The 53,809-nt window shown below is 68.1% G+C and carries 58 protein-coding genes and 1 tRNA gene (2 of these 59 running past the window's edge); 23 read left to right on the top strand and 36 right to left on the bottom strand.

Features of this window, described 5'->3' with window-relative positions; genetic code table 11:
• On the bottom strand, positions 1–687 hold the 5' portion of the coding sequence (locus ACRARE_RS18255; RefSeq protein WP_432657898.1) for an NAD(P)/FAD-dependent oxidoreductase. It extends 354 nt beyond the left edge of the window; 687 of the gene's 1,041 nt are visible here — the first part of the coding sequence; it begins with the start codon at positions 685–687; its stop codon lies off the left edge, out of view.
• Between the two features lie 55 nt (positions 688–742).
• Between ACRARE_RS18255 and mnmC2 the strand changes: the two genes are divergently transcribed.
• Both mnmC2 and ACRARE_RS18245 read left to right on the top strand, forming a co-directional pair.
• The gene (gene mnmC2 / locus ACRARE_RS18250; RefSeq protein ID WP_432657897.1) at positions 743–1,438 is read left to right on the top strand and encodes a tRNA (5-methylaminomethyl-2-thiouridine)(34)-methyltransferase MnmC2; all 696 of its coding nucleotides are present in this window, start codon (positions 743–745) and stop codon (positions 1,436–1,438) included.
• Positions 1,435–2,301, top strand: coding sequence for a DMT family transporter (locus ACRARE_RS18245; RefSeq protein ID WP_432657896.1), 867 nt, complete (start codon positions 1,435–1,437; stop codon positions 2,299–2,301). Before mnmC2 ends, ACRARE_RS18245 begins: the two co-directional genes overlap by 4 nt.
• Here the strand turns inward: ACRARE_RS18245 and ACRARE_RS18240 are convergent.
• A complete protein-coding gene (locus ACRARE_RS18240) occupies positions 2,266–4,269 on the bottom strand; it encodes a lytic transglycosylase domain-containing protein (RefSeq protein ID WP_432657895.1) in 2,004 nt (667 codons plus the stop codon). The genes ACRARE_RS18245 and ACRARE_RS18240 overlap by 36 nt on opposite strands.
• Before the next feature lie 149 nt (positions 4,270–4,418).
• Between ACRARE_RS18240 and dapA the strand changes: the two genes are divergently transcribed.
• Positions 4,419–5,306: a 4-hydroxy-tetrahydrodipicolinate synthase gene (dapA, locus tag ACRARE_RS18235; protein WP_432657894.1), complete on the top strand. Its 888-nt coding sequence runs from the start codon at positions 4,419–4,421 to the stop codon at positions 5,304–5,306.
• Between the two features lie 199 nt (positions 5,307–5,505).
• Positions 5,506–6,321: a M90 family metallopeptidase gene (locus ACRARE_RS18230; protein WP_432657893.1), complete on the top strand. Its 816-nt coding sequence runs from the start codon at positions 5,506–5,508 to the stop codon at positions 6,319–6,321.
• Here the strand turns inward: ACRARE_RS18230 and ACRARE_RS18225 are convergent.
• The 4 genes from ACRARE_RS18225 to smpB all read right to left on the bottom strand — a co-directional run bounded on the left by ACRARE_RS18225 (position 6,318) and on the right by smpB (position 9,625).
• Complete coding sequence (locus ACRARE_RS18225; RefSeq protein ID WP_432657892.1) at positions 6,318–6,905, bottom strand: VOC family protein; 588 nt, start codon at positions 6,903–6,905, stop codon at positions 6,318–6,320. The genes ACRARE_RS18230 and ACRARE_RS18225 overlap by 4 nt on opposite strands.
• Before the next feature lie 127 nt (positions 6,906–7,032).
• Positions 7,033–8,217, bottom strand: coding sequence for an amino acid aminotransferase (locus ACRARE_RS18220; protein WP_432657891.1), 1,185 nt, complete (start codon positions 8,215–8,217; stop codon positions 7,033–7,035).
• Between the two features lie 4 nt (positions 8,218–8,221).
• Positions 8,222–9,073 (bottom strand): 3-mercaptopyruvate sulfurtransferase, encoded by an 852-nt coding sequence (sseA, locus tag ACRARE_RS18215; RefSeq protein ID WP_432657890.1) that lies wholly within the window; start codon positions 9,071–9,073, stop codon positions 8,222–8,224.
• A 78-nt stretch (positions 9,074–9,151) separates the two neighbouring features.
• Entirely contained in the window at positions 9,152–9,625 is a 474-nt protein-coding gene (gene smpB / locus ACRARE_RS18210) for an SsrA-binding protein SmpB (protein ID WP_432657889.1), read from the bottom strand.
• A 145-nt stretch (positions 9,626–9,770) separates the two neighbouring features.
• On the opposite strand from smpB, the gene ACRARE_RS18205 reads away from it, so the two are divergent.
• On the top strand, positions 9,771–10,793 hold the full coding sequence (locus tag ACRARE_RS18205) for an NADP-dependent oxidoreductase (protein WP_432657888.1): 1,023 nt from the start codon (positions 9,771–9,773) through the stop codon (positions 10,791–10,793).
• Between the two features lie 244 nt (positions 10,794–11,037).
• Here the strand turns inward: ACRARE_RS18205 and ACRARE_RS18200 are convergent, their stop codons facing one another.
• Positions 11,038–11,715, bottom strand: a complete 678-nt coding sequence (locus ACRARE_RS18200) for a DsbA family protein (protein ID WP_432657887.1) — start codon at positions 11,713–11,715, stop codon at positions 11,038–11,040.
• Between the two features lie 16 nt (positions 11,716–11,731).
• A complete protein-coding gene (locus ACRARE_RS18195; RefSeq protein ID WP_432657886.1) occupies positions 11,732–12,244 on the bottom strand; it encodes a DUF721 domain-containing protein in 513 nt (170 codons plus the stop codon).
• A 148-nt stretch (positions 12,245–12,392) separates the two neighbouring features.
• On the opposite strand from ACRARE_RS18195, the gene mutY reads away from it, so the two are divergent.
• Both mutY and ACRARE_RS18185 read left to right on the top strand, forming a co-directional pair.
• On the top strand, positions 12,393–13,457 hold the full coding sequence (gene mutY / locus ACRARE_RS18190) for an A/G-specific adenine glycosylase (RefSeq protein ID WP_432657885.1): 1,065 nt from the start codon (positions 12,393–12,395) through the stop codon (positions 13,455–13,457).
• A gap of 25 nt (positions 13,458–13,482) precedes the next feature.
• Positions 13,483–14,622 (top strand): alkane 1-monooxygenase, encoded by a 1,140-nt coding sequence (locus tag ACRARE_RS18185; RefSeq protein ID WP_432657884.1) that lies wholly within the window; start codon positions 13,483–13,485, stop codon positions 14,620–14,622.
• Positions 14,623–14,841: 219 nt separating this feature from the next.
• Here the strand turns inward: ACRARE_RS18185 and ACRARE_RS18180 are convergent, their stop codons facing one another.
• From ACRARE_RS18180 to ade, 4 genes are all read right to left on the bottom strand, one after another.
• Positions 14,842–15,903: an acyl-CoA dehydrogenase family protein gene (locus ACRARE_RS18180; protein WP_432657883.1), complete on the bottom strand. Its 1,062-nt coding sequence runs from the start codon at positions 15,901–15,903 to the stop codon at positions 14,842–14,844.
• 2 nt (positions 15,904–15,905) lie between these two features.
• Positions 15,906–17,090 carry an acyl-CoA dehydrogenase family protein gene (locus tag ACRARE_RS18175; protein WP_432657882.1) on the bottom strand — a complete coding sequence of 395 codons (1,185 nt, stop codon included), beginning with the start codon at positions 17,088–17,090 and terminating at the stop codon, positions 15,906–15,908.
• 13 nt (positions 17,091–17,103) lie between these two features.
• On the bottom strand, positions 17,104–19,200 hold the full coding sequence (locus ACRARE_RS18170; RefSeq protein ID WP_432657881.1) for a 3-hydroxyacyl-CoA dehydrogenase NAD-binding domain-containing protein: 2,097 nt from the start codon (positions 19,198–19,200) through the stop codon (positions 17,104–17,106).
• A gap of 119 nt (positions 19,201–19,319) precedes the next feature.
• The gene (gene ade / locus ACRARE_RS18165) at positions 19,320–21,020 is read right to left on the bottom strand and encodes an adenine deaminase (protein WP_432657880.1); all 1,701 of its coding nucleotides are present in this window, start codon (positions 21,018–21,020) and stop codon (positions 19,320–19,322) included.
• A 130-nt stretch (positions 21,021–21,150) separates the two neighbouring features.
• Between ade and ACRARE_RS18160 the strand changes: the two genes are divergently transcribed.
• Both ACRARE_RS18160 and ACRARE_RS18155 read left to right on the top strand, forming a co-directional pair.
• Positions 21,151–21,861, top strand: a complete 711-nt coding sequence (locus ACRARE_RS18160) for a fumarylacetoacetate hydrolase family protein (RefSeq protein WP_432657879.1) — start codon at positions 21,151–21,153, stop codon at positions 21,859–21,861.
• Between the two features lie 166 nt (positions 21,862–22,027).
• Positions 22,028–22,573 carry a TetR/AcrR family transcriptional regulator gene (locus tag ACRARE_RS18155; protein ID WP_432657878.1) on the top strand — a complete coding sequence of 182 codons (546 nt, stop codon included), beginning with the start codon at positions 22,028–22,030 and terminating at the stop codon, positions 22,571–22,573.
• Positions 22,574–22,684: 111 nt separating this feature from the next.
• Here ACRARE_RS18155 and recO read toward each other — a convergent pair whose 3' ends face one another.
• The gene (gene recO, locus ACRARE_RS18150) at positions 22,685–23,434 is read right to left on the bottom strand and encodes a DNA repair protein RecO (protein WP_432658059.1); all 750 of its coding nucleotides are present in this window, start codon (positions 23,432–23,434) and stop codon (positions 22,685–22,687) included.
• 58 nt (positions 23,435–23,492) lie between these two features.
• On the opposite strand from recO, the gene ACRARE_RS18145 reads away from it, so the two are divergent.
• Positions 23,493–24,122, top strand: a complete 630-nt coding sequence (locus tag ACRARE_RS18145; protein ID WP_432657877.1) for a Pr6Pr family membrane protein — start codon at positions 23,493–23,495, stop codon at positions 24,120–24,122.
• Here ACRARE_RS18145 and ACRARE_RS18140 read toward each other — a convergent pair.
• Positions 24,119–24,445: a DUF1491 family protein gene (locus tag ACRARE_RS18140; RefSeq protein WP_432657876.1), complete on the bottom strand. Its 327-nt coding sequence runs from the start codon at positions 24,443–24,445 to the stop codon at positions 24,119–24,121. The genes ACRARE_RS18145 and ACRARE_RS18140 overlap by 4 nt on opposite strands.
• A 180-nt stretch (positions 24,446–24,625) precedes the next feature.
• Here ACRARE_RS18140 and ACRARE_RS18135 point away from each other — a divergent pair, with 180 nt between their 5' ends.
• On the top strand, positions 24,626–24,820 hold the full coding sequence (locus ACRARE_RS18135; RefSeq protein ID WP_432657875.1) for a hypothetical protein: 195 nt from the start codon (positions 24,626–24,628) through the stop codon (positions 24,818–24,820).
• A 242-nt stretch (positions 24,821–25,062) separates the two neighbouring features.
• Here ACRARE_RS18135 and era read toward each other — a convergent pair whose 3' ends face one another.
• From era to ACRARE_RS18105, 6 genes are all read right to left on the bottom strand, one after another.
• Entirely contained in the window at positions 25,063–25,971 is a 909-nt protein-coding gene (gene era / locus ACRARE_RS18130; protein ID WP_432657874.1) for a GTPase Era, read from the bottom strand.
• Between the two features lie 100 nt (positions 25,972–26,071).
• A complete protein-coding gene (locus ACRARE_RS18125) occupies positions 26,072–26,959 on the bottom strand; it encodes a DMT family transporter (RefSeq protein WP_432657873.1) in 888 nt (295 codons plus the stop codon).
• Complete coding sequence (gene rnc, locus ACRARE_RS18120; RefSeq protein ID WP_432657872.1) at positions 26,956–27,642, bottom strand: ribonuclease III; 687 nt, start codon at positions 27,640–27,642, stop codon at positions 26,956–26,958. The genes ACRARE_RS18125 and rnc overlap by 4 nt, the downstream gene beginning before the upstream one ends.
• Positions 27,643–27,740: 98 nt before the next feature.
• On the bottom strand, positions 27,741–28,589 hold the full coding sequence (lepB, locus tag ACRARE_RS18115) for a signal peptidase I (protein WP_432657871.1): 849 nt from the start codon (positions 28,587–28,589) through the stop codon (positions 27,741–27,743).
• A 433-nt stretch (positions 28,590–29,022) separates the two neighbouring features.
• Positions 29,023–29,421, bottom strand: coding sequence for a holo-ACP synthase (gene acpS / locus ACRARE_RS18110; protein ID WP_432657870.1), 399 nt, complete (start codon positions 29,419–29,421; stop codon positions 29,023–29,025).
• Between the two features lie 110 nt (positions 29,422–29,531).
• Entirely contained in the window at positions 29,532–29,720 is a 189-nt protein-coding gene (locus ACRARE_RS18105) for a hypothetical protein (RefSeq protein ID WP_432657869.1), read from the bottom strand.
• A gap of 97 nt (positions 29,721–29,817) precedes the next feature.
• Here ACRARE_RS18105 and ACRARE_RS18100 point away from each other — a divergent pair, with 97 nt between their 5' ends.
• Positions 29,818–30,747 (top strand): LysR substrate-binding domain-containing protein, encoded by a 930-nt coding sequence (locus ACRARE_RS18100; RefSeq protein ID WP_432657868.1) that lies wholly within the window; start codon positions 29,818–29,820, stop codon positions 30,745–30,747.
• On the opposite strand, the gene ACRARE_RS18095 is transcribed toward ACRARE_RS18100, so the two are convergent.
• From ACRARE_RS18095 to folK, 5 genes are all read right to left on the bottom strand, one after another.
• Complete coding sequence (locus ACRARE_RS18095; RefSeq protein WP_432657867.1) at positions 30,748–31,497, bottom strand: pyridoxine 5'-phosphate synthase; 750 nt, start codon at positions 31,495–31,497, stop codon at positions 30,748–30,750.
• Between the two features lie 235 nt (positions 31,498–31,732).
• Positions 31,733–32,425, bottom strand: coding sequence for a DUF2062 domain-containing protein (locus ACRARE_RS18090; protein ID WP_432657866.1), 693 nt, complete (start codon positions 32,423–32,425; stop codon positions 31,733–31,735).
• A 10-nt stretch (positions 32,426–32,435) separates the two neighbouring features.
• Positions 32,436–34,583: a RelA/SpoT family protein gene (locus ACRARE_RS18085; RefSeq protein ID WP_432658058.1), complete on the bottom strand. Its 2,148-nt coding sequence runs from the start codon at positions 34,581–34,583 to the stop codon at positions 32,436–32,438.
• A 106-nt stretch (positions 34,584–34,689) separates the two neighbouring features.
• Entirely contained in the window at positions 34,690–35,046 is a 357-nt protein-coding gene (gene rpoZ / locus ACRARE_RS18080; protein ID WP_085889107.1) for a DNA-directed RNA polymerase subunit omega, read from the bottom strand.
• Between the two features lie 196 nt (positions 35,047–35,242).
• Positions 35,243–35,806 (bottom strand): 2-amino-4-hydroxy-6-hydroxymethyldihydropteridine diphosphokinase, encoded by a 564-nt coding sequence (folK, locus tag ACRARE_RS18075; protein ID WP_432657865.1) that lies wholly within the window; start codon positions 35,804–35,806, stop codon positions 35,243–35,245.
• Positions 35,807–35,955: 149 nt separating this feature from the next.
• On the opposite strand from folK, the gene ACRARE_RS18070 reads away from it, so the two are divergent.
• From ACRARE_RS18070 to rnhA, 4 genes are all read left to right on the top strand, one after another.
• Positions 35,956–36,528, top strand: a complete 573-nt coding sequence (locus ACRARE_RS18070) for a LabA-like NYN domain-containing protein (RefSeq protein ID WP_432657864.1) — start codon at positions 35,956–35,958, stop codon at positions 36,526–36,528.
• Positions 36,529–36,819: 291 nt separating this feature from the next.
• The gene (gene ispH, locus ACRARE_RS18065; protein ID WP_432657863.1) at positions 36,820–37,779 is read left to right on the top strand and encodes a 4-hydroxy-3-methylbut-2-enyl diphosphate reductase; all 960 of its coding nucleotides are present in this window, start codon (positions 36,820–36,822) and stop codon (positions 37,777–37,779) included.
• A 184-nt stretch (positions 37,780–37,963) separates the two neighbouring features.
• Positions 37,964–38,596, top strand: a complete 633-nt coding sequence (locus ACRARE_RS18060) for a LysE family translocator (protein ID WP_432657862.1) — start codon at positions 37,964–37,966, stop codon at positions 38,594–38,596.
• Between the two features lie 105 nt (positions 38,597–38,701).
• A complete protein-coding gene (gene rnhA / locus ACRARE_RS18055; RefSeq protein ID WP_432657861.1) occupies positions 38,702–39,154 on the top strand; it encodes a ribonuclease HI in 453 nt (150 codons plus the stop codon).
• Between the two features lie 127 nt (positions 39,155–39,281).
• Here rnhA and ACRARE_RS18050 read toward each other — a convergent pair whose 3' ends face one another.
• The 6 genes from ACRARE_RS18050 to ACRARE_RS18025 form a co-directional block, all read right to left on the bottom strand.
• Positions 39,282–39,965 carry a D-lyxose/D-mannose family sugar isomerase gene (locus tag ACRARE_RS18050; RefSeq protein WP_432657860.1) on the bottom strand — a complete coding sequence of 228 codons (684 nt, stop codon included), beginning with the start codon at positions 39,963–39,965 and terminating at the stop codon, positions 39,282–39,284.
• A 1-nt stretch (position 39,966) separates the two neighbouring features.
• Entirely contained in the window at positions 39,967–40,884 is a 918-nt protein-coding gene (gene fmt / locus ACRARE_RS18045; protein ID WP_432657859.1) for a methionyl-tRNA formyltransferase, read from the bottom strand.
• Positions 40,885–40,921: 37 nt separating this feature from the next.
• Positions 40,922–41,416, bottom strand: coding sequence for a peptide deformylase (def, locus tag ACRARE_RS18040; RefSeq protein ID WP_432657858.1), 495 nt, complete (start codon positions 41,414–41,416; stop codon positions 40,922–40,924).
• Complete coding sequence (gene def, locus ACRARE_RS18035; protein WP_432657857.1) at positions 41,413–41,913, bottom strand: peptide deformylase; 501 nt, start codon at positions 41,911–41,913, stop codon at positions 41,413–41,415. Before def (ACRARE_RS18035) ends, def (ACRARE_RS18040) begins: the two co-directional genes overlap by 4 nt.
• Positions 41,913–42,431, bottom strand: coding sequence for a peptide deformylase (gene def / locus ACRARE_RS18030; protein WP_432657856.1), 519 nt, complete (start codon positions 42,429–42,431; stop codon positions 41,913–41,915). Before def (ACRARE_RS18030) ends, def (ACRARE_RS18035) begins: the two co-directional genes overlap by 1 nt.
• A gap of 72 nt (positions 42,432–42,503) precedes the next feature.
• Positions 42,504–43,898, bottom strand: coding sequence for an FAD-binding oxidoreductase (locus ACRARE_RS18025; protein ID WP_432657855.1), 1,395 nt, complete (start codon positions 43,896–43,898; stop codon positions 42,504–42,506).
• Positions 43,899–44,031: 133 nt separating this feature from the next.
• On the opposite strand from ACRARE_RS18025, the gene ACRARE_RS18020 reads away from it, so the two are divergent.
• Positions 44,032–44,108: transfer RNA gene (locus ACRARE_RS18020), tRNA-Met, on the top strand.
• A gap of 158 nt (positions 44,109–44,266) precedes the next feature.
• Here the strand turns inward: ACRARE_RS18020 and ACRARE_RS18015 are convergent.
• The 4 genes from ACRARE_RS18015 to ACRARE_RS18000 form a co-directional block, all read right to left on the bottom strand.
• Entirely contained in the window at positions 44,267–45,025 is a 759-nt protein-coding gene (locus ACRARE_RS18015) for an SDR family NAD(P)-dependent oxidoreductase (RefSeq protein WP_432657854.1), read from the bottom strand.
• 351 nt (positions 45,026–45,376) lie between these two features.
• Complete coding sequence (locus ACRARE_RS18010; protein WP_432657853.1) at positions 45,377–46,564, bottom strand: class I SAM-dependent methyltransferase; 1,188 nt, start codon at positions 46,562–46,564, stop codon at positions 45,377–45,379.
• 1 nt (position 46,565) lies between these two features.
• Positions 46,566–47,336, bottom strand: coding sequence for a DUF1365 domain-containing protein (locus tag ACRARE_RS18005; RefSeq protein ID WP_432657852.1), 771 nt, complete (start codon positions 47,334–47,336; stop codon positions 46,566–46,568).
• Positions 47,333–48,640 carry an NAD(P)/FAD-dependent oxidoreductase gene (locus ACRARE_RS18000; protein ID WP_432657851.1) on the bottom strand — a complete coding sequence of 436 codons (1,308 nt, stop codon included), beginning with the start codon at positions 48,638–48,640 and terminating at the stop codon, positions 47,333–47,335. Before ACRARE_RS18000 ends, ACRARE_RS18005 begins: the two co-directional genes overlap by 4 nt.
• A gap of 240 nt (positions 48,641–48,880) precedes the next feature.
• On the opposite strand from ACRARE_RS18000, the gene ACRARE_RS17995 reads away from it, so the two are divergent.
• The 6 genes from ACRARE_RS17995 to arsJ all read left to right on the top strand — a co-directional run bounded on the left by ACRARE_RS17995 (position 48,881) and on the right by arsJ (position 53,722).
• Entirely contained in the window at positions 48,881–49,441 is a 561-nt protein-coding gene (locus ACRARE_RS17995) for a sigma-70 family RNA polymerase sigma factor (protein ID WP_432657850.1), read from the top strand.
• A complete protein-coding gene (locus ACRARE_RS17990; protein ID WP_432657849.1) occupies positions 49,438–50,088 on the top strand; it encodes a ChrR family anti-sigma-E factor in 651 nt (216 codons plus the stop codon). The genes ACRARE_RS17995 and ACRARE_RS17990 overlap by 4 nt, the downstream gene beginning before the upstream one ends.
• Positions 50,089–50,229: 141 nt before the next feature.
• Entirely contained in the window at positions 50,230–50,520 is a 291-nt protein-coding gene (locus ACRARE_RS17985; protein WP_432657848.1) for a hypothetical protein, read from the top strand.
• 102 nt (positions 50,521–50,622) lie between these two features.
• On the top strand, positions 50,623–51,465 hold the full coding sequence (locus ACRARE_RS17980) for an arsenate reductase/protein-tyrosine-phosphatase family protein (protein WP_432657847.1): 843 nt from the start codon (positions 50,623–50,625) through the stop codon (positions 51,463–51,465).
• On the top strand, positions 51,462–52,460 hold the full coding sequence (locus ACRARE_RS17975; protein ID WP_432657846.1) for an ArsJ-associated glyceraldehyde-3-phosphate dehydrogenase: 999 nt from the start codon (positions 51,462–51,464) through the stop codon (positions 52,458–52,460). Before ACRARE_RS17980 ends, ACRARE_RS17975 begins: the two co-directional genes overlap by 4 nt.
• Positions 52,457–53,722, top strand: coding sequence for an organoarsenical effux MFS transporter ArsJ (gene arsJ, locus ACRARE_RS17970; RefSeq protein ID WP_432657845.1), 1,266 nt, complete (start codon positions 52,457–52,459; stop codon positions 53,720–53,722). Before ACRARE_RS17975 ends, arsJ begins: the two co-directional genes overlap by 4 nt.
• Before the next feature lie 13 nt (positions 53,723–53,735).
• On the opposite strand, the gene ACRARE_RS17965 is transcribed toward arsJ, so the two are convergent.
• Positions 53,736–53,809, bottom strand: the end of a protein-coding gene (locus ACRARE_RS17965) for an MFS transporter (protein WP_432657844.1). 1,129 nt of this gene lie beyond the right edge of the window; 74 of the gene's 1,203 nt are visible here — the last part of the coding sequence; its start codon lies off the right edge, out of view; the stop codon is at positions 53,736–53,738.

Here is a 53,809-nt window from a genome sequence, read left to right as displayed (position 1 = left end):
CACCCCGCCCGCAAAGATCTGCGGCACCGCTCCGGCGTCATGGCGCAAAAGCGCCGCCTGGCCCTTGATCGGCACGCCGACCTGGCGCCCGGCCTCGGCGCTCAACTCTGCCAGGCCCGCCGCGCCGGTGGCCCAGATCACCGCCCCTGCGTCGGGGGCCTCGGTCCCCACCTCGACACCACGGGCACGCAGAGCTGCCACCAGGGCGGCGCAGGCGCGGCGCGGGTGCATCCGGGCCGTCAGCGTGTCGTGGATCAGATAGCCCGAGGGGCTGACCGGCTCCCAGGGGGCGCCTGTGGCCGCGATCACCTGCCAGCTGGCACGGCCCTGCCAGAGCTGGGCCGCCGTGCCCTCGCGCGCCCGCGCCAGCTCGACCGCGCCCGCGTCCGCCAGGGGCTGCAACCGGCCAGAGCGGGCATAGCCCGCCGTCACGCCGCCCGTGGCCTCGACCTCGGCCCAGAAGTCCTCGGCCATCAGCAGGCTGTCCAGCTGGAAAGCCTTCTTCTCGTTCCAGGTCTCGGGCACATGGGGCGCCAGGGCGCCGACCAGCCCGCCCGAAGACCCGGCGCCGGGCCCGAAGGGATCGACCACCCGCACCCGCGCGCCGCGCGACACGCAGGCCCAGGCGCAGCTAAGGCCGAAGATCCCCGCGCCGCGCACCGTCACATCCACGCCACCGCTTGCCATTCCCCGGCCTCCGTTCCAAATTGCCCGTGATTTCCCTTTCCTAGAGGATCGCCCCATGCAGGGCCAGAGACCCAGCGAAGCCCCGGCGCTGGAGTGGAAAGAGGGCGATGTGCCCGTCGCCACCCGCTTCGACGACCCCTATTTCAGCCTCGGTGACGGGCTGGCCGAGACCGGCCATGTCTTCCTGGCGGGCAATGACCTGCCGCAGCGCTTCCGCGACGGCTTTCACGTGGCGGAACTGGGCTTTGGCACCGGGCTCAACCTGCTGGCGGTGTGGCAGCTGTGGCGCCAGGCGGGCGCGCCGGGGGTGCTGCATTTCACCACCTTCGAGGCCTACCCGATGGCGCCTGCCGACATGGCCCGCGCCCAGGCGGCCTTTCCCGAGATCGCGCCCCTGACCCGGGAACTGGCCCCGCATCTGGGCGCCCGTGCCTTCGACCTGCCCGACCTGGCCTTCCGCATGATCGAGGGCGACGCCCGCGACACCCTGCCCGCCTGGGACGGGGCGGCGGATGCCTGGTTCCTCGACGGCTTCGCGCCCGCCAAGAACCCCGAGCTTTGGGGCGCGGATCTGATGCAGGCGGTGCATGATCACACCCGCCCGGGCGGCACGGCGGCGACCTATACCGCCGCGGGCCATGTGCGCCGTGCCCTGGCCGCCGCCGGGTTCGAGGTGACGCGCGCCCCGGGCTATGGGCGCAAGCGGCATATGACCCGCGCTATCCGACCCGAGACGGAGGGCCGGGTATGACGCCCCAGAACACCCGCCTTGGCATCTGGCTGATGATCCTGACCACCCTGATCTTTGCCAGCCAGGATGCCCTGTCGCGGCATCTGGCGGGCACCTACAACACCTGGATGGTGGTGATGATCCGCTATTGGTTCTTCGCCGCCTTCGTCATCGGGGTGGCCACGCGCAAGGCCGGTGGCATCCGCGCCGCCGCCGCCACGACGCAACCCTGTCTTCAGGCCTTCCGGGGCGTGCTGCTGGCGCTGGAGGTCTGCGTCATGGTGGTGGCCTTCACCCATCTGGGCCTGATCGAGACCCAGGCCGTCTTTATCTGCTACCCGCTGCTGATCGCCGCCCTCTCGGGGCCGGTGCTGGGCGAAAAGGTGGGCTGGCGGCGCTGGTCGGCCATCGGCCTGGGCTTCGTCGGCGTGATGGTGATCCTGCAACCAGGGATGTCGGTCTTTGCCCCCGCCGCCATCCTGCCGCTGATCGCCGCCGGCATGTTCGCCACCTACAGCCTGCTGAACCGCTATGTGGCGCGGCGCGACAGCTCGGCCACCTCGTTCTTCTGGACCGGCTGGGTCGGCGCGGTCGTGATGACCCTGCTGGGCGTCTGGTTCTGGGAACCGATGACGGCCCCCGACTGGGGCTGGATGGCGGTCCTTTGTGTCACCGGGGCCTTCGGGCATTACCTGCTGATCCGGGTCTACGAACTGGCCGAGGCCAGCGCGGTGCAGCCCTTCGCCTATTTCCAGCTGGGCTTTGGCGCGCTGATCGCCATTCCGGTCTTCGGCGAGACGATCCGCCCCAATGTCGCCATCGGCGCGGTGATCGTCATTGCCGCGGGCCTATTCACCCTGTGGCGCGAGCGGCATCAGGGTTGAGCCCTGAAGCTCGGCGGTGAAGGGGATCGGCAGCGGATCCAGACCCAGCCGGGCGCGATAGACCGGCAGGCTTTCGGCCACCCGCTGCACGTAGTTGCGGGTTTCGCGGTAGGGGATCGTCTCGATCCAGTCGACGATGTCGATATCCGGGTCGCGCGGGTCGCCGTAGTCCTTGATCCAGGCGCGGGCGCGATGCGGCCCGGCGTTATAGCCGATCGACATCAGCACCACATTGCCCCAGAACTCGCCGCCCAGCTCGGCCAGATAGGCGCCGCCCAGGGTGGCGTTGTGGCGCCAGTCCTCGGTCAGCCAGGCGGGATCGTGGTCGATCTCTAGCCCGTTGGCCACATGGGTGGCGGTGCCCGGCATCAGCTGCATCAGCCCCGCCGCGCCCACGGGAGAGCGCACGCCAGGGTCGAACTCGCTTTCGCGGCGGGCGATGGCCAGGGACATCTCGGGCGCGATCGGCAGGGGCATTTCGGCCAGCGGATGCAGCGGATAATAGGCGCGCGGCAGGATGACGTTTTCCTGCGCCGCCAGCTTGCCCAGACGCACCGCCAGATGGGCCTCGCCGCGCGCCTCCAGCAGCGCCGCCAGGCGGGCCAGGTCGCCGGGATCCAGGCTTTCGGCCCAGTGCATCAGGAAGATCTCGCCGGTCACCGGCTGGCCCGAGGCGGTCAGCAGCATGGCGGCGCGGCGCAGCTCGGCCCCCTCGACGGCGCTGCCCTGCCAGTCGGGCAGGGCTTCGGACCCCGCAAGGGTGGCGTCGAAGGGAAGGCCGGCCTTTTCCGCCGACAGCAGGCCGTAGAAGGTGGTCTGATGCTGGGCGCCCGCCTCATAGGCGGTCTGGGCCAGATCGCTGTCGCCCATGGCCTCGCGAGCGCGGCCGATCCAGTACCAGGCGCGGCCCAGCGAGATCGAGCCTTCGACCCCCTTTTCCAGCGCGCTGAAATGGGTCAGCGCAGTGGCCGGATCGTCCAGCCAGTTCAGCGCGATATAGCCCGCCAGCCATTCCAGATCGGCGAAGGTGCCCCCCTGCGACAGCTGGTGGTGGGCGGCCAGCACATAGGCCTCTTCGGGTTTGTCATCGTCAAACAGCGTCAGCCGCGCCCAGAGGCGGCGTTCGGGGCCCCAGAGCTCGGCCTGGCCCAACCCGCCGGGGATCTCGCTTTGCGCCAGCAGGATCTCGCGCGCCTCGGCCTCGCGCCCGGCGGCCAGATGGGCGCGGAAGCGGGCATAGGCCAGGCCCGGATCGGCGCGGGCCGCGCGGGGCAGATCGGCGATGGCCTTGTCCGCCTCCTCGGCTCCGGCGCGGGCCAGGCGGCGCGCCTCTGACAGGGCGGCCAGGTCGGCGGGCAGGCGGGCGGCCATGCGCTTTTGATCATCGGCGGCCCCGGCCCAGAACATCGCCTCGGCCCGCTCGGCGTGATGGCGCGCCAGGGCGGGGCCGAAACTGTCGAGGAAACGCGCCTCCAGCCCCTCGGACATGGGCATCTCGCGCCAGGCGCGGATCGCCTCGGCCTGGGCGGCGGCGGTCTCGCCCGCCTGCGCCAGGGCGCGGGCGTGGATCAGCGCCCCCTCGGCGGTCTGGGCGGGCTGACCGTCGAAGAAGGCGCGCACCTGTTCCGGCGTGGCGCTGGCAAAGGCGCCCTCGTTCACCCGCCGCATCAGCGCCAGCCCCGGCCAATCGGGATGGGCGGCCAGGAAGACCAGCAGGTCCGAGGCGCTGCCCTGTCCGGCGCGCAGCCGGGCCCATTCGACGATCTCCTGCGCCAGGGGGCCGTCGCGGCCCGCCACCTGGGCGGCGCGGTCCCAATCTCCCCGGGCAATGGCCTGAAACGCCCAGGCCAGAGGTCTGGGCGCGATCCGCGCGGGCCCCTCGCGCGCCGGTTCGGCGGTCGTCGCCGCGGCGCCGAAGGGCGCCAGAAGCGCCGTGCACAGGGCGAAAACCGCCCGAAAACCTGTCACTCTCACTTGTTTTGGCCCCAATCCGAAGGTATGCGACGTCGACGATAATGCGCCGTCCCCGCCTCTCAACTCACATATCCGGCAGGACGGTTTCACCCCCGGGTCCGCGCGGTTTTCCGCCACCCGTCACGATGTAGAAGGAGCGTGTCATGTTCAAAGGGTCCATCCCTGCCCTGGTCACGCCGTTCAAGGACGGCGAGCTGGATCTGGTGACGCTCAAGAAGCTGGTCGACTGGCATGTGGCGCAGGGCTCGAACGGGCTGGTGCCCGTGGGCACCACCGGCGAATCGCCCACCCTGTCGCTGCGCGAGCACGAGATCGTGGTGGAAGAGGTGGTGAAATACGCCGCCGGCCGGATTCCGGTGATCGCGGGGGCGGGCGCCAACAACACCGCCGAGGGCGTGCGCCTGATCCGTCACGCCGCCGAAGTGGGCGCCGATGCCGCCCTTGTGGTGACCCCCTATTACAACAAGCCGACCCAGGCCGGGCTGATCGCGCACTACACCGCGATGCATGACGCCGCCGAGCTGCCGATCGTGATCTACAACATCCCCGGCCGGTCGGTGATCGACATGACCCCCGCCACCATGGCCGAGCTGGCCCGCCTGCCGCGCATCATCGGCGTCAAGGACGCCACCGGCAAGCTGGACCGGGTGGCCTTTACCCGGATGCTCTGCGGGGCCGATTTCTGCCAGCTGTCGGGCGAGGATGCCACCGCCGTGGGCTTCAACGCCATGGGCGGCGTGGGCTGCATCTCGGTCACCGCCAATGTGGCGCCGAAGCTGAGCGCCGAAATGCAGGCCGCGACCCTGGCGGGCGACTATGCCAAGGCGCTGGAATACCAGGATCTGCTGCTGCCGCTGCACGAGGCGATCTTCCTGGAGCCGGGCGTGTCGGGCGCCAAGTTCGCCATGTCGGAACTGGGCCTGTGCAGCCCCGAGGTGCGCCTGCCCCTGCTGGAGCCGACCGAGCCGGTGAAGGAAAAGATCCGCGCCGCCATGCGTCACGCGGGCCTTTACGAGACCGCCGCCGCCTGACGGCGCGCTAGGAGATGCAGGGGCCGTCCTTCGGGGCGGCCTTTTGCGTTCGCGCCCCTTTCTGCGCGGGCGCGCCCGCGGGCGGCTGTAGCGTTTGAGTATTTTTGGCCCAGTGAAAGAGCGGGGGTGGCGCCCCGGCCCTGGCGTTGCTTTCCCCGGGGCGATGACTAGGTAGGGTCCAGATCTTTGCGAGGGCCCCATGATCCAGTTCCTGCTTGTCGTCCTGCTGATTGTCGCGGCCCTTCTGGGGGTGCTTGCCCTGCGCCGCCGCGCGCGGCAGGCGCGGCGGGCGGCGGGGCTGAGTGCCGCGCAGCGGGCCATCGTCGCCGCCGAGGTGCCCCTGTCGCGCGCCCTGCCCGAGGCGCTGCGGCCCACCTTCGAGGCGCGGATCACCGATTTCCTGGATCAGGTCGAATTCACCGGCTGCAACGGGCTGGAGGTGACGGAGGAAATGCGCCTGTCGATCGCCGCCCAGGCCTGCCTGCTGATCGCCAATTCCGGCGCCTGGTACGAGACCCTGCGCAGCGTGCTGGTCTACCCTGACGCCTTCCGCTCGCGGCTGAAGGAGCATGACGGCTACGTGGTGACCGAACGCGAGACCGTGCGCAGCGGCGAAAGCTGGGCCCAGGGGCCGGTCGTCCTGTCCTGGGCCGATGCGCAGCACGGCGCCGAGCTGGCCCATGACGGCCATAACGTGGTCTTTCATGAGTTCGCCCATCAGCTGGACGATCTGTCGGGGGCCACCGACGGGATGCCCGACCTGGCCCCGGGACAAAGCCGCGCCGAGTGGCGCCATGTCTTCGACCAGGCCTATGCGCAGCATGTCTACCGGGTCGAGAACCACCGCCAGACGCTGTTCGACCCCTACGGCGCCGAGGGCCCGCAGGAGTTCTTTGCCGTGGCGGTCGAGGCCTTCTTCGAGACCCCGCACCATGTGCAGACCCATGCGCCCGAGGTCTACGACCAGCTGACGCAGTTCTTTGCCCTGGATCCGGCCAGCTGGGCGCGCCCCTAGCGGCGGTAGGGATCGGCGGCGGCGCGGCTGTCCGACAGGGTGCCGGTGCGGCGTTCGACGATCTGTTCGATCGCATCGGCCAGATGCTCTTCGGCGATGTTGTAATCGCCACGGGCGACGCGGATTTTGTGCGCCTCCAGCAGGACATCCGCATGGGTGGCGCCCTCGGGCGGGAAGAACTTGTAGCTGGCCAATTCGATCAGCAGGCCCAGCGGATCCTTGAAATAGATCGAATCCATGAAACCGCGATCCTTCACCCCGGAATGCTTGATCCCGCGTTCGTCCAGCCGCGTGAGGGTCTGGGCAAAGGTGGCCGCAGAGACGTTGAAGGCCAGGTGATGCACACAGCCCGGGTCCATCGGCGTGCGCTCATGGACCGGTTTGCGGTCTTCGTTGGTGAAGATGGTGATCAGCCGCCCGTCGCCGGGATCGAAATAGAGATGCCCCTGGTTCGGGTCGTCCAGATTGGGCTGATCGAAGACGAAGGGCATCCCCAGGACGCCTTCCCAGAAATCAATGCTGGTCTGCCGGTCGGCACCGGTAAGGGTGATATGGTGCACCCCCTGAACCTGAAGCTTGCGCATGACGTGTCTCCTCCGCGATTGCAGAAGAAAGGTCGGTCAGCGCGGCGCCCCGGTCAACGCCACTGGCCCACAGGCACCTGCGGATCCGCGCACAATGGCGCGGATCCAAAGCGCTTTTCGTGCGCGATCAAACGCCCGCGTCGACAATGGCCTTGGCCAGGACCGGCACCGTCTCGGTGTTCAGACCGGCAATGTTCATCCGGCTGTCCCCGACCATGTAGATGCCGCTGTCATTGCGCATCTTCTCGACCAGCTCGGCCGAGCAGCCCAGGCGCGAGAACATGCCCCGGTGCTGGGCCAGGAAGGCGAAGCGGTCGGAGTTGGTCAGGCGGGCCAGTTCGGCGGCCAGCTGTTCGCGCAGGCCCAGCATCCCCAGGCGCACCTCTTCCAGCTCTTCCTTCCACATCGCCGTCAACTCGTCGTCATGCAGGATGGTGGCGACGATACGCGCGCCGTGGTCCGGCGGGAAGGAATAGTTCTGACGGTTCAGATAGGCCAGGGTGCCCTGGTTGACCTTGGTCTTGCCCGCATCCTTGGCCACGGCCATCAGCAGGCCGGTCCGCTCGCGGTAGATGCCGAAGTTCTTCGAGCAGGAGGCGGCGATCAGCAGTTCGGGCACGTTGGCGGCCACGTAACGGGTCGCGGCGGCGTCCTCGTCCAGGCCGTCGCCGAAGCCCTGGTAGGCGATGTCGATCATCGGCAGGGCCTGGGCGGCATTCAGCGCCTCGACCACGTCCTTCCACTGATCCAGGGTCAGGTTGGCGCCGGTCGGGTTGTGGCAGCAGCCGTGCAGCAGGACCACGTCACCGGGGCGTGCCCCTTGCAGGTCCTCGATCATCCCGGCGAAGTCGATACCGCCGGTGGTGCTGTCGAAATAGCGGTAGGGCACGGTCTCGATGCCGAGATAGTTCAGGATCGAGATATGGTTCGGCCAGGTCGGGTTCGAGACGAAGACGCGGGCGCCGGGGTTGGCCATCTTGATCATCTCGAAGGCCTGGCGCACGGCGCCGGTGCCGCCGGGGGTGGTGACACCCGCCACCTGCTCGGGCGCCACGGCGTCGGCCAGGACCAGCTTGCGGATCGCCTCGATGAACAGCGGCTCACCGGCCAGGCCGGTGTAGCTTTTCGAGGTCTGCTCTTCCCAGATACGTTTCTCGGCGGCCTTCACCGCGCGCATCACCGGGGTCACGCCCTGGGCGTTCTTGTAGACACCGACGCCCAGATCGACCTTCTGCTCGCGCGGGTCGGCCCGGTACATCTCCATCAGCATCAGGATCTTGTCGGCGGGTTGTTCCTTGAGGTTCTCGAACATTCTCTCACTCTCCAGTGGCAACGGGCAGGGTGGGGAAGGCCCCCCATTCTGTCCAGGAGCCGTCGTAAACTGCATGGTCCGTCTTGCCGATCCGTTCCAGCGCCAGGGCCAGCACGCAGGCGGTGACGCCCGAGCCGCAGCTGGCGATCACCGGCTTTTTCAGATCGACGCCTGCCGCCTCGAAGGTGGCGCGGATCCCGGCGGGATCCTTCATCGTCTTGTCGTCGTTCAACAGGGACGTATAGGGGACGTTCTTGGCCCCCGGGATATGCCCCGAGCGGAGGCCCGGGCGCGGTTCGGCCACCTCGCCGCGGAACCGCTCGGCGGCGCGGGCATCGACGATCTCGGTATCGCCCAGCTTGGCGGCGGCGCTGACCTGGGTCACGTCCTTCACCATCTGGTTCTGGCGGCGCACGGTCATGTGGCGGTCGCGGATCACCGGATCCATGTCCTCGACCTCGCGGCCCTCGGCCAGCCATTTGGGCAGGCCACCGTCCAGCACGGCGATGTCGAACTGGCCCATCAGGCGGAAGGTCCACCAGACGCGGGCGGCGGAAAACAGGCCCTGGCTGTCATAGACCACCACCTGGTGGCCATCGCCCACGCCCATGGCGCGCATCCGCGACATGAACTTTTCCACCGTGGGCACCATATGCGGCAGCTCGGAACGCTGGTCGCTGATCTCGTCGATGTCAAAGAAGCGGGCGCCGGGAATATGCACGGCGTCATATTCGGCCCGGGCGTCGCGGTCGGTGCCGGGCAGGAACAGGCTGGCATCCAGGATCCGCAGATCGGGATCCTTCAGGTGTTGGGCCAGCCAGTCGGTGGAAACCAGTATCCGCGGGTCGTCCTGCATGATGCGCCTCTCCGATGAAAACCGCCGATTCCCTAGCCCCCCTGCCCGCACAAGGCAAGGAAAAGCCCCGCGCGGGCCTTAGTGCTGTTCCTTCAGCAGCCGCTGCTTCTGGCGGTTCCAGTCGCGCTTGGCCTCGGTGGCGCGCTTGTCGTGGTTCTTCTTGCCCTTGGCGATGCCGATCTTCACCTTCGCCATGCCGCGATGGTTGAAGTACAGGACCAACGGCACCAGGGTCATCCCCTCGCGCTGCGTCGATTTCCACAGGTTGGCCAATTCCTTCTTGGAAACCAGCAACTTGCGCCGACGCCGGTCCTCGTGACCGAACATCGCCTGCTCGTAGGGGGCAATGTAGGAATTGACCAGCCACAGCTCGCCATCCTCGACCGCCGCATAGCTTTCCGCGATGTTGGACTGGCCGGTGCGCAGGCTTTTCACCTCGGACCCCTGCAACTGGATCCCGCATTCCAGATCGTCCTCGATCGCGTAATCGAAGCGTGCGCGGCGGTTCTCCGCGATGACCTTGTAATTCGGGTTGTCTGGTTTCTTCGCCATGATCGGGCCTCTTTACGCCAGCCGGGCGGGGACTGTCCATCGGGGCTTTCCGCCGCCCCGCGCCACTTGCGGAAAACATTTCCGCATTGCGGGTTGCCCTGCCCGGCAGAGGGCTTAACCTGTGCTGCAAAGAAAGGATTTCAAGATGACCGAGATGATGAAACGGATCGTTCAGGCCCGCCGCCCCAATGGCTTCCCGGTGGCCGAGGATTTCCGCCTGGAAGAGGTGCCCCTGCCCCAGCCCGCCGAGGGCGAGATCCTGGTGCAGGTGACCCATCTGTCGCTGGACCCCTACATGCGCGGCCGCATGGATGACGTGGCCAGCTATACCGCCCCGCAAGAGCTGGACCAGACCATGGGTGGCGGCGCCGTGGGCCGGGTGCTGGAAAGCCGCAGCGACAGATTCGCGCCGGGCGATCTGGTCTTCGGCATGTTCGGCTGGGCCAGCCATGGGGTGCTGCCCGCCAAGGCCTGCCGCAAGCTTGACCCCGATCTGCCCCCCTCGACCGCCCTTGGCGTGCTGGGGATGCCCGGCTTCACTGCCTGGTCCGGGCTCGAGGCCTACGGCAAGCTGAAGGCGGGCGAGACCCTGGCGGTGGCCGCCGCCACCGGCCCCGTGGGCTCGATGGTGGGTCAGCTGGCCCGGCTGAAGGGGCTGCGCGCCGTGGGCATCGCTGGCGGGGCGCAGAAACAGGCCCTGCTGACCGAGCGGTTCGGCTTTGACGCCGCCATCGACCACCGCGCCCATGGCGACGCCCGCGCCATGCGCACAGCCCTGGCCGAGGCCTGCCCCGACGGGATCGACGTCTATTTCGAGAATGTCGGCGGCGCCGTCACCGGCGGCGCCCTGCCGCTGATGAACCTGCACGGCCGCATCATCGTCTGCGGCATGATCGCCTGGTATTCCGGCGAAACCGACGAGACCGGCGCCATGCCGCTGCAAAAGATCTGGCGCATGGCGCTGGTGAAACGGCTGACCATCCAGGGCCTGTTGCAGACCGACCATGTGGCCCGTTTCGGCGACTTCCTGCGCGAGGTGACGCCCTTGGTGAAATCCGGCCAGATCGCCTATCTCGAAGACGTGGCCGAAGGGCTGGAAAACACCCCCGCCGCCTTCTTCTCGATGCTGCGGGGCGGCAATACCGGCAAGCAGGTGGTCAAACTCTGATCCCCGCCGAAGCCGGGGCGTCGCCTGCGCGGCGCCCCCGCCCGGCCCGCAAAAAGGGCGCGAGACCAGCCACCCGGTCCCGCGCCCCTCTCTTCTCATTGCTGAAAATATCCCGGGGGGTGCGGGGGGCTGGCCCCCCGCTAAAAGGCGTGGTGCGGGGGGCTGGCCCCCCGCTTCCTTCTACGTGCGAGGGCGCAGCCCTCGCGACCACTAGAGACGAGCGTGAACGCTCTTGGGCCCCACTTCAGCCGCCCAGCTTGCCGTCCAGGATTTCCTGCAAATCGGCATAGGTCATGTTGGAATGCTTCTCGCCGTCGATCAGCAGGGTGGGCGTGGCGTTGATCTCGTCGGCCTGGGCGTTCTTCTGATACCAGGCGGTCAGGGTCCGGGCCAGGGTGACGTCGTTCAGGCATTCCTCCAGCGTGGCATCTTCCATGCCCGCCAGGCGCCCGATCTTGCGCAGGTTGTCGGCGATCTGCGCCTCGCTTTCGGCGCCACGCAGCCAGGTGTTCTGCGACTTGTAGAACATCCCCGCCAGGCCAAAGAACTTCTCGGGGCCCGCGCAGCGCGCGATCATCGAGGCCCAGAGGCCGTAACGGTCGAAATAGACATCGCGGTAGATGAAACGCACCTTGCCGGTGTCGATGTAATCCACCTTCAGCCGGTTAAAGACGCGCTCGTGGAAATCGGCGCAATGGGGGCAGGTGAAAGAGGCGTATTCCACCATCGTCACCGGCGCATCCTCGGCGCCCAGAACCATCTCGACCACCGAAGAGGTGTCGATCTCGTCCAATTCGGGGCTGGCCGCCCCGGCGTTCACCTGGGTCTGCGCCTCGGCGGGGCGGTTCATGTACCAGTAACCGCCCCCGGCGGCTGCCACGACGACGGCGGCGCCGCCTCCGATGAGGAACCTGCGATCCATTATGGGTCGTCCTTTCTCAAGTCCTGTGTGTCTTGCTCAAAACATTCTGTGCCAGCCGCTCCAGCGCATCTTTCAGGCCGCTATCGGCGATGCCCTCGGCCACCTCATGGGCGCGGGCGACCACCTCGGGCGGCGGGGGCGGCGGGGTATAGCTGGCCTGGCTGCGCTCGAAGGCCACGCGGCCTTCCTCGAAGCCGGTCCGCGCGGTCTGGGTAATGCGCACGCGGGAAATGGCGTTATAGCCATAGACGCCGTTGACCTTGGCGCGCAGGCGTTCCTTTTCCATCTCCAGCACCGGGGCATGGGCGCCGGTGGTCAGCAGGACCAGCGTCGCCCCCATCGAGCCCCGGCCGTATTTCACCTCGACCGGGCGGGCCATGGCAGCCATGTCGGCGCCCACGATCTCTTCCCAATGGGTCAGCAGCCGCGACACGGCAAAGCCGCGGGCCTCGCCGGCCTTGCGGATGCGGGTCTCCAGCAGGCCATAGGTCCGCTTGAAACCATAGGTCGAGGTCGCGCGTCGCGCCATTGGGTCGGGCCTTTCGCTGTCATCGGGGCACCGGGCGGGGTTTCATCCTGGCCGAAGGGTTGCATCCCCCGGGCCAGCGCTATTCTAGTCAGCGGAACCGGGCGCGCCAATGTGAAAGGCCGCGCCCGCCCCTGACGAGGCATAAAGAATGCGTGACACGGCGCAAGCGGCAGCTTTGCTTTCCTGGTACGACCGCCACGCAAGGGCCCTGCCCTGGCGGGTGCCGCCCGCGCAAAGCCGCGCGGGCCACCGCCCCGATCCCTATCACATCTGGCTGTCCGAGGTGATGTTGCAGCAGACCACGGTGGCCGCGGTGAAGGAGTATTTCACCCGGTTTACCACCCTCTGGCCGACGGTGCAGGATCTGGCGGCGGCCGAGGATGCGCGGGTGATGGGCGAATGGGCGGGGCTGGGCTATTACGCCCGCGCCCGCAACCTGCTGAAATGCGCCCGGGTGGTGGTGGCCGACCATGGCGGGCGCTTTCCCGACAGCCGCGAGGCGCTGCTGAAGCTGCCCGGCATCGGCCCCTATACCGCCGCCGCCATCGCCTCGATCGCCTTCAACCGGGCCGAAACGGTGGTGGACGGCAATGTCGAACGGGTCATGGCGCGTCTTTTCGACATCCACACCCCCCTGCCCGCCGCCAAGCCCGAGCTGACCGAGAAGGCCGCGCAGATGACGCCCAAGGACCGCCCCGGCGACTATGCCCAGGCGGTGATGGACCTGGGCGCCACGATCTGCACGCCGCGGTCCCCCGCCTGCGGTCTCTGCCCCTGGATGGAGCCCTGCGCCGCCCGCGCCGCCGGCACCGCCGCCGAGCTGCCCAAGAAGACCCCGAAGAAGCCCAAACCCACCCGGCTGGGCGTGGCCTATATCGCGCGCCGCGCCGATGGTGCCTTCCTCTTGGAAACCCGCCCCGACAAGGGCCTGCTGGGCGGGATGCTTGGCTGGCCCGGCTCGGACTGGGCCGAAGAGCTGCCCGCCCATGACCCGCCACTGGCCGCCGACTGGCGGCAGGCAGAGGGCGAGGCCCTGCACACCTTCACCCACTTTCACCTGCGTCTTCAGGTCCGCCTGGCCGAGGTGCCCCAGGGCGCCAACCCCGAACGCGGGCAGTTCCTGCGGCCCGAGCAGTTCCGCCCCTCGGATCTGCCCACGGTGATGAGAAAGGCATTTGACCTGGCCCGCGACAGGTTCATAGTCGGGACCTGACGCGCGTCTCGCCCCAGGAGGGCAAATGATGAGCACTTCGCAAGATCTCTCCAGTTTCCGCCGCGCGGCGCCCTTCTGGCTGTCGCTGCTGATGGTGCCGCTGATCGTCATCGGCACGGTCTGCGGCGGCTGGACGGTGCTGTTGCCGCCGCTTTACGGGCTGGGCCTCTTCTCGGTCCTGGACCGCCTGTTGGGTCTGAACACCGAAAACGCCGATCCCGAGACCGGCGAAGAGGATCTGCTGTGGTATCGCGCTATCACCCTGATCTGGGCGCCGGTGCAATTCGTCACCCTGTTCTGGGCGATCTGGTACACCCGCCAGACGGAAACCCTGGGCCTTCTGGAGGTGATCGTGCTGTTCTACGGCATAGGCCTGATGTGCGGCGCCATCGGCATCGTCTACAGCCACGAACTGATGCACCAGACCAACAAGCGCGAGCGCTGGCTGGCCGACATCCTGCTGGCGATGACGCTGTATTCCCATTTCCGCAGCGAACACCTGCTGGTCCATCACGTGGCCGTCGGCACCCCGCGCGATGCGGTAACCGCGCACTATAATGAAAGCTTCCCGCGGTATTTCTGGCGCGTGCTGCGCGACTGCCCGCGCTCTGCCTGGAACGCCGAGGTGGCGCGGCTGAAACGCAAGGACCTGCCACCCACCGACCGCCGCAACCCCTTCTGGCGCTACGCCGCGCTGCAAGGGGCAATGCTGCTGATCGCGCTGATCCTTGGCGGGCTGCCGGGGCTGCTTCTGTTCCTCTACCAGGCCTTCATCGCGGTCTGGATGCTGGAGCTGACCAACTACGTTGAACACTACGGGCTAACGCGAAAATACCTCGGCAACGGCAAGTTCGAACATGTCAAACCGCATCACAGCTGGAACGCCTCGCACACGGCAACCAACTGGCTGCTGATCAACCTGCAACGCCATTCGGATCATCACTACAAACCCGACCGCCGCTTCCCGCTGTTGCAAACCTACACCGACGGCGAGGCACCCGAACTGCCGCACGGCTATCCGCTGATGACCATGCTGGCGATGATCCCGCCGCTGTGGCGCCGCCGGATGAACCCGCGCGTGCGGCTGTGGCGGCAGATGTACTACCCAGAGATCACCGACTGGACGCCCTACAAGACCGGGCGCCACGAGGGCCTGCCCGGTTAAGTGGAAGGGGGCTCTGCCCCCGCCCGCCTGCGGCGGTCTCCCCCGGAGTACTTTTGGCCCAGTGAAAGAGCGAGACGGGCCCAAGAGAGTGCCGGACTTTTGCAATCGAGAGGTTGGAACCGCAGGGAGGCGGAAGCCGGGCGCCTCGCTGGCACCTCCTGCTCTTTCACTGGGCCGGAAATACTCCGGGGGTCCGGGGGCAGAGCCCCCGGCCTTGGGTCAGGCGGCCATCACGCGGGACAGGTGGTAATCGGTATCGCCCAGCTGGGCGTCGATCATCACCAGGCGCTTGGCATAGTGCGAGCCGGGGTATTCCCAGGTCATGGCGATCCCGCCGTGCATCTGGATCGCCTCTTCGGCCACCAGACGCCCGGCGCGGCCGATCAGGTTCTTGGCCATCGAGGCATAGCGCCCGGCATCGGGACCACCCAGCTCTGCCGCCGCCTTGATGGTGATCGAGCGGGCCTGTTCGATCTCGGTCAGCATGTCGACGGCACGGTGTTGCAACGCCTGGAACTGGCCGATGGCCACGCCGAACTGCTTGCGGGTGCGCAGATAGTCCAGGGTCATGGCATAAAGCGCATCCATCGCCCCCACGGCCTCGGAACACAGCGCCACGATCCCGGCGTTGACCGCGTCCCCCAGGGCCGCGCCCGCATCGGTGATCAGCAGGCGCGCGGGCGCCGCCTCCAACACCACCTCGGCCGCGCCGCCGCCGTCGATCATCGCGTAGCCGGTGATCGAGGCCGCCTCTGCCGCCACCTCGAAAAGCGCCACCTTGCCGTCCAGCTGCGCCGCCACCAGCAGCTTGTCGGCCACCTGGCCGCCATAGACCACCGATTTGCGGCCCGTCAGCGCGTGGCCCTCGCCCGAGGGCGCGGCCTGGGTCTCGATGGCGCCCAGGTCGTACCAGGCGTCGATCTCGCCGATAGCCACGGCATATCTCACCGCGCCCGACAAGAGCGCCTCCTGGTCCTCATCCGCCGCCTTCAGCAGGCGCGAGGCCATGAGCGCGGCCAGCACCGGCTCGGGGCAGAGCGCACCGCCCAGGGCCTCGAAGACCACCGAGATGTCAAAGCCGCTGCCGCCGAAGCCGCCGGCCTCTTCCGGGGCCAGGGCAAAGAGCGCGCCCAGCTCGCTGAGGCCCTCCCAATGGGCCGGCGCATGGAAGGGCGCGGCATAGGCTGCGGCATTGCGCGCCTCCATCGGGTATTTCTCGCGCAGGTAGCGGGTCAGGCTGTCCGACAGCATCTGCCGGTCTTCGGTCAGAGAGAAATCCATCGTTACAGCTCCAGCATGGTCTTGGTCAGGATGTTGCGCTGGATCTCGTTGGATCCACCGTAGATCGAGGTCTTGCGGTTGTTGAAATAGCGTGCCGCATTGTGCGCCGCCTCGTCCGGCGCGGGGCCGAAGTTGGCCGAGAGCGTGCCCGGGAAGGGCGCCGCCGCGGGCCCGAGCGCCCGACGCGCCAGATCCTTCAGCTCTTGCGCGATGACCGTCCCCTTGATCTTCAGGATCGAGGTTTCCGGCCCCGGCGCGCCCTGTTGCTGCGCCTTGTAGAGCATCCGAAGGTTGGTGATCTTCATCGCCTCCAGGTCGATCTCCACCTGGGCCACGCGGGCGGCGAAAAGCGGATCCTCGATCAAGGGCTTGCCGTTGCGCATCACCTGCCGGGCCAGGGCCTTGACCTCTTCCAGCGACTGCATCGAGAAGCCGACCCCGGCGATATTGGTCCGTTCATGGGTCAGCAGGAACTTGGCGATGGTCCAGCCCATGTTCTCTTCGCCGACCAGGTTTTCCACCGGCACGCGGACGTCGGTAAAGAAGACCTCGTTCACCTCGTGCCCGCCCTCGATCAGCTTGATCGGGCGCATTTCGATCCCGGGCGTGTCCAGGTCGACCAGAATAAAGCTGATGCCCTTTTGTTGCTTCACCTCAGGGTCCGTGCGCACCAGGCAGAAGATGCGGTTGGCGTGCTGGCCCAGCGTCGTCCAGGTTTTCTGGCCGTTGATGACGTAGTGATCACCGTCGCGCACCGCGCGGGTCTTCAGCGAGGCCAGGTCCGACCCGGCGCCCGGTTCGGAATAGCCCTGGCACCACCAATCCTCGCCCGACAGGATGCGCGGCAGATATTCCTGCTGCTGCTCGGCCGAGCCGAACTGCATCAGCACCGGGCCCAGCATGGCCAGGCCAAAGGGCACGATGCGCGGCGCATAGGCGCGGCAGGCCTCTTCCTCGAAGATGTGCCGCTCGACCGGCGACCAGCCGGTGCCGCCGAATTCCTCGGGCCAGGTGGTGGCCAGCCAGCCCTTTGCGTTCAGCAGCGCATGGTAGCGGTCCATGATGTCCTTGGTCAGCTCGCCCCCCTTGCGGACGGCGTCGCGGATGTCCTCGGGCAGGTTAGCGGCGAAGAAGGCACGCACCTCTTCGCGGAAGGCCTGTTCTTCGGCTGTGAAACTCAGATCCATGTCTTATCCCCAGTCAAGACTTGTTCAAATCGGCAAAGCTGCTGCCCTCGGCCGCCATGCGGCGCAGGATGTCGGGCACCTGCCAGTAATGCGGGTCTTCCTCGGCGTAGCGCTCGATCCGGGCGACGATTTCCGCCGCGCCCAGGGTATCGGCGTAGTGCAGCGGCCCGCCGCGGAAGCGGGGGAAGCCGTAGCCGAAGAGGAAGACCATATCGACGTCGAGGGGGCGCTTGGCGGTGCCATCCTCGACCACGCGGGCGGCCTCGGTGATCATCGCCGTCATGTAGCGATCGACGATCTCCTGGTCGGTGAAATCGCGCGGCGTGATGCCCTGTTCGGCGCGGACGCTGTCAATGATCGCGGCCACCTCGGGATTGGGCACCGGGGCGCCGGCGTCATAGAGGTAATAGCCCTTTCCGGTCTTGCGCCCGAACCAGCCCTCTTCGCAGATCCGGTCAGGGATATGGCCCGCATAGCGTTCCGCCGGGTCACGGCTGTCGGCCTTGCGCTTGCGCGTCATCCAGCCGATGTCGAGGCCCGCCAGATCGCTGACCTTGTAGGGGCCCATGGCAAAGCCGAAGCCCTCAAGCGCGGCATCCACCTGCTGCGGCGAGGCGCCATCCAGCACCAGATAGCCGGAACAGAGGCCGTAATGGGCCAGGATCCGGTTGCCGATGAACCCGTCGCAGACCTGAGCCAGAACGCCGACCTTCTTCAGCTTTTTCGCCAGCGCGAACCCGGTGGCCAGCACATCCGGCGCCGTGGCCGCGCCCTGGACGATCTCCAGCAGGCGCATCACATGGGCGGGGCTGAAGAAATGCAGGCCCAGCACGTCGGCGGGGCGCGAGGTGGCCGCCGCGATCTCGTTGATGTCGAGGTAAGAGGTGTTCGAGGCCAGCACGGCGCCGGGTTTGCAGATCGCATCCAGCTTGCCGAAGATCTCGCGCTTGACCTCCATCTTCTCGAAGACGGCCTCGATCACCAGATCGACCTCGGCCAGCGCCTCGAGCTCCAGCGCGGGCGTCAGGCGGGCCAGGGCCGCGTCCTTCTTCTCGGCGCTCATCTTGCCGCGCTTCACCGCGCCATCGAGGTTCTTGCCGATGGTGGAAACACCCCGGTCAAGGCCCTCTTGCGCGACCTCGACCAGCACCACGTTCAGACCCGCCGAGAGACAGGCGGTGGCGATGCCCGACCCCATGGTGCCGCCGCCGATCACGCCGACGGTCTGCACCTCACGCGAGGAGCCTTTCGCCTCGGGGATGTTCGACACGGCGCGTTCGCCGAAGAAGGCGTGGATCAGACCGGCACGCTGCGGGGTCTCCATGCAGTCGAGGAAACACTGGCGTTCGACCTTCAGCCCCTCGGTCAGGGGCAGGTTGCAGGCGGCGATGGCCTCGACGCATTTGACCGGGTTCACCAGGTTGGGGTTCTTCGCCTGGGCGGCGGCCTTGGCCTGGGCCAGGGCCTCGGCGTCATAGGCGGCCTCGATCTGGTCGGTGCGGCGGGTGGTCAGATCGCCCGCCACCACGGCGCGGGCCATCTCCAGCGCCACCTCGCGGGGCTCGCCCGTGACCACGCGGTCGATGGCGCCAGCTTGCGCCGCCTCTTCCACCGGCACCTGGCGGCCCGACAGGGACATGTCCAGGGCGAAGGGAATGCCCGCCAGACGCGGCAGGCGCTGCGTGCCGCCGGCGCCGGGCAGCAGGCCGATCAGCACCTCGGGCAGACCCACCTTGGACCCCGCGATGGCCACCCGCGCGTGACAGCACAGGCCCAGTTCGAACCCGCCGCCCAGGGCGGTGCCATGCATCACGGCCACCACTGGAATCGCGCTACCCTCGATGACGTTGAAGACGTCCGGCAGCGCGGGCGGTTGCGACGGCTTGCCGAACTCGCGAATGTCGGCGCCCGCCATGAAGGTGCGCCCGGCGCACCAGATGGCAATGGCCTTGGCCTCGCCCGCCGCATTCAGCGCCTCGATCGCCTCGACCAGCCCGACCCGCACCGCATGGCCGCTGGCATTTACCGGCGGATTGTCGATGCACACCAGCGCCACGTCGCCCAGGACCTCTGTCGTGACGACGCTTTCTCCGCTTACCCCATCGGGCATGGAACTCTCCCTCTTTCCCCGCGCGACCGCTCTGCCGCGCCTCCTTGGGCTGCGACGTTAGGCCCTCGGACAGAGGGGGTCAAGTTTTGCGGAAACAATTTCCGCTAAGCGAAATCAGATCAGGAAATGATCTCGAACTTCTCGACGTCGACCATGCCCCGATCGGTGATCTTCAGCGCCGGAATCACCGGCAGGGCCAGGAAGGCCAGTTGCAGGAAGGGTTCCTCCAGCGTGACCCCCAGCCCCTTGGCGGCGGCGCGCAGATCGACCAGGGCGTCGCGGACCACCTCGAAGGGCTCCAGGCTCATCAGCCCCGCCACCGGCAGGGCGACCTCGGCCAGGACCTTGCCCCCCTCGACCACGACAAAGCCGCCCTCGATCTGCCCCAGGCGGTTGGCGGCCAGGGCCATGTCGTCGTAGTCGACGCCGACGCAGGCGATGTTGTGGTGGTCATGGCAGACGGTCGAAGCGATGGCGCCCCGTTGCAAACCGAAGCCCTTCACGAAGCCGGTGGCGATATTGCCGTTCTTGCCGTGCCGTTCGACCACGGCGATCTTCACCAGATCGCGCGAGATGTCGGGGCGCTTGTCGCCGTCGACAATGGCGATGTCCTCGTGCAGGTGGCGGGTGATGATGCGGCCCTCGTCGATGCCGATCACATCCGTATCCTCATGGTTGGCCGAGGTGCGGAAGTTGGCGCCGGTGACCTGGCGCGCCTTGACCGAATGGCGCCCCACCGGGTCGATCAGATCCCGCGCGGCGAAGGCGGCATCATCGACCACCACGCCCCCCGCCAGCACCATCTCGGCGCGGCAGTCCGCCGGATCCTCCAGCACCACGATATCGGCGCGCTTGCCCGGGGCAATCTGGCCGCGATCCTTCAGGCCAAAGGCCTCTGCCGCCGACAGCGAGGCGGCGCGGTAAACCGCCAGGGGCGGGCAGCCCAGCCGGATCAGTTCCCGGATCATGTAATCCAGATGCCCATGCTCGCCGATGTCCAGCGGGTTCCGGTCGTCGGTGCACAGGCACATATAGGCGCTGGTCACCTCGGTCAGCAGCGGTTGCAGCGCGTGCAGATCCTTCGACACCGAGCCTTCGCGGATCAGCACCCGCATCCCCTTTTGCAGCTTCTCGCGCCCCTCGTCCGCCGTGGTCGCCTCGTGCTCGGTGCGGATGCCCGCGGCGACATAGGCGTTCAGGTCGCGCCCCGACAGCTGCGGGCAATGGCCGTCAATATGGGCGCCCTCGAAGAGCGCCAGCTTGTCCAGGCAGGCCGGGTCGCGGAAGATCACGCCGGGATAGTTCATGAACTCGGCCAGGCCGATCCCCTGGGGATGGCCCATCAACGGCGCCAGGTCGGCGGCGGTGATCTCGGCGCCCGCAGTTTCCATATGCGACGAGGGTACGCAGGACGACAGGTTCACCCGGATATCCATCAGGGTGCGCATCGCGGCCTCCTGGAAATACCGGATGCCGGGGACGCCGATCACATTGGCGATCTCATGCGGGTCGCAGATGGCCGTGGTCACGCCGCGCGGGCCGACGCAGCGGTCGAACTCGAAAGGGGTCACCATGCTGCTTTCGATATGCAGATGGGTGTCGATGAAGCCGGGCACCAAGAGCTTTCCCGCGACGTCGATCTCGCGCGTGCCGTCGTAGGTCGCGCCGATTCCCACGATGCGGTCGCCGCAGATCGCCACGTCGCCGGGGATCTCCATCCCCGTCACCATGTCCCAGACCCGGCCACCCTTCAGCACCAGATCGGCGGGCGCGTCGCCGCGCCCCTGGGCAATCCTCTTTGCAATCTGCTCTTGTCCCATCGCGGACCTCCATCGCCGGTTTCCCCCAAGAGGCCCGATGCCCCGCCGCTTGTCCAGCATCCGCGCAGCTCTCTTGCCGCCTGTCGCGCAGGCCGCTACCCCTGAGGCAAAGCCGCAAAGGACCGCCCCCATGCCCCTGTTCGACCTCGCCCCCATTCCCGACCTGCCCGTCCTGGACGAGGTCCAGGGCTACCCGGTGCGCCGCATCTTCTGCGTCGGGCGCAACTATGCCGCCCATGCCGCCGAGATGGGCAACGAGGTGCCCGAGCAGCCCTTCTATTTCACCAAGTCGCCCGCCAACCTGGCCCTGTCGGGCGCCACCCTGCCCTATCCGCCGGGCACCGCCGACTATCACCACGAGGTCGAACTGGTGGTCGCCCTGGGCGCGCCGCTGTTCCAGGCCAGCCCCGAAGAGGCCGCGGCGGCGGTCTATGGCTACGGCGTGGGCCTGGACATGACGCGGCGCGATCTGCAAATCGCCGAGCGCAAGAAGCAGCGGCCCTGGGATCTGGGCAAGGACGTCGAGGGGGGCGCGGTGCTGGGCCCGCTGACCCGCGCGGGCGATCTGGGCCCGCTGGAGGGACGCGCCATCACGCTGGAGGCAGACGGCGCCCTGCGGCAATCCTCGACCCTGGATCTGATGATCCACGACGTGCCGCATCTGCTGGCGCATCTGTCGGGCTTCTACACCCTGGGGCCGGGCGATCTGGTGCTGACCGGCACCCCCGAGGGGGTCGGCCCGGTGACCCCCGGGATGACCCTGCGGGGCCGGATCGAGGGACTCACCCCGGTGACCCTGACCCTCTCTGCGCCGGTCCCCCGGGCCGATGATATGTCCTAGGACAATCGCCCCTGCGCCACCGCAGGGCGGCCCCCGAAAAGATGCCGCACAGATAGGCAATTTTTTGCTCACTCCGTGACAAAAAGCTCGGATTTGTCGGTTTCAGGACCCTACAGGTCTGTCCTCGCGATTGCTGCCCTGCGGTGGCTCCGGTACGTTCTGACCCATGAGTAAACGGTCACGACTTTCCCCCGACGATTGGCTTCGCGCCGGTCTGGATGCCCTTAGCGCCGCCGGTCCCGAAGCGCTGAAGGCTGAACCCCTTGCCCGCACGCTGGAGACCACCAAGGGCTCCTTCTACTGGCATTTTCCCGATGTTCCCGCCTTCCGCCAGGCGCTGCTGAAGTTCTGGGGCAGCGAGGCCGGCGGTCTGCTGGCCGAGGCGCCCGAGGACCGGACCGAAGCGGTGGCACAGCTGCACGCGCTGGTGCGTGACGGCTTCTCGACCGATCCGGCGGCCGAATGCGCCATGCGCGCCTGGGCCCGCACCGATGCCGCCGCCGCCGAGACGCTGGCGCAGATCGACGCGGCCCGCCTGGGCCACCTTCAGGACCTGCTGACCCGTATCGGGGTCACCAATCCCGAGATCGCCCGCCTGCTTTACGCCGCCCAGATCGGCCTGCCGCAGATCATCGACGGCCAGGACGACAGCGCCCGCGACGACAGCGCCCCCCTCGACACCCTGGTCGACCTGGTCCTGGCCCTGCGCTAGGCGGGCCACAGCGCTCTGCCTCCCGTCTTCTGAAACCCCCTCTTTGAAAAGCCCGCCCCGGCGGCCCCCTGCGCGACCGCACGGGGCCTGCCGGGGCCACCGGGCCAAGCCCTAGCCGGGCGCAGCCCCCGCGCCTTCGACGCGCCGCGCGATCAGCCGCACCAGACGGGCCCGCGCCTCGGGCAGGGGCTTCATGCCCAGCTCCGGCGCCAGGTGGTTTTCCAGGAAATGCCCGGTCACCCGCAGCCCCGCCACCACCTCGGCATCAGGCGCCAGCCCCTCGCCGCGCAGCACCGGCGGCAGCGGCAACAGCCGGTCGGCATAGTCCCCCGCGCCCGCCCGCGTCACCGCCCGCCCCGTGCGGGGCGAGACGAATTCCAGCCCCTCGGTCGCCCCGGTCACCGCGCAGGCCGACAGGTCGAGGCCAAAGCCCGTATCCTCCAGCAGCGCCAGTTCCCAGCGAAGATAGGCCAGCGGCCACAGCTCGGCCTGCTCCAGCAGATCCAGCAGCTGCTCGGTCTGCCGATATAGGCGCCCGTGGGCCTCCCGCTCTGGCAGGGCGAAGGACAGCAGGGCACAGACGGCGCCTAGCCCGGCCAGGGCCAGCCGGTCGCCCAGGGCCTGGGCGGCGCGCGAGCGTACCGGCTCGACGGTGAAATTGCCCAGCTGATCTTCCAGCCGGGCGCGCCAGGTCACCTCCAGCTGCGCACCGGGCTGCAACAGCGGCGCCATGCGGCGCGAGGCCCCGCCGCGCACAAGCCCGGCATGGCGGCCCCGCGCTTCGGTGAACACCTCGGCGATGACCGCGCTTTCGCCATGCGGACGGACCGCCAGCAATATCCCTTCTTCGCGCCATTCCATGCCAATGACATCATCGGCGGGGTTGCGGCCCGGGGCAAGATGGCGCAGCTTCCGGCGCATGGATTTTCGCACCAACGCCCTGTCCGCTCCCGCCCGTATGGCGGCCCGTGGGATCGCGCTTCTGGCGCTTGTGTCCCTCGGCGCCCAGGCCCTGGCCACCGCCGCCGATCACCCCGCCTATGGCCCGCTCGACACCGCCTGGCACATGCTGCGCTATTTCACCGTGCTGACCGCCGGGCTGGGCCTGCTCAGCTTTGCCGGAATGGCGGCCACAGGGCGCGCCGCGCACCGGCTGTGGCTGGGCGGGCTGGCGCTGTGGTCGGGGATGACCGGGGCGATCTATCACCTGCTGCTGGCCCGGGACGATCTGGCGGGCCTCGGCCTTTGGGCCGATCGCGGGTTGCATACGGCCCTGCCGGTGGCCGTGGTCCTGTGGTGGCTGGTCTTCGCGCGCAAGGACCGGCTGCGCCCCTGGGCAGCCCTGGCCTGGCTCAGCTGGCCGGGGATCTATATCGGCTATGCCCTGGCGCGCGGCCGGGCCGATGGCACCTATCCCTATTTCTTCCTCGACCCTGGCCAGGTCCGCTGGGACGGGGTGGCGGTCTGGTCTGGGATGATCGGCCTGGCCTTCCTGGGCGGCGGGCTGATCCTGCTGCTTCTGGCCCGGATGCTGCGGCGCGGAGTCTAGTCCAGCCCCGGCTCGTCCAGCAGATGGCGCCCGGCGCGGTCCTCGACCTCGACCAGCCACAGATCGGGATCGAAACCGCGCTGCCGCGCCGCCGCCTGATCCACCTCTGCCTCGGCCCCCTCGGCCAGCACCGACCAGCGCCGCGCCCCGGTGGCCAGGTCGAAGCCGCGCTGATACAGCACCGCCTGCCCGTCCAGGGTGTTCAGCTTTACCAGAACCGCGCCCGCATGGTCATCGCCATGGGCGGTGACGAAGGCGGGAATATCGGCCAGCCGCAGCCGCGCCAGATAGGCATCAATCCAGAACCGGGCGGTCAGCCGCATCTCACTTTTCCTCAACCAGGGGCCGGGACCCAGCCCGCGCCCCTTCCCTGACATGGCCCGACCCCGCCGCGCAAGCCGCCACCGCCGCTGCCATTCTTTCGTCCGATTTCGCCCCTAGGCTGCGCCCGGCCGACCCCGTCCCGTACCGGACACCCCTCGGCCCCACCGGAAGGAGCGACCATGCCGATACCCGCAATGATCCTCATCGCTCTGGGCCTTGCAGGCGCCGGCGCCTTCCTGACGGGCCTCGTCCCCGGCCTGACCGGCGCGGGGCTGCACGCCGCGGGCGTGGTGGTGCTGCTGATTGGCGTGCTGTGGTGGCGCATCGCCGCCCGCCGCCGCGCCAAACGCGCCGCCGCCGAAAGCCGCGCCTGACCCCTGCAACACACGCGCCAGCAAACCCGAGCCCCCGGCCCGCTCCCTGCGCCCGGCACCCTCTCTTCTCATTGCCAAAAAGTATCCCGGGGGCTGAGCCGCGTCCCGGAAATCGTCCAGTGGACGATTTCAGCGGAGAAGGGGCGGAGCCCCGGAAGAGCCCGCGAGGGCTCAAGAGGGGGCAGAGCCCCCACCCAACCGTCATGCCGGGCGCGACGACCAGTGGATCAGGGACCAGTGGATCAGGCGTTGCCGTCCTTGAAATCCAGGCCCATCTCGGAATAGCGCTCGGCCTCTTCCAACCAGTTCTCGCGCAGCTTCACCTGTAGGAACAGGTGCACCTTGCGACCCAGGAACTCTTCCAGCTCCTCGCGGGCGGCCTTGCTGACGGCCTTGATCGTCTCGCCCTTCTTGCCCAGCACGATCCCCTTGTGGCCATCGCGGCTGACATAGACCATCTGGTCGATCCGGGCAGAGCCGTCCTTACGCTCTTCCCAGTGTTCGGTCTCGACGGTCAGCTGATAGGGCAGCTCCTGATGCAGGCGCAGGGTCAGCTTCTCGCGGGTGATCTCGGCGGCGATCATGCGCATCGGCAGGTCGGCGATCTGATCCTCGGGGTAAAGCCAGGGGCCCTCGGGCATCTCACCCGCCAGCCACAGGCGCAACGCCTGCACCCCATGGCCCTTCTCGGCGGAGATCATGAAGGTCTCCTCGAAGGGATAGCGCTTGTTCATCTCGTCGGTCAGGGCCAGCAGCACGGGGGATTCCACCCGGTCGATCTTGTTGATCGCCAGGGCGACCTTGCGGCCCTTGGGCAGCTTGTCGAGACCTTCCAGGATCTTCTCGACCCCCGGGGTGATGCCGCGATGCGCCTCGATCAGCAGGACGATCACGTCGGCATCGGCAGCGCCCCCCCAGGCGGCGGCGACCATGGCGCGGTCCAGGCGGCGGCGCGGACGGAAGAGGCCCGGCGTATCGACGAAGACCAGCTGCGCCTCGCCCTCCATCGCCACGCCGCGAATGCGGGCGCGGGTGGTCTGCACCTTGTGGGTCACGATCGACACCTTGGCGCCGACCATGCGGTTGGTCAGGGTCGACTTGCCCGCATTGGGCTCTCCGATCAGGGCGACAAAGCCCGCCGATGTGCTCATGGTCTGGTCCTTCAAGCGAAGTGCGCTCTCTAGAGGCTTTTAGCGCAGCGCGCCAGCCCTGTCTCGCCCCCTGCGCGAAAGGGGCCCCAAGACCCCGGGCTCAGGGCCCTTCCGGCGCGGGGGGCACCGAGGCCCGCCCCGAGCGCATCAGGGTATAGGTGCCCGAGACCACGATCAGCAGCCCGCCCGCCAGGGTCCAGAGGTCGGGGCGCTCGCCGAAGAACAGATAGGCGATCAGCAGGGCGATCAGCAGCCGCGAATAGCGGAAGGGCGCCACCACCGAGACCTCGCCCGAGCGCATGGCCAGGGTCAGCGCCATATAGGCCGAGACCCCGACCAGCCCCAGGGCCAGTACCCGCGCCGCCTCGTGGCCTGCGGGCAGACGCGGGGGCGCGGTGTCGAACATCATGAAGACGAGGCCCGCGCAGGTGATCACCAGAAACCCCAGGGTGCCCAGCTGGCGGCCAGAGACAGCGGGCGGCGCCATCCGGGTGGCCAAGTCGCGCCCGGCAAAGCCGATCATCCCCAGCAGGGCAAAGATCGACTGCGGCTCGAAGGCGGCGGGGGTGGGCTTGAGGATCAGCAGCACACCGACAAAGCCAAAGGCCATGGCGATCCAGCGGCGCGGGCCGACCTTTTCCCCCAGCAGGACCGCCGCCCCCAGGGTGACGAACAGCGGCGCCGCCTGAAGGATGGCCGAGGTCGAGCTGAGCGGGGTGAAGGCCAGCGCCAGGGCAAAGAACAGCCGCCCCACCAGTTCGATGGCCGAACGGATCAGAAGGCGCGGGCGCAACGCGTCACGGGTCAGCGCCGGTTCCCCCGCCCGCCAGCACAGGACCGCGAAGCACAGCGTGCCCACAAGGCCAAAGAGCAGCGTGGTAAAGCCCGGCGGCAGGGTGACGGCGATCCCCTTGAAGATCGCATCCTCGATGGCAAAGCCGATCATGGCCAGGACCATGAACAGGCTGCCACGCAGGTTCGCGCTCACCCCGCGTCCTCCAGCCGGGCCAGCAGCCGGGCGGCGGCGGCCTGTTCGGCGGCGCGTTTGGAACTGGCCTGCGCCTGGGCCTCTTCGCCGGTTTGCAGACGGGCGGCGATGGTGAAGACGGGCGCGTGATCGGGGCCTTCGCGGGCGGTCTCGACATAGGCGGGCGGCGGCAGGCGCCGCGCCTGGGCCCATTCCTGAAGCGCGGTCTTGGGGTCGCGGGCGTCTTCCTCGACATCGCGGATGCGCTGGCCCCAGAGGCGCAGGATCATCTGCTTGGCGGCGTCAAAGCCCGCGTCCAGATAGACCGCGGCAATCACCGCCTCCATCGCGTCGCCCAGCAGGGCCTGCTTGCGGCGCCCGCCCGACATCTGCTCGGACCGGCCCAGTTTCAACACCGCGCCGAGGTCGATCTCGCGGGCGATCTCGGCGCAGGCCTCCTTGCGCACCAGCGCGTTGAAACGCGGGGCCAGCTGGCCCTCGCTGGCGCCCTTGTCCTCGAACAGCAGCGCCTCGGCCATCACCAGACCCAGCACCCGGTCGCCCAGGAATTCCAGCCGCTGGTTGTCGGGCCGCGTGGCCGAGGAGACCGAGCTGTGGGTCACCGCGCGCAGCATCAGTTCGGGCCGGGCAAACTCATGTCCCAGCCGCTCCTGAAAGGCCTTCAGCTCGCTTGAAATCTTCATCGCCGGTTCCTGCTGCGGATTGCCGCCCTAAAAAGCGCAAAGCCGCGGCCCGTGCAAGGGCCGCGGCGGCGCGGTTGGTCCGGGGTGGGACGCGCGCGTCACTGGATGGGTTCGAGGAAGCGATCCTTGCGCCAGTCCCAGACGAACAGCAGCGACCGGCCGGCGGAAGAGAAGATCACCCGGTTGGCCCGGCCGATCAGGTTCTCGTAAGGAACAAAGCCCACGCCGCCCCCGGCCTGCGAAAAGCGCGAATCGGTCGAGTTGTCGCGGTTGTCGCCCATCATGAAATATTCGCCCTCGGGCACGGTGAAGACGGCGGTGTCATCGGCGCGCGGCGAATAGCCCACGTTCAGGATCGAATGGGTCACCCCGCCCGGCAAGGTTTCCAGGAAGCGTTCCTTCTCGCAGGTGCCGCCCAGGCCCACGGTGGCGTCGTTGAAGCAGCGCGGCGTGCGGCCCTGGGGCCCCTGGGGTTCGTAGGTCTCGACGAAGGTCCCAGCAGGTTCCATGGCCACGGCCTCGCCGTTGATGTGCAGCACCGAATCGATCATCTGCACCTGGTCGCCCGGCAGGCCGATCACCCGCTTGATGTAATCCTCGCCGGTGACCGGATGGCGGAAGACCACCACGTCGCCGCGCTCGGGTTCGGACCCCATGACCCGGGTGTTGTCATTGTCGAGGAAGCCGCAGATGTCCTTCGCGTCCAGGTCGATGCCGAAACGCTGGATGCGGATGTTCGGGCAGGAGGCGTAGGAATAGCCGTAAGCCATCTTGTTCACGAAGAGGAAGTCGCCGACCAGCAGCGTGTCCTTCATCGACCCCGAGGGGATCCAGAACGGTTGGAAGAAGACGCTGCGGAACAGGCCCGCGATGATCAGCGCCCAGAAGATCGTCTTGATGGTTTCCCAAAGGAAACCGCTTTCGCCCTTGCCCTCAGCCTTGGCCATGCCGCTCCGGTCCTTCCTGCATTGGTCCACGCGCCCGTGCCCGGGCAGCCCGGGTTACATGCGGGGGGGCGGCGGACAAGTCAACATGGGGTCAGGGAAAAGCGCCAGACCGTCTCGGGATCGTGTTGCGGCAGGGGCGAAGGCACGGCCGACGCGGGTTTGCGCCTTTCTGCGAAAGCCGCAGCCTCCGGCGGGGATATTTCGGGCCAACAAATAGACGAAAGAGTTTCTTAACCTGAATCGTCGAACCTCTGGGCGCGGTACAGGGAGGGATCCCGATGACCGCGCCAGGAAATGGGCCTCTCGTTCCGTCATGGGCGAGAGGTTCGTTTATTTTTTGGCTCTAAATATCCCGGCGACCGGCCGGCAAGGGGCCTGCCCTTTGGACAGGGCGGCGCGTCTTGGCCTTGCCCCGCTTGCGCCCGGTTGTGGACTAAAGCGGGCGGGCCTCGATCACCACGAAGGCCTGGGCCCAGGGGTGGTCGTCGGTCAGGGTGACATGGACGATGGCCTGATGACCCGGCGGCGTCATCTCGGCCAGGCGTTCGGCGGCCCAGCCGGTCAGCTCCATCACCGGTTGCCCGGTGCGCAGATTGCTGACCGCCATGTCCTTCCACGAGATCCCCATGGCCAGCCCCGTGCCAAGGGCCTTGGAACAGGCCTCTTTCGCGGCCCAGCGTTTGGCATAGGTGCCCGCCTCGTCGCGCCGCCGCGCCGCCTTGGCCTGTTCGGTGGGGGTGAAGACACGGTTGCGAAACCGGTCGCCGTGGCGGTCCAGAACAGCTTGAATCCGGTCGATATTCGCCAGGTCCGTTCCAATTCCCAGGATCATGTGCCGCCCTTTCTCTCGGGGCGAAACTGGCGCGGGACGGGGGGAAGGTTCAAGAGCTATTTCGCGGCGTCGGGGCGCCGCGACAGGGGCATGGGCCAGGCCGTCCGGCCTTAGCAGGGCGCCGAGCGGGGAACCGCGGCCGGGGCCGGGGCCGGGGCGCGGCTGGACGCCCGCGCAGGGGCCATCGGCGGCACCATCGGCAGGTCGGCCAGCTCACGCAGGGTCATCCGCGCGATCTCGGGGTGGTCCAGCGGGTCGCGCGACAGGGGGCGCGGGGCAGAACGGAACCATTTGAACATGGTCTTCTCCTTTCTTGGTTTCAGATGAACCCAACATAGGACCCACCACACCCCTTTTTAATTGCAGCAAAGGTATAGACAGGTTTAGCTAGGCTATATGAACCCGCTGAACCGCCTGCACCTGAACAACCTGCGCGCTGTCGAGGCCGTGGCCCGCACCGGCACCCTGCGCAGCGCGGCGGCAGAGCTGGGCATCACCCCCGGCGCCGTGTCGCAACAGGTGGCCCGCGCCGAAGAGACCCTGGGCCACAAGCTGTTCGAACGCCGCCCCGAAGGCCTGCGCCCCCTGCCCGGCACCGAGGAGTTCTTTCGCCTGCTGACCTCGGGCTTTCGCCAGCTGACGGCGGCAGCGGAACTGGGGCGGCGCGACCGGGGCGGACAGCTGTCGCTGAGCTGCGCGCCGATCTTCGCCGCGCGCTGGCTGATCTGGCGGCTGCCCGCCTTCTACCGCGCCTTTCCCGACATCAAGGTGCGGCTGGACAGCCAGGCGGCCCTGTCCGATCCCAACGACGGCGATATCGACTTTGCCATCCGCATTGGCCGCGGCCCCTATCCCGGACTGCGCGCCCAGGCGCTGTTCCCGCTGCGCATCGTGCCAGTCTGTTCGCCCGAGATGGCGCGCACCATCACCAGCCAGCAGGACTTCGCCTCGGTGCCGATTATCCGCGACACCAACGCGATGTTTTCCTGGGACGACTGGCTGGTGCCCGAGGGGGCGGGCGGGCTGCCGCTGCGCGACGGGCCCGAATTTTCCGAGGCCTCGCTTTGCCTCGATGCGGCGATGTCGGGGGCGGGGGTCTTCCTCAGTTTCGAAACCCTGTGCCGCGACGCCCTGGACCAGGGGCGGATTTGCGCCCCGATCCCGCGCTTTCACCGCACCGACCTGCGCTATTGGCTGCTATCCCATGGCGAGCTGTCGCTGTCGCCGGAACAGCGGCTGTTCCGCAAATGGCTGATCGACAGCACCGGGGCCGAGGGGCTGGGCCACCGGGGCATCGTCAACGCTGGACCAGGCGGCGGGGCCTGATCAGACCCGCGCCTCGTCCATCAGGCGGCGCATTTCGGTAATGGCGGCGGGCAGCCCGCGGAAGATCGCCTCGCCGATCAGGAAATGGCCGATGTTCAGCTCGCGCAGCTCGGGGAAGGCGGCGACCGGCACGACGGTGTCATAGGTCAGCCCGTGGCCCGCGTGGACCTCCAGCCCCAGGGAATGACCAAAGGCGGCCATCTCGCGCAGCCGTTCCAGCTCGGCATCGCGATCGTCGAAACGCCCCTCGGCATGGGCGTCGCAATAGGCGCCGGTGTGCAGTTCGATCACCTCGGCGCCGATGCGATGCGCGGCCTCGATCTGCGGCCGGTCGGCGGCGATGAAGATCGACACCCGGCAGCCCGCCTCGCGCAGCGGCGCGATGAAATGGGCCAGGCGGTTCTCCTCGCGCGCCACTTCCAGCCCGCCTTCGGTGGTCCGTTCCTCGCGCTTTTCCGGCACGATGCAGACCGCATGGGGCTTGTGCCGCAGGGCGATGGCCTGCATCTCGTCGGTGGCCGCCATCTCGAAGTTCAGCGGCACGGACAGCGCCGCCGCCAGGGCCTCGATGTCAGCGTCCGAGATATGGCGGCGGTCCTCGCGCAGATGCGCGGTGATGCCATCGGCGCCTGCCTCCTCGGCCAGTTTCGCCGCCCGCAGCGGATCAGGATAGGCGCCGCCGCGCGCGTTGCGCACCGTGGCCACATGGTCGATGTTCACACCCAGACGCAGTTTCGGCTGATCGCTCATGACGGGACTCCCTTCGCGTTGGCCAATTCATGCCGCAGCCCTTGCCCAAGCGCCACCCCCCAAACGCCCCCAGGGCGCCACGCCCGCCCCGGCGCGCCCCGCCCCCTCTTCTCATTGCCAAAAATATCCCGGGGGGAATTGAGCCCGTCAGGGCTCAAGGGGGGGGGCAGAGCCCCCGCCCCCCTCTACCTCTCGCCCTCCGGCGACGGGGGGCACAGCCCCCCGCCAAAGACCCTCAGCGCTTGGGCTTGGCGCTCTTGGCGGCGGATTTGGCGCGGATCGCGGCCAGCTTGGCCTTCAGGGCGCCCTTGCGGCGGGCCTGGTAGGCGCGGATCAGCGGGACCGAGACGTAATAGCCGATCAGCCCGGCGATCACCCCGGGGATGATGCCGCCCACCATGTAGGGATAGAAGACCTCGTGATAGAAGACCGCCAGCCCGTGCCAGTTGGCGTCGGCATCGGTGAACAGCGCCCAGATGTTATCCTTCAGGTCATCGGCGGCGGCGACGAACTTGCCGCCGAACCCATGGGCCAGGCCATGGGGATGATCCGGCGGCGCCAGGGGCCCCGGCGGCGGCCCGCCCTCTCCGGTCACCCGAAGCAGCCAATAACCGGTCTGAAGCGAGATCACCCCGATCGGCACATAGGTCAGCGGGTTGCCCACGAAGGTGGCCAGCAGCGCCGCCAGGACATTGCCGCGCAGGATCACCGCCAGGCTGGCGGCAACCACGAAATGCATCCCGAAGAAGGGGGTGAAGGTGGTGAAGAGCCCGGCAAAGATGCCGCGGGCGATCTTCTCGGGCGTATCTGGCAAGCGCCGCAGCCGGTGTTTCACGTAATGAAACGCCCGCGTCCATCCCCCCCGGGGCCAGAAGAATTCGAACACGATCTTCCAGTAGGGCCGTCTGTCGCGACGCTTGAATACCAACTGGGCGTCCTCAGGGGCTTGGGGCAGGAGCCACGGGCGGCTCCTCCGGTTTGCGATGGCGCGCGACAGAGGCCACATCCGCCTCGGCCTCAAGCGCCGAGATCAGGTTGTGCAGATGTTCCGCGTCCCGCAGCTCCACGTCGACCAGCAGGCGATAGAAATCGGGCTTGCGGTCCAGGAACTCAAGATCCGAGATATTGGCCTTCTGCTCGCCGATCAATGTGCAAATCCGCCCCAGCACGCCCGGGTCGTTGGCCAGCACCAGATCCAGCGTGACCACATAGATGGCCGCATGGCGCCCGACCTGCCAGTGCAGATCGACCCAGCGGTCCGGCTGATCCTCGTAGGCCGACAGGCCCTCGCAGTCGATGGCGTGCACCTGCAAGGGGCGGCCCCGCCAGGTGATGCCGACGATCCGCTCGCCCGGCAGCGGCTGACAGCACTGCGCCCGCTTGAAGCTTTGGCCCTTTTCCAGGCCGATCAGGGCGCGGTCGCGGGTCAGCGCCTCGCCCTCGTCGCTTTCCATCAGCTCGGGGTAAAGCACGGCCACCACACGGGCCACGCGCAGCTCGGCCCGGCCCAGCTGGGCCAGCAGCTCTTCCTTGCCGTCCTCGATGCGCAGCTTCTTGGCGGCGGTTTCCAGCACCTTGTCGGTGGCCTTCTTGCCCACATGTTCAAAGCCAGAGCGCGCCAGTTCGCGGCCCAGCTTGATGTAGCGCTCGCGATCGACCTCGCGCAGAGCCCGGCGGATGGCGGCCTTGGCGCGGCCGGTGGTGGCGATGTCCAGCCAGGTGGCCTGCGGCTCCTGCCCCTCGGCGGTGATGATCTCGACCGACTGGCCGTTCTTGATCCGGGTCCACAGCGGCACCCGCATCCCGTCGATCTTGGCGCCGACGCAGGCAGAGCCGATGCGGGTATGGATCGCATAGGCAAAGTCGATCGGCGTCGCGCCGCGCGGCAGTTTCACCACCTCGCCCTTCGGCGTGAAACAGAAGACCTTGTCGGAATACATCTCCAGCTTGACCGCTTCGAGGAAATCCTCGTGGTCCTCGTCGGCACCCATCTGTTCGGTCAGGGCGCTGATCCAGCGGGTGGGATCGACGGCGAAGGGATTTTCCGATTTCACCCCGTCCTTGTAGGACCAGTGCGCGGCAACGCCGGCCTCGGCCACGTCATGCATGGCGCGGGTGCGGATCTGCACCTCGACGCGCTTGCCATCGCGGCCCGACACGGTGGTGTGGATACTGCGGTAGCCGTTGGATTTCGGCTGGCTGATGTAATCCTTGAACCGGCCCGGGATCGACTTCCACCGCTGGTGGATCACCCCCAGGGCGCGATAGCAGTCATCCTCGGTCTCAGTGATGACGCGGAAGCCGTAGATGTCGGACAGACGCGAGAAGCTTTGCTTCTTCTCCTCCATCTTGCGCCAGATCGAATAGGGCTTCTTGGCGCGGCCATAGACCTGGGCGGGCACGTCATGTTCGGACAGCACCTTGCGCATGTCCTTGGTGATCCGCTCGATCACGTCGCCGCTTTCGTTTTGCAGCATCAGGAAGCGGCGGATGATCGAGTTGCGCCCCTCGGGGTTCAGCACGCGGAAGGCCAGATCCTCCAGCTCTTCGCGCATCCACTGCATCCCCATGCGGCCAGCCAGCGGCGCGAAGATGTCCATCGTCTCGCGCGCCTTCTGCTGCTGCTTCTCGGGCTTCATCGCCTTCAGCGTGCGCATGTTGTGCAGACGGTCGGCCAGCTTCACCAGGATCACGCGCATGTCCTTGGACATGGCCATGAACAGCTTGCGGAAGTTCTCGGCCTGCTTGGTCTCGCTGGACGACAGTTGCAGGTTGGTCAGCTTGGTGACGCCATCGACCAGCTCGGCCACGTCCTCGCCGAACATCTCGGCGACCTGGCCCCAGGTGGCGCGGGTATCCTCGATCGTGTCGTGCAGCAGGGCGGTGACGATGGTGGCATCGTCCAGCTTCTGCTCGGCCAGGATCATGGCCACGGCGATGGGATGGGTGAAATAGGGTTCGCCCGAACGGCGGAACTGCCCCTCGTGCATGTCGCGCCCGAAATCATAGGCGCGACGCAGCATGTCGGCGTTACATTTCGGGTTGTAGGCGCTGACCAGGGTGATCAGCTCGTCGACCGGCACCATGTCCGCGGGATCTGCCCCGGCATCCGACACAGGCTCCATCCCGGCCCCCTTTTCCCTGCGCGGCCCCTTGTCGGCCGCATCGGCATCACGGGGGGCCATGGGTAACTTACTCCTGACGCTGAGCCTCGACGAGGGCGCGCAGCAGCTTTTCTTCGCTCATGTCGTCCTCGGCCGGCTTGTCGGCCGCCTCGGCGCCCATCAGCAGCGCCATGCTGTCTTCTTCCGGCTCGTCGACCTCGATCTGGGTCTGGTTCGACTCGATCAGACGCTCGCGCAGCTCGTCGGCCGACTGGGTCTCTTCGGCGATCTCACGCAGGGCGACGACGGGGTTCTTGTCGTTGTCGCGATCCACGGTGATCGGCCCACCCGAGCTGATCTCGCGCGCCCGGTGGGCAGCAAGCATAACCAGTTCGAACCGGTTCGGAACCTTGTCGACGCAGTCTTCAACGGTAACGCGGGCCATCAGTCACTCCTCGGTCGCGGCATGGATCATGAACGGATCATGAGCGGGGGTCGAATGAGGGTATCTAAGCCCTTCACCCCTTGAGGGCAAGCTGATTCTGGCACCTCCCCACCCCCGATCCCGGCCCCGGCGCCGCAGCGCCGAAACCGCCCCCGGGCCGCACCCGGGCGCCCTGCCCACGCCGATCAAAGTTCCGTTACGTCACGGGCACCAGCGCGTCGCGCTCGGCCCGGGGCAGATCGCCGCACATTTCCGCCACGCTTCGACCCAACCGGGGATGCACCCAATCGGGGGCGACATCGACCAGCGGCACCAGCACGAAAGCCCGGTCCTGAAGGCGCGGATGCGGCAGGATCAGCTGGCCCGGCGCCTCTTGCATCTGCCGCGCCAGGGGCAGCGCGCGCCAGGCATCCTGGGTCGCCGCATCGGGGCAGACTGCCTCGCCCACGGCCAGCAGATCCAGGTCCAGCACCCGCGCGCCCCAGCGGGTTTTCCGTTCCCGGCCAAAGCGTTCCTCGATCGCGTGCAGCCGCGCCAGCAGGGCCTGGGGTGTCTCGGGGGTGCAAAGCGCCAGCGCCCCGTTCAGGTAGTCCGGCCCAGACCCCGCCGGGAAGGCCGGACTGCGGTAGAAGCGGCTGACCGCCGTCACCTCGCCCGGCCCCTCGGCCAGGGCCGCCAGGGTGGCGTCGAACAGCGCCGTCAGCCCCGCGCCCGAAGGGTCCACGTTGCTGCCGATGGCGACCAGGGCAGAGTTATTCACACTCCGCAAAGGTTGTGTCTGGTTAAACTTGGACAAGTCAGATCCCTTGATGCATGGTCGTATAACATTTATTTTCACCTATCCGTCCCGGATCGGGTCCTCACTCAGCCCGTATTTGATCCCGGACGGCAAATTAGAAAGGTATTTTCATGTTCTACAAGGACGAACGGCTTGCGCTGTTCATCGACGGGTCGAATTTGTATGCCGCCGCCAAGGCGCTTGGGTTCGACATCGACTACAAGCTGTTGCGCCAGGAATTCATGCGCCGTGGCAAGTTGCTGCGCGCCTTCTACTACACCGCCCTGCTGGAGAATGACGAATATTCCCCCATTCGCCCGCTGGTCGACTGGCTGCATTACAACGGCTTCACCATGGTGACCAAGCCCGCCAAGGAATTCACCGACAGCCAGGGACGGCGCAAGGTGAAGGGCAATATGGACATCGAGCTGACCGTGGATGCCATGGAGCTGGCGCCGCGCGTGGATCACATCGTGCTGTTCTCCGGCGATGGCGATTTCCGTCCGCTGGTGGAAAGCCTGCAACGTCAGGGCGTGCGCGTTTCGGTCGTATCGACCATCCGCAGCCAGCCGCCGATGATCGCCGATGAACTGCGCCGCCAGGCCGACAACTTCATCGAACTGGACGAGCTGCGCGACGTGATCGGCCGCCCGCCCCGCGAGCAAAGCAGCGACGAGACCCGCAGCCTGCGCACCACCGCCTAAGCGTGGCGGCGCCCCGGCGCCGCACGCCTCCGGCCGGCCCCCGGCGAGACATCGCCAGGCCCGCCGGCCCCCTGCCGGACGCCGCACGCCGGGCGAACCCAGCCAGACAGTTTCCAGCCAGACGGGCCCCCACTCGGCCCGCAGCCAGATCTCCCGCCACACCGCCTGCCCCGCCGCCAGACATGGCCGCGGGCGGCGGCGCCGCGCGCGTGACAGGCCCCGCCTTTCGCCGCCCCCTCTGGACGTGCCGCCGCCCGTCCCCTACCTGTGGAGGGCAGCAGGAGACGCATCATGACCACCGCCCCCAGGCCGCCCCTTACCCTTTACCTTGCCGCGCCGCGCGGCTTCTGCGCCGGTGTCGACCGGGCGATCAAGATCGTCGAGATGGCGCTGGAGAAATGGGGCGCCCCGGTCTTCGTCCGCCACGAGATCGTCCACAACAAGTTCGTCGTCGACGGGCTGCGCGACAAGGGCGCGGTCTTTGTCGAGGAGCTGGACGAATGCCCCACCGACCGGCCCGTCATCTTCTCGGCCCACGGGGTGCCGAAGGCGGTGCCCGCCGCCGCCGCCGCGCGTGAAATGATCTATGTGGATGCCACCTGCCCGCTGGTCTCGAAGGTGCATATCGAGGCCGAGCGCCATTCCGAAGAGGGCCTTCAGATCGTCATGATCGGCCATGCGGGCCACCCCGAGACCATCGGCACCATGGGCCAGCTGCCCGAGGGCGAGGTCCTGCTGGTCGAGACCGAGGCCGATGTGGCCACCCTGTCGGTGCGCGATCCCGCGCGGCTGGCCTTCGTCACCCAGACCACGCTGTCGGTGGATGACACCAAGGGCATCGTCGCCGCCCTTCAGGCGCGCTTCCCGGCCATCGTCGGGCCGCACAAGGAAGACATCTGCTATGCCACCACCAACCGCCAGGAGGCGGTCAAGGCCATGGCGGGCAAGATCGACGCCATGCTGGTGGTGGGCGCGCCGAACTCGTCCAACTCGCGCCGCCTGGTCGAGGTGGCCGCGCGCCAGGGCTGTGGCTATGCCCAGCTGGTGCAGCGCGCGACCGATATCGACTGGCGGGCGCTGGAGGGGATCCGCTCGATCGGAATCACCGCCGGGGCCTCGGCCCCCGAAGTGCTGGTGAACGAGGTGATCGACGCGTTGAAGGCGCGCTATGACGTGACCGAAGAGCTGGTGGAGACCGCCAAGGAAAACGTCGAGTTCAAGGTGCCCCGGGTGTTGCGGCAACCGGCCTGAAGGCGGCGAGGGGGGGGCTCTGCCCCCGTCCCGGCCAGCCGGGACTCCCCCGGAGTATTTTCAGCCCGGTGAAGGGGCAAAGGGGCGCCCGTGGCGGGCGGAGCGATCCCATTGCGGGCTATCGCGCCCGGTCCGATCCGGCTAGGCTTTGGCGGTTGTCAACGCGCGCTGTGAAGGAGCCGTCATGGATCTTGTCTCTCTCTGGTCGGGGCCCTTCCTGCTGACCGCCTTTCTGGTCTGCCTGGCCCCCGGCATCGGGGTGATCTACACCCTGTCGGTTTCGCTGGGCCACGGGCTGCGCGCCGGGCTTTGGGCCGCGGCGGGCTGTACCCTGGTCACCTGTTTCCACCTGGCCGCCGCGCTGCTTGGGCTGGCGGCGCTGCTCTACAGTTCCGCCCTGCTGTTCGAGGCGGTGAAGCTGGCGGGCGTGGCCTATCTGCTGTGGATGGCCTGGGGCACCCTGCGCGGACGCGGTGTGCTGGAGGTGGCGCCTGTGCAGGGCGCGCGGCGGGCGCCGCTGGCACTGCTGTGGCGCGGTGTGCTGCTGAACCTGCTGAACCCCAAGCTGCCGATGTTCTTCCTGGCTTTCCTGCCGCAGTTCCTGCCTGCGGGCAGCGCCACGCCGACCCAGGATCTGGTGGGGCTGGGCCTGGGCTTCGTGCTGATCACCGGCGGGGTGATGGCGGGCTATGCCCTGGCCGCGGGCGCGCTGCGCCGCCATGTGGTGGAAAGCGCGCGGGCCATGGCCTGGCTGCGCCGCCTTTTCGCCGCCTCCTTCGCCGGGCTGGGGGTGAAGCTGGCGCTGGAGCGCGCCTGATCCCGGCGGGCGGGCGGGGGCCGGGCCCCTGACCCTGCCCGCCCCCTTGACCTTCCCCGCCGTGCCGTGCTGTGTCCGCCCACGATCCAGCCGCATGAGGACCCCATGGCCGAATTCCTAGCCTTCACCGATGGCGCCTGTTCCGGCAATCCCGGCCCTGGGGGCTGGGGCGTGTTGTTACAGGCCCGCGAGGGCGAGGCGGTGCTGAAGGAACGCGAGCTGAAGGGCGGCGAGGCGCAGACCACCAACAACCGGATGGAGCTGCTGGCGGCGATCAACGCCCTGGACGCCCTGGGCCGGTCGACCGAGATCACCATCTATACCGACAGCCAGTATGTGAAGAACGGCGTGACCGGCTGGATCCATGGCTGGAAGAAGAACGGCTGGAAGACCGCCGCCAAGAAACCGGTGAAGAATGCCGAGCTGTGGCAGGCGCTGGACGAGGCGGCGAAGCGGCATCAGGTGACCTGGAAATGGGTCAAGGGCCATGCGGGCCACCCCGAGAACGAACGCGCCGACGCCCTGGCTCGGGCGGGCATGGCGCCGTTCAAGGGATAGCCCAGGCGACTGTTGGCACCCGGGGGCCGGTCTGCGGCGTGATCCAGGTGGATTTCATCCACCCTACGAGATCGGCACGGACCCAGACGCGTTCGTAGGGTGGATGAAATCCACCTGCCTCGGCCCGTTACAACAGGTTGTCGTAGTCCGACACCAGCAGGTGCAGCGGCGCGGCGTCTTCCTCGACGCTGGAAAATCGGCCGATCGGCGCCTCGAAGATATTGTCGGTGCGGTCGTCGTTCACCGTCGAAACCTCGCCGATGCAGACGCGCCCGCCCTCGCCCCAGAAGGCGTGCCAGATGTCGGGCGTCAGGGTCACGCTTTCGCCGGGCATCAGTTTCAGGAGGCCGCCCGCGGGCAGATCGCGCCAGAGGCCATCGGTCATCACCCGCACCGGGGCGGCGCGGTCGATCCCATGGGCGCCGTCCTTCCACAGTTCCAGCACCAGCGGCGCGCCACCTCGGTTGATAATGTCCTCGGTCTTCACGATGTGCCGATGCATGGGCGAGATCTGTTCGTCGCCGGAGATCAGCAGCTTCTCGGCGTAGACCCGACCCCCCTTGGGGTTGCCCAGATCGGCCGCATTGCCGTTGCGGACAGTGAAAAGGAAGAGGCCCAGCGTGTCGTAGTGGCCGTCGCCATAGTCGGTCACGTCCCAGCCCAGGCCCTGTTCGACGATCAGCCCGGCCTCGGGTTTGCGGGCGCGGAACTCCTCCGGCGACCAATAGGCGAAGGGCGGCAGGGTAAAGCCGTATTGGCGGAAGAAGGCGTCGCCTTCGCGGATCAGTTCGTTGATCTCGGATCGCAGCATCTCAGCCTCCCAGAATGGTGCCCTTGGGCAAGGGCTGGCCGCGCAGGAAGACATCCGTCGCCTGCGCCCCCTTGCCCGCCCGTTGCAGTTTCAGCAGCTCGACCGCGCCCTGGCCACAGGCCACGATCAGCCGGTCGCCCGAGCTCAGCACCTCGCCCGGCGCGCCGCTGCCATCGGCCAGACGCGAGGCGAGCAGTTTCAGGCGTTGGCCCTCATGGTCCACCCAGGCGCCGGGGAAGGGCGACAGCCCCCGGATCTTGCGGTCGACCTCGACGGCGGGGGCGGTGAAATCCAGCTGGGCCTCGGCCTTGTCGATCTTGGCGGCATAGGTGACGCCCTCGTCGGGCTGCGGCTCGGGCACCAGCTCCGGCAGGCGCTCCAGCGCCTCGGTGATCATCCGCGCACCCATGACGGAGAGGCGGTCGTGCAGTTCGGCGGTGACCTCTTCGGTGCCAATCGGGGTGGCCTCGCGCAGCAGGACGGGGCCGGTGTCCAGCCCGGCCTCCATCTGCATGATGCAGATGCCCGTCTCGGCATCGCCCGACAGGATGGCCCGGTGAATGGGGGCGGCGCCGCGCCAGCGCGGCAGAAGGCTTGCGTGGATGTTCAGGCAGCCGTGTTTCGGCGCGTCCAGCACCGGCTGCGGCAGGATCAGACCATAGGCCACCACCACCGCCACATCGGCGTCAAGCGCGGCGAAGGCGGCCTGTTCGGCCTCGTCCTTCAGCCGCACCGGGTGGCGCACCGGCAGGCCCAGTTCCAGGGCGCGGGCATGGACGGGCGTGGGCCGGTCCTTCTTGCCGCGCCCGGCGGGGCGGGGCGGCTGGCAATAGACGCAGGCGATGTCATGCCCGGCCTTGACCAGCGCCTCCAGCACCGGCACCGAAAACTCGGGCGTTCCCATGAAGATCACGCGCATCGCCTGCCCTTTCCTGTCCTGTCTGTCGTGTCGGCGCTCAGCGCCGTTTCGCGGCGCGGCGCAGCAGCATGTCCCGCTTTACCTTGCTCAGCCGGTCGAAATACATCTTGCCCGCCAGGTGGTCGATCTGGTGCTGAACGCTGGTCGCCCAAAGACCGACGAAATCCTTTTCCTCGATCTCGCCCGCCGCGTTCAGAAAGCGCACGGTGACGGCGCGGGGGCGTTTGATCTTGGCCGAGACGCCGGGCAGGTTGGGGCTGGCCTCTTCATGCTCGCGCAGCTGGACAGAGGCGTGCAGCACCTCCGGGTTGGCCATGCGCACCGCCTGGCCCCGGCTTTCCGAGGCATCGACGACCGCCAGGCGCAGCATCACGCCGATCTGGTTGGCGCCCAGGCCGACGCCCGGCATGGCCTCCATCGTGTCGATCATGTCATCCCAGTGGGCGCGGATCTCGTCGGTGATCTCGGTCACCTCGGCGGCGGGGGTGCGCAGGCGCTTGTCGGGCCAGGGGATGCAGGTGCGGGCGGTCATGCGCGGGCCTCTTCATAGGCGCGCAGCACCTCGGCACGGCGCGCAGGGGCCAGGTAGTCCAGGTAGACGCGGCCCTCCAGGTGATCAAACTCATGCTGGGCACAGACCGCCTCGAAGCCGGTCAGTTCCTCTTCGTGCAAGGCCCAGTCGGCATCGTGCCAACGCATCCTTACCCGCGCCGGGCGCGGCAGGCGGGCCACCACCCCGGGGATCGACAGGCAGCCCTCTTCATGGGTGGCGATCTCGTCCGAGCGCCACAGGATCTGCGGGTTGAGGCAGGCGCGCGGGCTGCGCGGCCCCTCTTTCCAGGTGCAATCCATGACGAAGACGCGTTTCAGCACGCCCACCTGGGGCGCGGCCAGGCCGCGACCGGGGGCGTCGTACATGGTGGCGAACATATCGGCCAGCAGCGGGCCCAGATCGGCACCCTGCGCCACCGGCTCTGCCGCCGTCTTCAGCGTCGGATCGGGCCAGCGCAGGATGTCCAGCACGGCCATCAGCCGCGCGCCCGCTCGCGTTTGAGCTTCTGGCTCTTGCGGGTGATCATCTGGCGGCGCATCGGGCTCAGGTAGTCGATGAACAGCTTGCCTTCGAGGTGGTCGATCTCGTGCTGCACGCAGGTCGCCCAGAGCTTGTCGAAGGTCTCTTCGCAGGCCTTGCCGTCACGGTCCATCCAGCGCACGGTGACCTCGGCGGGGCGGGTCACCTCGGCGTATTGCTCGGGGATCGACAGGCAGCCTTCCTCGTAGACCGAGGTCTCGTCCGAGGCGGCCACCACTTCGGGGTTCAGCATCACCAGCGGGCGCGGCGCCTCGCCCTCTTCCTTGACGCAGTCCAGCACGATCACCCGTTGCAGCAGGCCGATCTGCGGCGCGGCCAGGCCGATGCCGGGCGCGTCATACATGGTTTCCAGCATGTCGTCGGCCAGCTTGCGCAGCTCGTCCGAGCTGTCCTCGACGGGGGCGGCGACCTTTTTCAGGCGCGGATCGGGATGGATCAGGATAGGGCGTTTCATGGGCTCGATCTAAGCGATGGCTGACGGTTGCGCAACTGCGGCGCGGGCGCGAGACGCGCGCGCCGCGACGGGTCAGGGCAGCAGCTTGCCCGGGTTCAGGATGCCCTTGGGGTCCAGCGCCGCCTTGATCGCCCGCATGGCGGCCAGCGCCCCGGGATCCTTGCGCCGCGCCATGGTGGTCAGCTTCAGCTTGCCGATGCCATGTTCGGCCGAGAAGGACCCGCCCAGATCGGCCACCACATCCTCGATCGCCTCGACCAGCTGGTCCTTGCGGCCCGGGTCGGTGGGGAAGATCGTGTAATGCACGTTGCCGTCGCCCAGATGCGCCACGACCGAGGTCTCGGCCTGGCCGTCCAGCCGCGCCAGGGTGGCATCGGCGCGGCTCAGGAAGGCGCCCACCTGGTCCACCGGCACGGCGACGTCCATGATGATCTGATTGGGGCGCAGGCCCGCCACTTCGCTGGCGGCCTCGCGGATCGCCCACATCTCGCGGCGCTGCGCCTCGGAGCTGGCGATGACCGCGTCGTCGACCTCGCCCGCCTCCAGCATCCCGCCCAGCACCTCTTCCAGGTAGCTGGCGATCGGCAGCTGGCCGTCGGGCCCGGGGGTACAGTCGCGCGGGCTGAGCGCGCCGATTTCCAGCAGGATGTTGACCTTGTGGCGATCCTCGAAGGGGCGGCGGGTTTCGGGGCGCATGGTCTGGTAATCGTCCAGATAGGTGTCGGGCATGTATTCGAAGGCCTCGACCGCGCCGCCGGTCACGGTTTGCAGCCGGTTCAGCAGATCCAGCGCCGGTTCCAGCGCCCCCAGCCCCACCATGGCGGTGACATAGGCACCCGGCTTCGGCTTCAGCCGCACCACGGCGCCGGTGATGATGCCCAGCGTCCCCTCGGCGCCGATCAGCAGGTGGCGCAGGTCATAGCCAGAGTTGTCCTTGTGCAGGTTCTGCATCAGGTCAACCACGGTGCCGTCGGCCAGCACCGCCTCGATGCCCAGCACCAGATCGCGGGTATTGCCGTAGCGCAGCACGTTGGACCCGCCCGCATTGGTCGACAGCGCACCACCGATCATCGCCGAGCCGCGCGCGCCGAAGAACAGCGGAAAGATCAGCCCCTCGGCCTCGACCGCCTCGTGCAGCCGGGCCAGGATCACCCCCGCCTCGACCACGGCAGAGCGCGCCTCGGGGCGGATCTCGCGGATGCGGTTCATCCGGTCCAGCCGGATCACCAGCGAGCCCGCGCCCTGGGCACCGCCCGCCATGCCGGTATTGCCGCCCATGGGGGTGACCGGGGTGCCGGTCTCATGGGCCAGTTTCATCAGCGCCGAGACCTCGGCCGTGCTGGCGGGGCGCACCACCGCCAGAGGGGCCTCGAACCGTTCATGGGCCCAGTCCCAGCCATAGGGTTCCGCCTCTGCCCCGGTCAGCACATGGGCCGCCCCGACGATTTCTTCCAGCCTGTCGATCATGGTCACTCCGCTCTTGCGCGGCGCATATTGACCCTCCGGCAGGGGAAGAACAAGCGCTTCGCGGGGCGGGCAAAAAACCCCGATTTTTGCGCTTGACCTGTCCGGGTCCCTATCTTAGGAAGCGCCACGGTTTGGCGGAGTAGCTCAGTTGGTTAGAGCAGCGGAATCATAATCCGCGTGTCGGGGGTTCAAGTCCCTCCTCCGCTACCAAATCCCCCCCCTGACAGATCCTGATGACGATGCTGGCCCCCTGGGCCAGACCATGTGCCTTTGCGCATCCCGCGCAGGCCAAGGCCCGCGCGCACCACATGGGCGCGCCCGGGGGCTGGAACTCTGGTCTTTGGAACGGGGACGATGCCCGGCGCGGCCTATTCGGCGGGGGTCGGGGCGACGACGCGGGCGTATAGGCGGAAGGGCAGGCAGCGGCCCAGCACCGTGAACACCCAGGCGAAGGGACGCGGGAAGCTGACCTGGCGCGGCTCGGGGTTGCGGATCAGCACCATCACATGGCGCGCGGCCTCTTTCGGCTCCATGATCTGCGGCATGGCGAAATCGTTCTTTTCGGTCAACCGGGTGCGGATGAAGCCGGGGTTGGCCACCTGCACGTCGACGCCGGTGCCCTTCAGATCCAGGTACATATCCTCGGCCAGGTGACGCAGCGCCGCCTTGCTGGCGCCATAGCCGATGGCGCCGGGCAGGCCGCTGAACCCGGCCAGAGAGCCGATCAGCACCACATGGCCCGAGGCGCGTTCGACCCAGCCGGGCACCAGGCGGCCAAGGATTCGCAGGGCGCCGGTGAAATTCGCCTCGACCATGGTCTCGGCCACCTCGGGGTCCCACTCCTGCGCCCGCATCGGCTCGTAGAGGCCCACGGAATAGATCAGCCCATCCGCATGGCGGGCCTGGTCGACGGCGGCCACCAGGGCGTCGCGGTCGGTGACGTCCAGCGGCAGGATCTCACTGCCAGGCAGCTCTTCGGCCAGCTCCTGCAAACGCTCGGCAGAGCGCGCCGAAAGGATCAGCCGGGCGCCCAGGCGATGCATCTCGCGGGCAACCTCACGGCCCAGCCCCTCGCTGGCGCCGATGATCCAATAGGTCTTGTCCTTCACCGGGCGGGGATTGGGCATCCGGGGCATTCCTTCTTCGTCTGGCGTCCGGAGCGGGGGCATCCGAACAGGGCTGATGCAGTCTGCGGTACGTCCTGGAGATGTCGCAGGCCTTTTGTCCTAAGCCGCCCATAGCGGGCGCCCCGACCGGGTTGCGAGGTATTCCGTGACGTCACATTCCTTACGAAGTGTGGTTCACCCGGCCCGGTCGGACCACCCCTAATCCGGGGGGTTTGCGCCGGTCAGGCGATTTCCCGCTCAGGTTGCGGCATTTCTCGGCGCGCGGGCGCCAAGTGGCGCTATAGCGCGACAAATTCCGCCCCGGACTGACGCGGATTGCACCCGAAACGGACCCTGGCGGTGCCTTTCGTATCAGCCGCGAACGGCCCCGGCGGGGGCCGCCTCGGCATGGGCCAGCTCGACCTGCAAGACCTGGGTGTGCCCGACGGCAAAGGACCCGGCGCAGATGCCCAGGTAATAGCGCCAGCTGCGCAGGAAGGCCTCGCCATAGCCCAGCCGGGCGATGCGCGCCGCCTCGGCGTCCATCCGTTCCAGCCAGGTGCGGCAGGTGCGGGCATAGTCGGGACCGAAGGCGAAACTGTTGCGCAGATGCAGCCCGGCCTGGGCGGCGGCCTCGCGGATCTGCCCTTCGGACAGCAGCATCCCCCCCGGGAAGGCGTGCTGGCGGATGTAGTCAGAGCCCTGGCGATAGGTCGGGAAATAGGCATCGGCCACGGTGATGGCCTGGACCACGGCGCGCCCGCCCTCGGCCAGCCGCGCCTTCAGCGTGTCGAAGAAGGCAGGCCAATAGCGTTCGCCCACGGCCTCGATCATCTCGATCGACACGATGCCATCGAAGCGGCCCGCGCTGTCGCGATAGTCGCACAGCTGGATATCGGCCCGCCCGTCCAGCCGCGCATCGGCATAGCCCTTCTGCGCCGGCGAGATCGTCAGCCCGGTCACATGGCGCCCCTGCTGGGCGGCGCGTTCGGCGAAACCGCCCCAGCCACAGCCCACCTCCAGAAGCCGCTCACCGCCGCCGACCTTTTCCAGGATGCGGTCGTACTTGCGGTATTGCGCCCGTTCCAGATCGTCATCGCCGGGGGCGAAAAGGGCCGAGGAATAGGTCATCGAGGGATCCAGCCACAGCTGGAAGAATTCATTGCCCACATCGTAATGGGCCTGAATGTTCTTCGAGGCGCCGCGTTTGGAATTGGCCCGCAGAATGCGATCCACGGTGCGGAATTTCATCGCCTGCCAGGGCGAGGCATAGGCGTATTGGCTGAACTGATCGAGGTTCTTCAGCGCCAGCGCCGTCAGCCCCTCGATCGAGGGGGTATCCCACAGCCCCGCCACATAGGCCTCGCCCAGCCCCACATCGCCCCGCGCCAGCGCCGCGGTGACCGCTGCCCAGTCGTTGATGCGGAACTCGGCCTCGACGCCGTGGCGGCCGAAATGATGGGTCTCGCCCTCGGGGGTGACCACGGTCAGGCGGCCCGTCTCGATCTCTTCACAGGTGGCCAGGAAATCGCGTTTCACGCGGTTGGTCAGCAGCGGCATGTCAGGTGATCTCCTCGATCGGGGGCTCGGGACGGGTGCGATACCGCGCGCCTTTCAGCCGCAGGCGCAGGGCCTGCCAGTAGATGAGCGAAAGGACACGAACCCCGCCAAAGGGTCGCCGCAAAGCCGCACGAAGCAAACCAAGAGACGTCAACCTGAGGCGGGGCCCGGTCAAGGTGGCAAACAGGGTCTCCCCTCCCTCTTCGCCGTGGAGGATACGGATCGAAATCCTCTCCTCTCCCATGTGAAAACGGAAGCTATAGTGCCCGGCGATTTCACGGAAGGGGGAAACGTGAAAGACTTTGGTCGTATGGACAGTATCGGATTCGGTGATCTCGGCGAATCCCGGCAGGGCGCAGAGGTAATTGTGGCGGTCGCCGAAGGTATTGTTGACCTCGGCAATTACCGCGATCAGCGCCTCGCGCCCGTCCTGCCGCTCAAAGGCCATCCAGAAGGACACCGGGTTGAAGACCGCCCCCAGAAAGGCCGGTTGCGTCAGCAGCAGCAGCTGATCCACCCGCCCCATGTCCAACCCGTGCTCGGCCATTACCCAGCGCGCCCAGGCCGCCCCTTCGCCCGCGCCACGCGTCCCGCCATGGTCGCGGTCGCGCACGGTGGCAAAGCCCGGGCGGTTGCGGGCGAAAAGCCGTGGCCCGGCGGGGCTGTCCGGGTCGATCAGCACGTAGTCCACCCCATAGCGGAAGGAATGCGCCGCGCTGCCCTTGCGGGCGTGCACCGTGGTGCCGGGGATATGTTCGGGCCAGCGGCTCATGCCACGACCCGATCCCGGGTCGGTTCGGGCAGCGGATCCAGGGCGCGCACCACGCGCATGGCGCTGGCAAAGCCGTCCTCGTGGAACCCGTGGCGCAACCAGGCGCCCGCGTACCAGGTGGCGTTCTGCCCCTGGATCTGGGCGATCTCGCCCTGGGCGCGCAGCGCGGCGGCATCGAAGACCGGGTGGCGGAAGGTTTTTTCGTCGTAGATCGCCGCCTCGCGGACCGGGGTCACCGGGTTCAGCGACACGAAAAGCGGGTCGCCCGCGTCGATGTTCTGCAACTTGTTCATCCAGTAGGTCACGCCGATGGCCTGTTGCCGCTGGCGGCTGTCGGCCTTGTAGACCCAGGAGGACCAGCAGGCGCGGCGGCGCGGCATCTGGGCAGCGTCGCAATGCAGCACGGCGTGATTGTCCTGATAGCGCACCGCGCCCAGGGCCGCGCGTTCGGCCTGCGTTGGCTGGGCCAGCAGGGCCAGCGCCTCGTCGGAATGGCAGGCCAGGATCACCTGATCGAAGCCTTCCGCCTCTTGCCCCCGGGTCTGCACCTGCGGCAGGGGGCCGTCGCGATGCACCGCCGAGACCGGCGCGCCGGTTCGGATCATCACGCCCCGCGCCCGCATCGAGGCCTTCAGCCTGCGCACATATTCGACCGACCCGCCCGAGACCGTCCACCACTGGTGCTGGCCGGTGGTCGACAGCAGGGCGTGATTGCGGAAGAAGCGCACCAGGGCGGCGGCGGGGAACTCCTCGATCCGGTCCGGCGCGGTGGACCAGATGGCGCCCGAAATGGGCTTCAGGTAATATTCGCGGAACCAGGGTCCCAGGCGCAGATGGCGCATCAGATCGCCCATAGACATCTCGGGATGGGCGGCCACGACCGCCTCGGCCCGGGCGTTGAAGCGCAGGATGTCGCGGATCATCGCGGCGAACCCGGGCCGCGCCAGGTTGCGCCGCTGGCCCAGCACCGCGCCCAGGGTTTGCAGCCCGTATTCCACCCGGCCCTCGTCGATCGTGGCGCCAAAGGACATGTCCGAACGTTCCACCGGCACGTCCAGGTCGCGGAACATCGCGGTCAGATGCGGATAGTTGGCATAGTTGAAGACGATGAAGCCGGTATCCACCGGCTGATCGCCGTTCTTGCCCGCGATCACCGTGCGCGCGTGCCCGCCCAGGCGGGGCGCCGCCTCGAACAGGGTCACCCGGTGCTGCGGCGCCAGGCGCCAGGCCGCCGCCATGCCCGAGATGCCGCCACCGATGACGGCGATCCGTTGCGGGCGGTTGGAAAGGGCATCGAAAGACATGAATGTTCCTCGTGGTCGCCGGTCAGGTTTGCGGCGCCTTTGGAATGCATACGGGCCATGACGGGCTTCGGTTCACATGGGCCGCCACTTTTCGGCGAAAAAATTTCGCGCCCCGGTGATCCGACCCGCCCAATGCTGCGTATCCTGACCATGTTGAACCCCGATCCGATGCCTGCGACACTCGACCGGCAGCGGCCCGCCCCGATGGTGCGGCCGCCCTGCCGGAACGGAAGGTCGCAGGTGGACGGAGAGCAGGAGCAGACGGAACAGACCAGCTGGATGCTGGCGGTGCGCGATCAGCGCGACCGGGCGGCCTTTGCCCGGCTCTTTGCCCATTTTGCGCCGCGGGTGAAGGGGATGCTGATGCGCTCTGGCATGGGCGCGGCGGCGGCCGAGGATGTGGTGCAGGATGTGATGCTGGCCGTCTGGCACAAGGCGGCACAGTTCGATCCGACCCGCGCCCAGGTCTCGGGCTGGATCTACCGGATCGCCCGCAACCGGCAGGTGGACCTGGCCCGCAAGGCCGGGCGCCCCCTGCCCGAGGCGGTCGAAACCGAGACCCCGCCCGAGGCGGACCCCGGCGCCCAGCTGGCCCTGGCCCAGGAGGCGGGCGAATTGCGCGCCGCCCTTGACCGGCTGACCCCGGAACAGCGCGAGGTGATCTCGCGCGCCTATCTGGGCGATCTGACCCATGGCGAGATCCGGGCCGAAACCGGCCTGCCGCTTGGCACGATCAAGTCGCGGATCCGCCTTGGCCTGGACCGTCTGCGCCACGAGTTGAAGGACCTACGCAGCGAATGAAAGAGATCGCGCATCATATCCCCGACGAGATGCTGGCGGCCTATGCCGCCGGGCGTCTGCCCGCCACCTTCGAGATGATCGTCGCGGCCCATGTCTCGGTCTGCGACCAGTGCCGCGCGGCCCTGGAGGCGCATGAGATGCTGGGCGGCGCCCTGATGGAGGCCGAGGCCGCGCCCCGGGCCGCCGTGGCCGGCGACCTGCTGGAACGGACCCTGGCGCGGCTGGACGGCCCGGCGCCCGCCACCACGACCCGGCCCGCCCCCGCCCGCATGGGCATCTATCCCGGTCCGGTGGCCGAGGCGCTGCGCCACGCGCCGCCGCGCTGGCGCGCCGCGGGCGGCGGCGTGCGTCAGCAGATCCTGGCGGAAGACGGCAAAAGCTCTGTCCGGCTGCTGTATATCCCCGGCGGCCAGGCGGTGCCCGATCACGGCCACCACGGCACCGAATTGACCATGGTCCTGCAAGGGGCCTTCCACGACGAGACCGGCCATTACGGCCCGGGCGACGTGGAACTGGCCGATGAAAGCCTGGAACATACGCCTGTCGCCGATCCGCAGATGGATTGCATCTGCCTGGCGGCCACCGATGCGCGGCTGCGCTTCCGCTCGCTTCTGCCGCGTCTGGCGCAGCCCTTCCTGCGGATCTGAGGGCGCTCTCTGTCGCAAGGCGCATGTAACTGGCCGTTTTCCCACCCGCCCCGGCGGCGGCTCTGCGCAAACCTGCTCGGGCGTGCCCCGGACGGGATCCGGCCCTTTCCCCACCCCCCGGCGCCGCGTTAAGGAGCGCCCATGCAAGCCCAGATCATCGCCGCCGTCCTTCTGGCGCCCTTCGCCCTGGCCTTCCTCTATGCCGCCGTGCACGAGCTGCGGCGCTTCCGCTCTCAGGGGCGGGCCAATTACGGGCTGGTCTATAACGAGGACACCGGCACCACCCATGTGACCGGGATCGACCAGGACAGCGAGGGGTTCGACCCCGAGGATTTCGACCCCGCCGATTATCGTGACCCGGAACTGGCCGAGGCCGAGCCCGCCGAGGGGGCCGAGGCCCCCGAGCGGCCCGACGACAACAAGACCGCCTGACGGCGCCCCCCCTTTCCACCTGCCGCCGCCGCCCGCGATTTCCCCGGGCGCAGGCCAAAGGAATCATTGCGCCGATTTCTATTTTTCCATATTTCATGAAATATGGAAAAAGATGCCGCAGATATCCTCGCCGTCCTCGGTCACCCGCAACGTCTGGCGGTGTGGCGCCTGCTGATGCGGCGCTACCCGCAAGCCGTGCCCGCGGGCGAGATCGCCGCCGCCACCGGGCTGAAACCCTCGACCCTGTCGGTCTATCTGTCCTCGCTGCGCATAAACGGGCTGATCGTGCAGGAACGCGAGGGCACCTCGCTGCGCTACCGCACCGAGATGGGCGCGGCCAAGGAACTGCTGGACTACCTCTTCGCCGATTGCTGCCGCGCGCGGCCGTCGCTTTGCCTGCCCTCCCCCTCTGCCACGCAAGGAACCCTCGCCATGGCCGAACGCAAGCTGAACGTCCTTTTCATCTGCACCGCCAATTCCGCCCGCTCGCTTTTCGCCGAGGCGCTGCTGCGCGACATGGGCGGCGAGCGGTTCAACGTCTATTCCGCCGGCACCGCCCCGGCGGGGGCGCCCAACCCCTTTGCCCTGCGCCTGCTGGCCGACAAGGGCCACGACACCACCGCGCTGCGCTCGAAGAACGTCGCGGAATTCCAAGGGCCCGACGCCCCGGTGATGGATTTCGTCTTTACCGTCTGCGACCAGGCGGCGAACGAGGAATGCCCCGCCTGGGAGGGCCAGCCGATCAGCGCCCACTGGGGTCTGCCCGACCCGGCCCGCGCCACGGGCACCGAGGCCCAGAAGGCCCTGGCCTTCCAGGAGGCCTATGCCACCCTGCTGCACCGCCTGCGCGCCTTCGCCGCCCTGCCCCTGGCCGAGCTTGACCGGATCTCGCTGCAAGCCGCCGTCGACGACCTGGCCCTGACCCAAGAGGACACACCCGCATGACCACCTACGCATTGAACGGCCTCGGCCGGATGGGAAAACTCGCCCTGCGCCCGCTGCTGGAAAGCGGCGCGCAGATCGCCTGGATCAACGACGCCCAGGGCGACACCGAGATGCACGCCCATCTGCTGGAGTTCGACAGCGTCCATGGCCGCTGGCCCGCGACCTTTGCCCATGACGCCGACAGCGTGACCATCGACGGCACCCGCCTGCCCTTCATCGGCGCCAGCGACATTGCCGATCTGCCGCTCGACGGTGTCGACGTGGTCATCGACTGCACCGGCGTCTTCAAGACCGAGGCCAAGATCGCCCCCTATTTCGAGGCCGGGGTGAAGAAGGTCGTCGTCTCGGCCCCGGTGAAGGATGGGCCCACGGCCAATATCGTCTATGGGGTGAACAACGCCGATTACGACCCCGAGACGCACCGCATCGTCACCGCGGCCAGCTGCACCACCAATTGCCTGGCGCCGGTGGTGAAGGTGATCCACGAGGGCCTTGGCATCCGCCACGGGTCGATCACCACGATCCACGACGTGACCAACACCCAGACCATGGTGGACCGCCCCGCCAAGGATCTGCGCCGGGCGCGCTCGGCGCTGAACTCGATGATCCCGACGACCACCGGCTCGGCCAAGGCGATCACCCAGATCTTCCCCGAGCTGACCGGCCGCCTGAACGGCCATGCGGTGCGGATCCCGCTGCTGAACGCCTCGCTGACCGACTGCGTCTTCGAGGTGGAACGCGAGACCACAGTGGAAGAGGTGAACGCCCTTCTGCACACCGCCGCCCAAGGGCCCCTGGCGGGCATCCTGGGCTTCGAGACCCGGCCGCTGGTCTCTTCCGATTTCCTCAACGACGCGCGCTCGTCGATCATCGACGCGCCGTCCACAATGGTGGTGAATGGCACCCAGGTGAAGATCTACGCCTGGTACGATAACGAGTGGGGCTATGCGAACCGTCTGGTCGACGTGGCGCGCATGGTTGGGGAAGGGCTGTGACCGCGACACGACCCAAGGGCCTTGCGGCCTATGTCGCGGTCACGGCCGCCTATTGGGCCTTCATGCTGTCCGACGGGGCCCTGCGGATGTTGGTGCTGCTGCACTTTCACACCCTGGGCTTTTCCGCCGTGCAGCTGGCCTATCTGTTTCTGCTTTACGAGGTGGCGGGGATCGTCACCAACCTGTCGGCGGGTTGGATCGCGGCGCGCTTTGGCCTGACCAGGACGCTTTACGCCGGACTGGCCATTCAGGTGGCGGCGCTGGTGGCGCTGGCGCAGCTGGACCCGGGCTGGACCCTCTGGGGCTCGGTCGCCTTCGTGATGGCGGTGCAGGGGGCCTCTGGCGTGGCCAAGGATCTGGCCAAGATGTCGTCGAAATCGGCGGTCAAGCTGCTGGCGCCCGAGGGCGAGGGCGGCCTCTTCCGCTGGGTCGCGGTGCTGACCGGATCGAAGAACGCGGTGAAGGGGCTGGGCTTTCTGCTGGGCGCGGCCCTGCTGGGCACCCTTGGCTTCACCGCCTCGGTCTGGGCCATGGCGGCGGTGCTGGCGGTGATCCTGGGCGCGGTCGCGGCCTTCATGCCCGCGGGCCTGCCGCAGGGCCGCAAGGGCGCCAAATTCGCCGAGGTCTTCTCCAGGGATCCGAACGTCAACTGGCTGTCCTTCGCGCGGGTCTTCCTGTTCGGCGCCCGTGACGTGTGGTTCGTGGTGGGCATCCCGATCTATTTCTACGCCGTGCTGTCGGACGGGTCCGAGGCGGGCAACCGCGCGGCGTTTTTCACCATCGGGACCTTCATGGCGATCTGGACGATCCTCTATGGCGCCGTGCAGGCCAGCGCGCCGCGCCTGCTGCGCGCCGCCAGCCGCCCCCGGGCCGAGCTGATCGGCGCCGCGCGTCACTGGGTGGGCGCGCTGGTGGCGATCCCGGCGGCGCTGGCGGGTCTGGTGGCCCTGGCAGGCGATCCGGCGCCCTGGCTGACGGTGACGCTGGTCGCCGGGCTTCTGGCCTTCGGCGCGGTCTTCGCGGTGAATTCCTCGCTGCACAGCTATCTGATCCTGACCTTCACCAGCGGCGCGCGGGTGACCATGGATGTGGGGTTCTACTACATGGCCAATGCCGCCGGGCGGCTTCTGGGCACGCTGCTGTCGGGGCTCAGCTATCAGCTGGGCGGGCTGGCCGCCTGCCTGGGCACGGCGGCGGTGCTGCTGGCCCTGTCTTGGTTCGGCGCCGGGCGGCTGGACCGCAGGGCGCCCGCCCCAGCATGACCCGGCGCCGCGCCTAGCGCGCGGCGCCCAGGGCACCCTCGCCCGACCCGCGCCGGGCGCGCATCCGCGCCGCCAGGATATGGACCA

Origin of the sequence: Pseudooceanicola aquaeponti (genome assembly GCF_050897975.1) — a bacterium.
GTDB lineage: Bacteria > Pseudomonadota > Alphaproteobacteria > Rhodobacterales > Rhodobacteraceae > Pseudooceanicola.
This window is presented reverse-complemented; position numbering and strand designations above follow the sequence as displayed.

Excerpts from the sequence above, each read along its gene's own strand:
- ACRARE_RS18060 (WP_432657862.1), top strand. The coding sequence starts at position 37,964 with ATGGATCTTGTCTCTCTCTGGTCGGGGCCCTTCCTGCTGACCGCCTTT.
- rnhA (WP_432657861.1), top strand. The coding sequence starts at position 38,702 with ATGGCCGAATTCCTAGCCTTCACCGATGGCGCCTGTTCCGGCAATCCC.
- sseA (WP_432657890.1), bottom strand. The coding sequence starts at position 9,073 with ATGCAGGACGACCCGCGGATACTGGTTTCCACCGACTGGCTGGCCCAA.
- ACRARE_RS18220 (WP_432657891.1), bottom strand. The coding sequence starts at position 8,217 with ATGTTCGAGAACCTCAAGGAACAACCCGCCGACAAGATCCTGATGCTG.
- ACRARE_RS17980 (WP_432657847.1), top strand. The coding sequence starts at position 50,623 with ATGGAAAAAGATGCCGCAGATATCCTCGCCGTCCTCGGTCACCCGCAA.
- rnc (WP_432657872.1), bottom strand. The coding sequence starts at position 27,642 with ATGAAGATTTCAAGCGAGCTGAAGGCCTTTCAGGAGCGGCTGGGACAT.
- ACRARE_RS17985 (WP_432657848.1), top strand. The coding sequence starts at position 50,230 with ATGCAAGCCCAGATCATCGCCGCCGTCCTTCTGGCGCCCTTCGCCCTG.
- ACRARE_RS17990 (WP_432657849.1), top strand. The coding sequence starts at position 49,438 with ATGAAAGAGATCGCGCATCATATCCCCGACGAGATGCTGGCGGCCTAT.
- def (WP_432657857.1), bottom strand. The coding sequence starts at position 41,913 with ATGGCCGTGCTGGACATCCTGCGCTGGCCCGATCCGACGCTGAAGACG.
- recO (WP_432658059.1), bottom strand. The coding sequence starts at position 23,434 with ATGGAATGGCGCGAAGAAGGGATATTGCTGGCGGTCCGTCCGCATGGC.
- ACRARE_RS17975 (WP_432657846.1), top strand. The coding sequence starts at position 51,462 with ATGACCACCTACGCATTGAACGGCCTCGGCCGGATGGGAAAACTCGCC.
- lepB (WP_432657871.1), bottom strand. The coding sequence starts at position 28,589 with ATGGCCAAGGCTGAGGGCAAGGGCGAAAGCGGTTTCCTTTGGGAAACC.
- def (WP_432657858.1), bottom strand. The coding sequence starts at position 41,416 with ATGACCGCCCGCACCTGCATCCCCTGGCCCGACAAGCGCCTGCGCACC.
- ispH (WP_432657863.1), top strand. The coding sequence starts at position 36,820 with ATGACCACCGCCCCCAGGCCGCCCCTTACCCTTTACCTTGCCGCGCCG.
- ACRARE_RS18025 (WP_432657855.1), bottom strand. The coding sequence starts at position 43,898 with ATGATCGACAGGCTGGAAGAAATCGTCGGGGCGGCCCATGTGCTGACC.
- fmt (WP_432657859.1), bottom strand. The coding sequence starts at position 40,884 with ATGCGCGTGATCTTCATGGGAACGCCCGAGTTTTCGGTGCCGGTGCTG.
- ACRARE_RS18085 (WP_432658058.1), bottom strand. The coding sequence starts at position 34,583 with ATGGTGCCGGTCGACGAGCTGATCACCCTGGTCAGCGCCTACAACCCG.
- ACRARE_RS18105 (WP_432657869.1), bottom strand. The coding sequence starts at position 29,720 with ATGTTCAAATGGTTCCGTTCTGCCCCGCGCCCCCTGTCGCGCGACCCG.
- era (WP_432657874.1), bottom strand. The coding sequence starts at position 25,971 with ATGAGCACATCGGCGGGCTTTGTCGCCCTGATCGGAGAGCCCAATGCG.
- ACRARE_RS18185 (WP_432657884.1), top strand. The coding sequence starts at position 13,483 with ATGATGAGCACTTCGCAAGATCTCTCCAGTTTCCGCCGCGCGGCGCCC.
- ACRARE_RS18000 (WP_432657851.1), bottom strand. The coding sequence starts at position 48,640 with ATGTCTTTCGATGCCCTTTCCAACCGCCCGCAACGGATCGCCGTCATC.
- ACRARE_RS18050 (WP_432657860.1), bottom strand. The coding sequence starts at position 39,965 with ATGCTGCGATCCGAGATCAACGAACTGATCCGCGAAGGCGACGCCTTC.
- ACRARE_RS18170 (WP_432657881.1), bottom strand. The coding sequence starts at position 19,200 with ATGCCCGATGGGGTAAGCGGAGAAAGCGTCGTCACGACAGAGGTCCTG.
- ACRARE_RS18070 (WP_432657864.1), top strand. The coding sequence starts at position 35,956 with ATGTTCTACAAGGACGAACGGCTTGCGCTGTTCATCGACGGGTCGAAT.
- ACRARE_RS18010 (WP_432657853.1), bottom strand. The coding sequence starts at position 46,564 with ATGCCGCTGCTGACCAACCGCGTGAAACGCGATTTCCTGGCCACCTGT.
- mnmC2 (WP_432657897.1), top strand. The coding sequence starts at position 743 with ATGCAGGGCCAGAGACCCAGCGAAGCCCCGGCGCTGGAGTGGAAAGAG.
- def (WP_432657856.1), bottom strand. The coding sequence starts at position 42,431 with ATGAAACGCCCTATCCTGATCCATCCCGATCCGCGCCTGAAAAAGGTC.
- ACRARE_RS18245 (WP_432657896.1), top strand. The coding sequence starts at position 1,435 with ATGACGCCCCAGAACACCCGCCTTGGCATCTGGCTGATGATCCTGACC.
- mutY (WP_432657885.1), top strand. The coding sequence starts at position 12,393 with ATGCGTGACACGGCGCAAGCGGCAGCTTTGCTTTCCTGGTACGACCGC.
- ACRARE_RS18205 (WP_432657888.1), top strand. The coding sequence starts at position 9,771 with ATGACCGAGATGATGAAACGGATCGTTCAGGCCCGCCGCCCCAATGGC.
- ACRARE_RS18095 (WP_432657867.1), bottom strand. The coding sequence starts at position 31,497 with ATGAGCGATCAGCCGAAACTGCGTCTGGGTGTGAACATCGACCATGTG.
- ACRARE_RS18100 (WP_432657868.1), top strand. The coding sequence starts at position 29,818 with ATGAACCCGCTGAACCGCCTGCACCTGAACAACCTGCGCGCTGTCGAG.
- ACRARE_RS18180 (WP_432657883.1), bottom strand. The coding sequence starts at position 15,903 with ATGGATTTCTCTCTGACCGAAGACCGGCAGATGCTGTCGGACAGCCTG.
- acpS (WP_432657870.1), bottom strand. The coding sequence starts at position 29,421 with ATGATCCTGGGAATTGGAACGGACCTGGCGAATATCGACCGGATTCAA.
- dapA (WP_432657894.1), top strand. The coding sequence starts at position 4,419 with ATGTTCAAAGGGTCCATCCCTGCCCTGGTCACGCCGTTCAAGGACGGC.
- smpB (WP_432657889.1), bottom strand. The coding sequence starts at position 9,625 with ATGGCGAAGAAACCAGACAACCCGAATTACAAGGTCATCGCGGAGAAC.
- ACRARE_RS18005 (WP_432657852.1), bottom strand. The coding sequence starts at position 47,336 with ATGAGCCGCTGGCCCGAACATATCCCCGGCACCACGGTGCACGCCCGC.
- ACRARE_RS18145 (WP_432657877.1), top strand. The coding sequence starts at position 23,493 with ATGGATTTTCGCACCAACGCCCTGTCCGCTCCCGCCCGTATGGCGGCC.
- ACRARE_RS18135 (WP_432657875.1), top strand. The coding sequence starts at position 24,626 with ATGCCGATACCCGCAATGATCCTCATCGCTCTGGGCCTTGCAGGCGCC.
- ACRARE_RS18230 (WP_432657893.1), top strand. The coding sequence starts at position 5,506 with ATGATCCAGTTCCTGCTTGTCGTCCTGCTGATTGTCGCGGCCCTTCTG.
- ACRARE_RS18015 (WP_432657854.1), bottom strand. The coding sequence starts at position 45,025 with ATGCCCAATCCCCGCCCGGTGAAGGACAAGACCTATTGGATCATCGGC.
- rpoZ (WP_085889107.1), bottom strand. The coding sequence starts at position 35,046 with ATGGCCCGCGTTACCGTTGAAGACTGCGTCGACAAGGTTCCGAACCGG.
- ACRARE_RS18200 (WP_432657887.1), bottom strand. The coding sequence starts at position 11,715 with ATGGATCGCAGGTTCCTCATCGGAGGCGGCGCCGCCGTCGTCGTGGCA.
- ACRARE_RS18175 (WP_432657882.1), bottom strand. The coding sequence starts at position 17,090 with ATGGATCTGAGTTTCACAGCCGAAGAACAGGCCTTCCGCGAAGAGGTG.
- ACRARE_RS18140 (WP_432657876.1), bottom strand. The coding sequence starts at position 24,445 with ATGCGGCTGACCGCCCGGTTCTGGATTGATGCCTATCTGGCGCGGCTG.
- ACRARE_RS18225 (WP_432657892.1), bottom strand. The coding sequence starts at position 6,905 with ATGCGCAAGCTTCAGGTTCAGGGGGTGCACCATATCACCCTTACCGGT.
- ACRARE_RS18160 (WP_432657879.1), top strand. The coding sequence starts at position 21,151 with ATGCCCCTGTTCGACCTCGCCCCCATTCCCGACCTGCCCGTCCTGGAC.
- ACRARE_RS18195 (WP_432657886.1), bottom strand. The coding sequence starts at position 12,244 with ATGGCGCGACGCGCGACCTCGACCTATGGTTTCAAGCGGACCTATGGC.
- ACRARE_RS18155 (WP_432657878.1), top strand. The coding sequence starts at position 22,028 with ATGAGTAAACGGTCACGACTTTCCCCCGACGATTGGCTTCGCGCCGGT.
- ade (WP_432657880.1), bottom strand. The coding sequence starts at position 21,020 with ATGGGACAAGAGCAGATTGCAAAGAGGATTGCCCAGGGGCGCGGCGAC.